The organism is Desulfobotulus mexicanus, assembly GCF_006175995.1.
Classification (GTDB): Bacteria; Desulfobacterota; Desulfobacteria; order Desulfobacterales; family ASO4-4; genus Desulfobotulus; species Desulfobotulus mexicanus.
Genome location: NZ_VDMB01000003.1, coordinates 173014 through 223725 on the forward strand (window position 1 = coordinate 173014; position 50712 = coordinate 223725).

Annotated in this window: 51 protein-coding genes and 1 tRNA gene (1 of these 52 only partly in view); 22 read left to right on the forward strand and 30 right to left on the reverse strand. The window is 49.7% G+C overall.

What is annotated here, in order from left to right; translation table 11 throughout:
* Nucleotides 1–932, reverse strand: partial view of an LPS export ABC transporter permease LptF gene (gene lptF / locus FIM25_RS04125; RefSeq protein WP_179953144.1) — the 5' portion only. The gene continues 229 nt to the left of window position 1, outside the view; the window shows 932 of its 1161 coding nt (coding positions 1–932); it begins with the start codon at nucleotides 930–932; its stop codon lies off the left edge, out of view.
* Between the two features lie 272 nt (nucleotides 933–1204).
* Between lptF and FIM25_RS04130 the strand changes: the two genes are divergently transcribed.
* Complete coding sequence (locus FIM25_RS04130) at nucleotides 1205–1891, forward strand: TetR/AcrR family transcriptional regulator (protein WP_179953145.1); 687 nt, start codon at nucleotides 1205–1207, stop codon at nucleotides 1889–1891.
* Nucleotides 1892–1969: 78 nt separating this feature from the next.
* Nucleotides 1970–2779 (forward strand): S1 family peptidase, encoded by an 810-nt coding sequence (locus tag FIM25_RS04135; protein WP_139446600.1) that lies wholly within the window; start codon nucleotides 1970–1972, stop codon nucleotides 2777–2779.
* A gap of 46 nt (nucleotides 2780–2825) precedes the next feature.
* Here FIM25_RS04135 and FIM25_RS04140 read toward each other — a convergent pair whose 3' ends face one another.
* Genes FIM25_RS04140 through mqnE form a run of 5 tightly spaced genes read right to left on the reverse strand, consistent with a single transcriptional unit; the run spans nucleotide 2826 to nucleotide 7698 of the window.
* Nucleotides 2826–3413 (reverse strand): hypothetical protein, encoded by a 588-nt coding sequence (locus FIM25_RS04140; protein ID WP_139446602.1) that lies wholly within the window; start codon nucleotides 3411–3413, stop codon nucleotides 2826–2828.
* Between the two features lie 18 nt (nucleotides 3414–3431).
* The gene (locus FIM25_RS04145) at nucleotides 3432–4370 is read right to left on the reverse strand and encodes a menaquinone biosynthetic enzyme MqnA/MqnD family protein (protein WP_139446604.1); all 939 of its coding nucleotides are present in this window, start codon (nucleotides 4368–4370) and stop codon (nucleotides 3432–3434) included.
* Complete coding sequence (locus tag FIM25_RS04150) at nucleotides 4367–5533, reverse strand: amidohydrolase family protein (RefSeq protein WP_179953146.1); 1167 nt, start codon at nucleotides 5531–5533, stop codon at nucleotides 4367–4369. The genes FIM25_RS04145 and FIM25_RS04150 overlap by 4 nt, the downstream gene beginning before the upstream one ends.
* A 10-nt stretch (nucleotides 5534–5543) precedes the next feature.
* A complete protein-coding gene (mqnC, locus tag FIM25_RS04155; protein ID WP_139446608.1) occupies nucleotides 5544–6608 on the reverse strand; it encodes a cyclic dehypoxanthinyl futalosine synthase in 1065 nt (354 codons plus the stop codon).
* The gene (gene mqnE / locus FIM25_RS04160) at nucleotides 6595–7698 is read right to left on the reverse strand and encodes an aminofutalosine synthase MqnE (RefSeq protein WP_139446611.1); all 1104 of its coding nucleotides are present in this window, start codon (nucleotides 7696–7698) and stop codon (nucleotides 6595–6597) included. The genes mqnC and mqnE overlap by 14 nt, the downstream gene beginning before the upstream one ends.
* 380 nt (nucleotides 7699–8078) lie before the next feature.
* Between mqnE and FIM25_RS04170 the strand changes: the two genes are divergently transcribed.
* The 3 genes from FIM25_RS04170 (at nucleotide 8079) to FIM25_RS04180 (ending at nucleotide 11086) form a co-directional block, all read left to right on the forward strand.
* On the forward strand, nucleotides 8079–9230 hold the full coding sequence (locus FIM25_RS04170; protein ID WP_179953147.1) for a tetratricopeptide repeat protein: 1152 nt from the start codon (nucleotides 8079–8081) through the stop codon (nucleotides 9228–9230).
* A 13-nt stretch (nucleotides 9231–9243) separates the two neighbouring features.
* Entirely contained in the window at nucleotides 9244–10488 is a 1245-nt protein-coding gene (locus tag FIM25_RS04175) for a GAF domain-containing sensor histidine kinase (protein ID WP_139446617.1), read from the forward strand.
* A 196-nt stretch (nucleotides 10489–10684) separates the two neighbouring features.
* Nucleotides 10685–11086 (forward strand): hotdog domain-containing protein, encoded by a 402-nt coding sequence (locus FIM25_RS04180; RefSeq protein WP_139446619.1) that lies wholly within the window; start codon nucleotides 10685–10687, stop codon nucleotides 11084–11086.
* A 78-nt stretch (nucleotides 11087–11164) separates the two neighbouring features.
* On the opposite strand, the gene FIM25_RS04185 is transcribed toward FIM25_RS04180, so the two are convergent.
* The 3 genes from FIM25_RS04185 to FIM25_RS04195 all read right to left on the reverse strand — a co-directional run bounded on the left by FIM25_RS04185 (nucleotide 11165) and on the right by FIM25_RS04195 (nucleotide 13932).
* Nucleotides 11165–12610, reverse strand: coding sequence for a type I DNA topoisomerase (locus tag FIM25_RS04185; protein ID WP_139446621.1), 1446 nt, complete (start codon nucleotides 12608–12610; stop codon nucleotides 11165–11167).
* Between the two features lie 50 nt (nucleotides 12611–12660).
* On the reverse strand, nucleotides 12661–13101 hold the full coding sequence (locus tag FIM25_RS04190) for a hypothetical protein (RefSeq protein WP_139446623.1): 441 nt from the start codon (nucleotides 13099–13101) through the stop codon (nucleotides 12661–12663).
* A gap of 108 nt (nucleotides 13102–13209) precedes the next feature.
* A complete protein-coding gene (locus FIM25_RS04195; RefSeq protein WP_179953148.1) occupies nucleotides 13210–13932 on the reverse strand; it encodes a ParA family protein in 723 nt (240 codons plus the stop codon).
* Nucleotides 13933–13998: 66 nt separating this feature from the next.
* Here FIM25_RS04195 and FIM25_RS04200 point away from each other — a divergent pair, with 66 nt between their 5' ends.
* Complete coding sequence (locus FIM25_RS04200; RefSeq protein ID WP_139446627.1) at nucleotides 13999–16389, forward strand: SUMF1/EgtB/PvdO family nonheme iron enzyme; 2391 nt, start codon at nucleotides 13999–14001, stop codon at nucleotides 16387–16389.
* Nucleotides 16390–16434: 45 nt separating this feature from the next.
* On the opposite strand, the gene hcp is transcribed toward FIM25_RS04200, so the two are convergent.
* Together hcp and FIM25_RS17000 are read right to left on the reverse strand one after the other, a co-directional pair.
* Nucleotides 16435–18126, reverse strand: coding sequence for a hydroxylamine reductase (gene hcp, locus FIM25_RS04205; RefSeq protein WP_139446629.1), 1692 nt, complete (start codon nucleotides 18124–18126; stop codon nucleotides 16435–16437).
* Between the two features lie 182 nt (nucleotides 18127–18308).
* Nucleotides 18309–18503 (reverse strand): hypothetical protein, encoded by a 195-nt coding sequence (locus tag FIM25_RS17000; protein WP_179953149.1) that lies wholly within the window; start codon nucleotides 18501–18503, stop codon nucleotides 18309–18311.
* A gap of 100 nt (nucleotides 18504–18603) precedes the next feature.
* On the opposite strand from FIM25_RS17000, the gene FIM25_RS04210 reads away from it, so the two are divergent.
* From FIM25_RS04210 to FIM25_RS04220, 3 genes are read left to right on the forward strand one after another with little or no spacing between them, the layout of a single operon-like run.
* Nucleotides 18604–20376 (forward strand): ATP-binding protein, encoded by a 1773-nt coding sequence (locus FIM25_RS04210; RefSeq protein ID WP_179953150.1) that lies wholly within the window; start codon nucleotides 18604–18606, stop codon nucleotides 20374–20376.
* Nucleotides 20373–21470, forward strand: coding sequence for a hybrid sensor histidine kinase/response regulator (locus FIM25_RS04215; protein ID WP_139446634.1), 1098 nt, complete (start codon nucleotides 20373–20375; stop codon nucleotides 21468–21470). The genes FIM25_RS04210 and FIM25_RS04215 overlap by 4 nt, the downstream gene beginning before the upstream one ends.
* Nucleotides 21471–21515: 45 nt before the next feature.
* Nucleotides 21516–23345 carry a YgiQ family radical SAM protein gene (locus FIM25_RS04220; RefSeq protein ID WP_139446636.1) on the forward strand — a complete coding sequence of 610 codons (1830 nt, stop codon included), beginning with the start codon at nucleotides 21516–21518 and terminating at the stop codon, nucleotides 23343–23345.
* A 78-nt stretch (nucleotides 23346–23423) separates the two neighbouring features.
* On the opposite strand, the gene alaS is transcribed toward FIM25_RS04220, so the two are convergent.
* Complete coding sequence (gene alaS / locus FIM25_RS04225) at nucleotides 23424–26051, reverse strand: alanine--tRNA ligase (RefSeq protein WP_139446718.1); 2628 nt, start codon at nucleotides 26049–26051, stop codon at nucleotides 23424–23426.
* 459 nt (nucleotides 26052–26510) lie between these two features.
* Entirely contained in the window at nucleotides 26511–27626 is a 1116-nt protein-coding gene (gene recA / locus FIM25_RS04230) for a recombinase RecA (RefSeq protein WP_139446638.1), read from the reverse strand.
* A 497-nt stretch (nucleotides 27627–28123) separates the two neighbouring features.
* On the opposite strand from recA, the gene FIM25_RS04235 reads away from it, so the two are divergent.
* Together FIM25_RS04235 and FIM25_RS04240 are read left to right on the forward strand one after the other, a co-directional pair.
* The gene (locus FIM25_RS04235) at nucleotides 28124–29866 is read left to right on the forward strand and encodes a YeiH family protein (protein WP_139446639.1); all 1743 of its coding nucleotides are present in this window, start codon (nucleotides 28124–28126) and stop codon (nucleotides 29864–29866) included.
* 259 nt (nucleotides 29867–30125) lie between these two features.
* Nucleotides 30126–30362, forward strand: coding sequence for a hypothetical protein (locus tag FIM25_RS04240; RefSeq protein ID WP_139446642.1), 237 nt, complete (start codon nucleotides 30126–30128; stop codon nucleotides 30360–30362).
* Nucleotides 30363–30470: 108 nt separating this feature from the next.
* Here the strand turns inward: FIM25_RS04240 and FIM25_RS04245 are convergent, their stop codons facing one another.
* The 3 genes from FIM25_RS04245 to FIM25_RS04255 form a co-directional block, all read right to left on the reverse strand.
* Entirely contained in the window at nucleotides 30471–31079 is a 609-nt protein-coding gene (locus FIM25_RS04245; RefSeq protein WP_139446644.1) for an NF038143 family protein, read from the reverse strand.
* Nucleotides 31080–31148: 69 nt separating this feature from the next.
* Nucleotides 31149–31607: a phosphatidylglycerophosphatase A family protein gene (locus FIM25_RS04250; protein WP_139446646.1), complete on the reverse strand. Its 459-nt coding sequence runs from the start codon at nucleotides 31605–31607 to the stop codon at nucleotides 31149–31151.
* On the reverse strand, nucleotides 31607–32758 hold the full coding sequence (locus tag FIM25_RS04255; protein WP_139446649.1) for a M20/M25/M40 family metallo-hydrolase: 1152 nt from the start codon (nucleotides 32756–32758) through the stop codon (nucleotides 31607–31609). Before FIM25_RS04255 ends, FIM25_RS04250 begins: the two co-directional genes overlap by 1 nt.
* Nucleotides 32759–32844: 86 nt before the next feature.
* On the opposite strand from FIM25_RS04255, the gene FIM25_RS04260 reads away from it, so the two are divergent.
* Nucleotides 32845–32942: transfer RNA gene (locus FIM25_RS04260), tRNA-Sec, on the forward strand.
* A 215-nt stretch (nucleotides 32943–33157) separates the two neighbouring features.
* A complete protein-coding gene (locus tag FIM25_RS04265; protein ID WP_139446651.1) occupies nucleotides 33158–34387 on the forward strand; it encodes a tyrosine-type recombinase/integrase in 1230 nt (409 codons plus the stop codon).
* Here FIM25_RS04265 and FIM25_RS04270 read toward each other — a convergent pair.
* From FIM25_RS04270 to FIM25_RS04320, 11 genes are all read right to left on the reverse strand, one after another.
* The gene (locus tag FIM25_RS04270) at nucleotides 34372–34575 is read right to left on the reverse strand and encodes a helix-turn-helix transcriptional regulator (protein WP_139446653.1); all 204 of its coding nucleotides are present in this window, start codon (nucleotides 34573–34575) and stop codon (nucleotides 34372–34374) included. The genes FIM25_RS04265 and FIM25_RS04270 overlap by 16 nt on opposite strands.
* Before the next feature lie 186 nt (nucleotides 34576–34761).
* Nucleotides 34762–34998: a hypothetical protein gene (locus FIM25_RS04275; protein ID WP_139446655.1), complete on the reverse strand. Its 237-nt coding sequence runs from the start codon at nucleotides 34996–34998 to the stop codon at nucleotides 34762–34764.
* Between the two features lie 315 nt (nucleotides 34999–35313).
* On the reverse strand, nucleotides 35314–35796 hold the full coding sequence (locus FIM25_RS04285) for a MerR family transcriptional regulator (RefSeq protein WP_139446659.1): 483 nt from the start codon (nucleotides 35794–35796) through the stop codon (nucleotides 35314–35316).
* Between the two features lie 9 nt (nucleotides 35797–35805).
* The gene (locus FIM25_RS04290; RefSeq protein WP_139446661.1) at nucleotides 35806–36147 is read right to left on the reverse strand and encodes a DUF4258 domain-containing protein; all 342 of its coding nucleotides are present in this window, start codon (nucleotides 36145–36147) and stop codon (nucleotides 35806–35808) included.
* A 47-nt stretch (nucleotides 36148–36194) separates the two neighbouring features.
* Nucleotides 36195–36812 carry a DUF5906 domain-containing protein gene (locus tag FIM25_RS04295; protein WP_139446663.1) on the reverse strand — a complete coding sequence of 206 codons (618 nt, stop codon included), beginning with the start codon at nucleotides 36810–36812 and terminating at the stop codon, nucleotides 36195–36197.
* A 10-nt stretch (nucleotides 36813–36822) separates the two neighbouring features.
* Nucleotides 36823–36963 carry a hypothetical protein gene (locus FIM25_RS17005; protein ID WP_179953151.1) on the reverse strand — a complete coding sequence of 47 codons (141 nt, stop codon included), beginning with the start codon at nucleotides 36961–36963 and terminating at the stop codon, nucleotides 36823–36825.
* Nucleotides 36960–37196: a hypothetical protein gene (locus FIM25_RS04300; RefSeq protein ID WP_139446665.1), complete on the reverse strand. Its 237-nt coding sequence runs from the start codon at nucleotides 37194–37196 to the stop codon at nucleotides 36960–36962. The genes FIM25_RS17005 and FIM25_RS04300 overlap by 4 nt, the downstream gene beginning before the upstream one ends.
* On the reverse strand, nucleotides 37193–37417 hold the full coding sequence (locus FIM25_RS04305) for a hypothetical protein (RefSeq protein WP_139446667.1): 225 nt from the start codon (nucleotides 37415–37417) through the stop codon (nucleotides 37193–37195). The genes FIM25_RS04300 and FIM25_RS04305 overlap by 4 nt, the downstream gene beginning before the upstream one ends.
* Before the next feature lie 29 nt (nucleotides 37418–37446).
* On the reverse strand, nucleotides 37447–37902 hold the full coding sequence (locus tag FIM25_RS04310) for a hypothetical protein (RefSeq protein ID WP_179953152.1): 456 nt from the start codon (nucleotides 37900–37902) through the stop codon (nucleotides 37447–37449).
* 48 nt (nucleotides 37903–37950) lie between these two features.
* Entirely contained in the window at nucleotides 37951–38376 is a 426-nt protein-coding gene (locus FIM25_RS04315) for a hypothetical protein (protein ID WP_139446671.1), read from the reverse strand.
* A 65-nt stretch (nucleotides 38377–38441) separates the two neighbouring features.
* Entirely contained in the window at nucleotides 38442–39011 is a 570-nt protein-coding gene (locus FIM25_RS04320; protein WP_139446673.1) for a helix-turn-helix domain-containing protein, read from the reverse strand.
* A gap of 539 nt (nucleotides 39012–39550) precedes the next feature.
* Here FIM25_RS04320 and FIM25_RS04330 point away from each other — a divergent pair.
* From FIM25_RS04330 to FIM25_RS04370, 9 genes are all read left to right on the forward strand, one after another.
* The gene (locus FIM25_RS04330; RefSeq protein ID WP_139446677.1) at nucleotides 39551–39751 is read left to right on the forward strand and encodes a hypothetical protein; all 201 of its coding nucleotides are present in this window, start codon (nucleotides 39551–39553) and stop codon (nucleotides 39749–39751) included.
* A 97-nt stretch (nucleotides 39752–39848) separates the two neighbouring features.
* Nucleotides 39849–40307, forward strand: a complete 459-nt coding sequence (locus tag FIM25_RS04335) for a hypothetical protein (RefSeq protein ID WP_139446679.1) — start codon at nucleotides 39849–39851, stop codon at nucleotides 40305–40307.
* Complete coding sequence (locus FIM25_RS04340; protein WP_139446680.1) at nucleotides 40295–40474, forward strand: hypothetical protein; 180 nt, start codon at nucleotides 40295–40297, stop codon at nucleotides 40472–40474. Before FIM25_RS04335 ends, FIM25_RS04340 begins: the two co-directional genes overlap by 13 nt.
* A gap of 10 nt (nucleotides 40475–40484) precedes the next feature.
* On the forward strand, nucleotides 40485–42854 hold the full coding sequence (locus tag FIM25_RS04345; protein ID WP_139446682.1) for a phage/plasmid primase, P4 family: 2370 nt from the start codon (nucleotides 40485–40487) through the stop codon (nucleotides 42852–42854).
* A 1077-nt stretch (nucleotides 42855–43931) separates the two neighbouring features.
* Entirely contained in the window at nucleotides 43932–44234 is a 303-nt protein-coding gene (locus FIM25_RS04350; RefSeq protein WP_139446684.1) for a hypothetical protein, read from the forward strand.
* Nucleotides 44235–44410: 176 nt separating this feature from the next.
* Nucleotides 44411–44992, forward strand: a complete 582-nt coding sequence (locus FIM25_RS04355; protein WP_139446687.1) for a hypothetical protein — start codon at nucleotides 44411–44413, stop codon at nucleotides 44990–44992.
* Between the two features lie 4 nt (nucleotides 44993–44996).
* Entirely contained in the window at nucleotides 44997–47000 is a 2004-nt protein-coding gene (locus FIM25_RS04360) for a terminase gpA endonuclease subunit (protein WP_179953153.1), read from the forward strand.
* A 41-nt stretch (nucleotides 47001–47041) separates the two neighbouring features.
* Nucleotides 47042–47236: a hypothetical protein gene (locus FIM25_RS04365; protein ID WP_139446692.1), complete on the forward strand. Its 195-nt coding sequence runs from the start codon at nucleotides 47042–47044 to the stop codon at nucleotides 47234–47236.
* Between the two features lie 28 nt (nucleotides 47237–47264).
* Nucleotides 47265–47603 (forward strand): hypothetical protein, encoded by a 339-nt coding sequence (locus tag FIM25_RS04370; RefSeq protein WP_139446694.1) that lies wholly within the window; start codon nucleotides 47265–47267, stop codon nucleotides 47601–47603.
* Between the two features lie 35 nt (nucleotides 47604–47638).
* Here FIM25_RS04370 and FIM25_RS04375 read toward each other — a convergent pair whose 3' ends face one another.
* From FIM25_RS04375 to FIM25_RS04385, 3 genes are all read right to left on the reverse strand, one after another.
* A complete protein-coding gene (locus tag FIM25_RS04375) occupies nucleotides 47639–48172 on the reverse strand; it encodes a hypothetical protein (protein ID WP_139446696.1) in 534 nt (177 codons plus the stop codon).
* Nucleotides 48173–48450: 278 nt separating this feature from the next.
* Nucleotides 48451–49338, reverse strand: coding sequence for a hypothetical protein (locus tag FIM25_RS04380; RefSeq protein ID WP_139446698.1), 888 nt, complete (start codon nucleotides 49336–49338; stop codon nucleotides 48451–48453).
* 73 nt (nucleotides 49339–49411) lie between these two features.
* A complete protein-coding gene (locus tag FIM25_RS04385) occupies nucleotides 49412–50434 on the reverse strand; it encodes a hypothetical protein (protein ID WP_139446700.1) in 1023 nt (340 codons plus the stop codon).
* Nucleotides 50435–50712 lie beyond the last annotated feature (278 nt).

Sequence of the window (50712 nt, forward strand, 5' to 3'; positions counted from 1 at the left end):
GAACGTTTTCTTTCCATGGAGCTGATGCCCAGAGAAAAAGCAACAATACCAAGCACAAAACAGGCAGCAGGCAGAGAAAATTTCTCATGCAGTTTAATTACTGCTGCATTGTAGCTTTTGCTTCCTTCCGGCAGAGTTCTGATATACTCGCGCAGTTCGGAAAAACCCATTTCCTCCTTATCCTTTGGTCTGCCGCCGAGGATATCCGACTTCTCCTTTGAAAGGTTCAAGCTCAAATCATAATTTTCAAAGGCAATGGCATGAACATCAGACATATTGCCATCGCCCCGCAAAATCATACCATCGGAAAGCCTTATCAGAACCATACCTGTACCCGCATCCACCTGCAGCTGGCCTTCAGGTGCAATAATGGTACCCATACCTTCCTTTTCCCTGTAATCCTCTATGAAAATATCTTTCAGGCTGCCTGTATCCTTATCCATTTCTCCTGCATACAGCGTAACACCTGAAAACATATCATTAAAAACCATGGGTTTTAAAATCATATTTCCGTGTTTCATTGCCAGTTCTGCAATCAGCTTCCGGGACTCAAGTTTTCCCCATGGCAAACCATATATCGTCATCCCTGCTGTAATCAGCGCTGCAAGCAAACAGAAAAAAAGCACAGGAGGCAGAAACCGCCAAGAGCTGAAACCACCAGCCTTCAGGGCAAGAATTTCCCTGTCTCCGGACAGACGCAGAAAAGTAATCAGCACGGTCACCATCACCGCAAGAGGAATGGTAAACTGAAGAAAAAAAGGAGAGGTATAGGCCAGCAAGAGGGCCACAGAAGAAAGACCCGTCCCATAGTTAACGACAAGATCTGCAATATCAACGAGTTGCGTTATAAGAAAAATCAAAGTAAAAAAAATTATATTTAAAAAAAACGGAAAAATCATCTGGGAAAAAAAATAACGGTCAACCCTGTACATAATCAAGTAGTTCCTTCCCATGAAGCGATCAAACTAAAAAAAACATCATGCTGCCGTAACAGTATAAAGGGTCAGCACCCCATGCAGGAAATGACTTAACGAATTTAATCCTGCGGTACAAGCAAAGTTCTTTATTGCCCTGCTTTTATGGTCAGGCCCAATTCAACAAAAGAACAGTGTTCAAAACATTGAATTGACAAATCATGAAAAATATGTGTTTTATAAGGTCAAACATTGTAATTTTTTCAACCCTCAAACAGTGGAGAATTCCTATGTCCGGCCTTGCCCCTTCCCTGTCCAGAAAAGAAAGGGAATTTATTCAACGCCGTGAATCCATATTGAACACTGCGCTTAGTCTTTTTGCAGAAAAAGGATTTCATCAGGTATCCATGAGTGAAATTGCCAAGGAATCTGAATTTTCAGTAGGGTCACTGTATAATTTTTTCCCGAACAAAGAAGCCCTTTACAAGGCCATGATTCTGGAAAAGACAGGCGGTGTCTGCCGTCAACTCGACCATGTGATTAACTGCGATTCCGATGAATTTACAAAAATATGTCGATGGATAGAGAAAAAAATCGAACTTTATAGAGAAAATATTGGAATTTTCAGACTTTTTCTTTCAGAAACCATGGGAATCAATGCCATAGTCCGTTCACAGATTTCCATACTGCTAAAAGATAAACAACATAAGCTGAGGGAAGATCTTGCAGTTCTTTTTTCTGCCGCCATGGAAAAGAAACTCCTGCCCCCCATGGGAGAACCCATTGTTCTTGCCATTGCCCTTGATGGCATCTGCAACGCCCTGCTAAATGCGGAAGAAGAAATACCCTTTAAAAAAAACATAGATGCCGACACCATTCTTCATATCTTTTTTGGCAATATCCTGAGCAGCCAACAGAAAAATGACCAGCAGAAAGTATTGTTCCATCAGAATCCGACCACTGCACCTCCTTCATAAAAAAACAGAAGAAGACCCGTATCCCAGAATACAGACGTCCAGAAACACTCCTTTGTTTTATAATATCCGGAGCTTTACATGTCCCTGCAGGCACATTATGCAAAAATCCGTGAAGGCATCTTTGCCTTTGTGCCCAAATATGCCTCACCACATCAGAAGGAACAACTTCCCCCGGTTCTTGGCACAGGATTTTTTATTCGCAAAGATGGTATTGCCGTCACCAATGCCCATATAATTGAAACCTTTGCCCATGTCTTCCGACCAGAAGGACTGCCGGATAAAGACTGGGCCATACAGGGTCTTTTTTTTGTCCGGGATAATACTGAAATGCTTGCACTCCGTGTGGATCTTAAGGCTGTCATAAGGATGGGATCTTTCATCCTCAAGCCACCCGGCAGCCAGACTACACCTGATATCGGTCTTGTGCAGATGGCGGTTTCAGACTGCCCTGTTATGCATATTTCGGAAAAAAGCCACCTTGAAGAAGGGATGGAAATTGCAACTGCCGGATTCCCCATGGGAAATCGTTCTCTGGAAAGTCCTGCGGGCTTACAGATGGGCCCCACCCTGCAAAAGGGCATCATCAGTGCCATTCTGCCCTTCCCCAATCCTAGCCCTGAAGCTTTTTCCGTAAACGTAATGAGCCTTGGTGGTGCCAGCGGTTCTCCTGTCTTTGATCCCGGCACAGGGAGCACACTGGGTGTTCTTTTTTCCAGCCTCCATGATGTGGGCCTGGTGGATCAGGGGACAGCCACCTATGCCATGCCCACATCCATCACCTATGCCGTTCCCCATCACTACCTCATTAAAGCCATTGCCATGGTTCCTGATAATCTGCCCAAAATGCCTTCTTTAAAACAACGGATCAGGGAGCACAAAAGCCTCTGATTTAAATTTTCAGGCTGCCCAATCAAATGAAAAGAAAAAAATAAAACTATTGTATTCTGAAAAAATCTTTCACGTAAACCACCTCACAGGCACCATCCCCTGTATCCGTACGGGTAAGGGAGCTTATCCACCTCCACCCGTCCGGAGCATCCGCCCGCACAAGATAACCGGAAAAACGAACAATATCCCCTTCACGGGCAGCCAGCACCCTGTTTTTAACATGAGTGTCCGCAGGAATGAGATGCATATTGGCACTGCTGGATTCAATTTCTTTTCTGGGAATGGGAAAATTGTCAGTCCGCCAACGATACCATCGACCCGACTGGGTGATTTTAATCTTTTCCAGCACAGCCGTATCGGACATCCTTCCCCAGCCCAGGGCAAGGTCCACAGGGGCAAGATCGGATTCCCGGTCTGTACGGTATCGCTTCCGTGCAAGAACACGCCCTGTCATCTCAAAATGAGCAAGGGGAGTAAGTCTGTATCCATTAAAATCAAAGGCAGAGGGCAAAACGTTTTCATGCTGAACCGGACTGTCTGGTATAATAACACCGGGAGGAAGGGCAGTTCCGTTACTATTAAAGAAAAAAACAGCGACTGCCAGTAAAAAAACAATTCCCAGTAGCTTTTTCATTCCGCATTCCTCTGAAAATTAAATAAGCGCCGCAGCTTTCTCCTGATACCTTCCTGCAGGAAAACTCTTCTGCATTGTAATAAGGGGCCTTTCAGGATCAAAAGAATTCTTTACGGGCAGCCCTGATGCATGTGAATTTAAAAATACAGGCTCCGGTGCCTCATCAATGAATCCCATTTCTTCCATGCACTGGAAATAATGAACAAGACCTTTAATGTGGGAAGGTGGCAGCCCATAATCCAGACAGTTAAAATAGTCTTTTACGATCTCCGGTGCAAGATACTTTTCCACAGCCGCCCGCTGGCAGATAAGTTTCATGGCATTCATGCCAATGGCTTTGGACATGAGAAGAAAAGACAGGGCCTGCCCTACCTCCTCCGGCCTTTGCAACACAACCTCTCTGCGTACAGCCCACAGTCCGAATACAAAGGGCAACCCAGTCTCATTCTTCCACAGCTCTGCCAGATCATAGATGTATGGAAATCTTTCTGACCATTGTCCGCAAAGGGCCGCATCTCCGATTACAAGTCCGCCCGTCAGCCCCTCAAGATCTTCAGGACTTCTCACCCTGCGGGTATCCAGCATGCAGGCAAGCCCCCTTTCCCGGAGAAAAAACCGCAGAAGGCTGGCTGCGGATTCTGATTCACGGCTCAGGCCCAGCGTGGCTCCGTCAAGGGACTCCAGGGGGCAAACACTTACCAGCAGCACACTCATCACCCTGCCGTCACACCCGATACCCAGATCAGGCACCAACATCCAGTCTTTGTGATTTTTGGCATAGGCAAAGGCAGAAATGGCAGAAATATCCAAAAGCCCCTCCTCCAGCATTCCGTTGAGTTCCGCAGGAGGTGCCGCATGGAGCATCATGCCATCGGGAATCCCCAGAAGATCAAAACCATAATACACAGGCCATACATTCAGATAATCAATGCGGCCCAGACGGACAGGTGAATTCATCCATACACCTCATATATTTCAGGCAGGGCCACAAAATCTGCCACAGGTTGATGTCCCCCCGCCTCTGCAACCAGAAAACAGGCCCTTTTACCCGGCGTAAGGGAGCCATAGTCCATGTCAATGCCAAGGGCCTCTGCTCCATACAGGCTGGCCATGTTGAAAAGAAAGGCCGGGTCCAGCCATGACCAGCGTTTTGCTGCAAAAAGCAACTCATGGGCCATGCTGAGGGAGGGTGTACTGGCAAGGCTGTCCGTACCAAGGCAAGGACGGATACCTTCTGCCACCATAGATCCAAGATCCGGAAGCATGCCATGGAGGTAGATGTTGCTTCTGGGACAAAGACACACGGCACAACCTCTCTGTGCAAGTATCCTGATATCTGTTATATCCGCATAAACCAGATGCACGCAGAGAGTAGCAGGATCAAGGATGCCAAGGGTATCGAGATAACGCACCGGCGAGTCTGCGGGCAGAGGCCAGCCTCCATGGTCCACACCCCGCTGATCCAAAAAAGAAGCCCAGGCTGGATTGTCGCCACGGACAAAGGCCCTTTCTCCAAAAGATTCTGCAAGATGAATGGAAAAGGGCAGCCCATGGTCCCTTGTTTTCTGCTTCAGTTCCCGAAGAAGAGCCGGGCCTGTGCTGTGGGGTCCATGGCCTGCCAGACTAAATCCGGGCCTTTTTTCAGAACCCTTCCGGGGCAAAACCTCCTGCCGGTGATTGCCAACGGACTCATGGAAAACAATGCCGCCAAGGCCAGAACTGTAAATGGCCTCCTCGGACAGCCCTAAGGTGGTCACGTCTCCAAGGGCCATGGTCCCTCCTGCCTTCATGGCAGAAAGGGCCTCCTGAACACCCAGGATCAGCTCTTCCGACCCGAATCCGCTGCGGGCCTCCATCAGACGCTGCACCCATTTTTCAAAGCCACCTTCGGCATCCACCAGCCCGAGAGTGCTGAGTTCCAGATGGGTATGGGCATTCACAAAGCAGGGAAAAAGCCCCCGCTCACCATGATCGGTGACGGCCAGACCGGAAGGAATCCTGCCCCTGCCCACATCCAGAATCCGGCCTCCTTCCACATGCAGCCATGCGTTTTCCATCACCCGGTCACCATCCAGCACCACATGGCGGGCCCTATGTATCCCCTCGCAGACTTCCGGCACAAAACCTCCTTCAAACGGATACGAACTGATAGAAACAATTCCTCTGAACAGGATCAAAACCCGCATCCCGAATCAGGCGCTGTATGGTCTCTAAGGAAAGACGATGGGAAACGCCCGCAGCAGCCACCACATTTTCCTCTATCATGGTACTTCCCATGTCATTGGCACCAAAAAAGAGGGCTGTCTGGGAGATTTTTTCACCTTGAGTCACCCATGAAGCCTGAATATTATCAAAATTATCCAGATAAATTCTTGAAAGGGCCAGTACCTTCAGGTATTCCACAGCCGTGGCAGCTTCTACTGAAAGCCTTGTATTTTCAGGCTGAAAGGTCCATGGAATAAAAGCCGTAAAACCTGAAGTTTCATCTTGAAGACGGCGCAGACGATCCATGTGGGTCAAAATATCCGCCCTGCTTTCTTTGTGCCCGAACATCATGGTGGCCGTGGTTCTAAGCCCTATACCATGGGCATCCCGCATAACCGAAAGCCATCGGTCCGACAGACATTTTCCGAAAGACACCTCACTGCGTATACGATCCACGAGGATTTCCGCACCTCCTCCTGGAATGGTATCAAGCCCTGCCTTAACCAGCCGCTGAATGCATTCATGGTCCGATATGGCTGCCTGATCTGCAAAATATGCGATTTCCGGTGGGGAATAGCCATGGATATGCAGGGTGGGGAATTTTTCCTTCAGTCGCCGCAAAAGGCTTTCCTGCCAGACAAGATCCAGATCTGGATGCATGCCCCCCTGAAGCAGAATCTGATTTCCTCCCAAAGCATAAGTCTCCTCTATCTTCCGGAAAAAATCCTCATCTTTAAGGACATAGGCTCCCTTTTCGGCTCTGTCCCTGTAAAAGGCACAGAAAAGACAGCCCGAAACGCAGACATTAGTGTAATTGATGTTTCTGTCCACCACATAGCTCACCTGCCCTCCATGGCGTTTGCAGCGGATGGCGTGGGCTGCCGCACCCATCTCAGGAAAACTGCCATGCTCCAGAAGATACAGGCCTTCTTCCATTGAAATGCGCTCTCCCTCAATGGCCCTGCCCAGTATGTCTTCAGACCTTATCATCGCTGCCTCCACTGATTTCTCCGTAAAAACTATCCCGTTCCACAGGAAAAAGATCCGCCCTCCGGATCAGGCTTTCCAGTCCTTTGCGGGTCATGCCCTTGGGAGAAGATGCGCCTGCGGTGTGGGTAATGCGCTCTTCCACAATGGTACCATCCATGTCATCGGCACCGAAAAAAAGAGCTGTCTGGGCCAGCTTTTCCCCCAGCATCACCCAGTAGGCCTTAATATGATCAAAATTATCCAGCACCAGACGGGCAACGGCAATGGTCCTCAGATCATCGATGGCAGCGGTCGGCGTAAGATGGGAAAGCCGGGTATTGGCGGAATGAAAGGCCAGAGGAATAAAGGCTGAAAAACCCTTTGTCCTGTCCTGCAGCTTCCTGAGCTGTAAGAGATGCTCCACCCTTTCTTCAAGGGTTTCAATATGGCCATAGAGCATGGTGGCATTGGTGGGAATCCCCTGACTGTGGACGGTCTCTATGATTTCAAGCCACCGGTCTTTATTAATTTTTTTCGGGAAAAGAGCCTTATGGATACGGTCGCTCAGCACTTCGGCACCACCGCCGGGCATCATGGCAAGGCCAGCAGATTTAAGCCTTTCCACCACCTTTTCCACAGAAAGTCCTGTGATACCTGAAAGATAATCGATTTCAACCGCCGTAAAAGCCTTGATGGTTGCTTCGGGCTGCAGCTCTGTAACGAGATTCAGCAGATTTTCAAAATAATCAAAGCCAAGGCAAGGATTCAAACCACCTACGATATGGATTTCCCGGACAGATTCCATGCTGTTTGCAGACAGCTGCGAACGTACATCCTCTTCATTAAAGGTATAGGCTCCCTCATCCCCTGCATCCTTTGCATAGGCACAGAAAAGACAGCGGTTTTTACACACATTGGAATAATTAAGATGCTGATTGCGGATGAAAAAGGTTTTTTTACCATGGCGGCGAAGGCGCTCTTTGTGGGCCAAAAGCCCCAGGGAGTTAAAATCCGGAGTTTTGTACAAAGTCATGGCATCTTTGAAGTCAAGACGTTCGCCTGAGATACATTTATCCGCAACTGGCTTTAAGAAAGGGTCTGTGATGTGCATGAATTCTCCTCAAAATTTCCATGACCACCTGGTCACACATTTTGATTTCTCATACGGCACATCATAAAAACAGGCAAGGAAAAATTCCTTTTTCCTGCCTGCAAACAAGAAAAGGTACTTTCAAACAATTTCAGATTCAGGAATACGGCACTTTTTTAAAAAACATTTCATCCATGTTTTTGGGACAGTTCAGCTTAAAAGCTTTAACAAAATGAAGGATTGCCAATTGATACATATTTTATTTTTTGTTAGTTTAGTCACCAAGGAAAACTATTCATCATATTCAAGTTCACCATACAGCCCTTACTGTCAGGGCATCAGCAAACAGGCTGAACCTTACGCTCCAGATCCATTTTATGCCCTTTAAAGAGGAAGCAACGATGATCGATCTTAAAAAAATGAGCATTCTTATTGTGGATGACATGGATAACATGTGCCGTTCCATACGAAGCATGCTCAAAATTCTCGATTATGGCAGCAACTTCCGCCTTGCGGGAAATGGAAAGGAAGCCCTGCAGATTCTGCGTCAGTTCTCCGTGGATCTTGCCATTATTGACTGGAACATGCCCGTGATGACAGGAATAGAGCTCCTTGACAACATTCGGGAGAATAAAGAACTAAGGGATATGCCGGTCATTATGATCACTGCGGAGGCCAACAGCGAAATTGTTGCTGAGGCTGCAGAATCGGATATTGATGCTTATCTGCTCAAACCCATAACAGTTCAGGCACTTGGTACAAAAATTGAAAAAGTCATAGAAAAAGCCAACAATCCGCCTGAATCCATAAGACTTCTAAAGGAAGTACGTAACCTGATCGAAGCCAAAAAATTTGATGAAGCCATTCCCCTCTGCAAAAAAGCCATAGAAGCCGACCCCAGATCTTCCCGGCCCATACGCACCATGGGTGAAATTTTTTTTAAAAAAGAAGATATAGACCTTGCGGAGCGCTGGTTTGTCAAAGCTGCCCAAATGAACCATCTGGATGTATATTCCTTTCACCATCTGGGGGATATCTATCTCAAACGCAATGACCTGGACAAAGCCTTCCGTTTTTACGAGAAAGCCATGAAAATCAGCCCCCGCCATGTGGACAGAGCCATAAATTTCGGCAAGGTTCTTTTACAGAAAGGAAAAATCGACAAAGCCGGAACTGTTTTTGAAAATGCCATACGACTTTCCGGCAATCCAATGGAGTTGAGGGAAGACATCGGTACAACCTGCCTCAATACAGGAGCCTTCAATGCGGCCATAGGTCAGTTTGAAACCATACACAGGCAATTCCCAAAGCGCATCGATATCATGAAAAAACTGGCCATAGCCCATGAAAGCACAAGCAATCATCAGGAAGCCCTTTCCTATCTTCTAAAAATTTCAGAAAAAGACCCAGAAGATTTTGATGTCCACCTGCGCCTTGCCCGTATTTACGTAGGCATGAAACAAACCTTCCGGGCCGAAGAAATACTCCAGAAGCTGCAACGTAAAGATCCTGAAAACAAAGAGGTTCAACGCCTCATTGCCAAAAACCTCTGATGCGGAGTCTTCCATGGAAAAAGACCAGAACCTTCTGCAAACCCTTTCCAAAATCACAAACATATCAAAAGATGAAACCCTTGATGATCATCATAAACTACAAAACCTTCTGCAGACATTACGTGAACTCATCGGAGCCGAAAAGGCCTCCATCATGTTCAAAAGGGGAAACCGCTTTCTGGAAGTGGTTGCAGCAACCCGCCTTGAAATTATCGGTCTCCGCCAACCCTTAAGCTGTAACAGCCCTTCCTGCTGGGTCATCCGCAATAAAAAACCCCTGTACATGGATAAAGACACAAAAAATCCAGGAGTTTCTTTTAAAGGCGGTTATAAAACCGATGCCTTTTTTCTTGCCCCAATTTTCTCAGCAAACAAGGTCATGGGCGTTCTTTCCATGACAGACAAAGACGGAGACGGCAGTTTCTCCCTCAAAGACAGAGAAACCATACTGCAACTTGCCGGTATTATTATCAGCTCCATTGAAAATAACAGCCTGAACGACCGTCTCAAAAAACAAAGACACCAACTGGAGAAAAAAAACAGGCAACTGAAGGAATATGAAAAAATCAGGCAGGAATTTTTTAACCTTCTGGTGCATGACCTTAAGGCACCCATCGCTGAAATTGTTGCCAATCTGGATATCCTTTCCTACACAACAACGGAGGAGAACCTCTCCTTTGTGGAATCAGCCCAATCCAGCTGCAACACCATGTTCCGGATGATTTCCAATCTGCTGGACATCACCCGCCTTGAAAACAGAATGCTTAAACTAATTCCTGAGCATCTGGATGCGACCGACCTGCTGGAGGAAGCCCTTTCCATGATCCATGGCCAGGCAAGAATGAAACAAATCACCCTGAAAAATGAAACAAAAGAAGCAGCCTCTCCCTTATTCATTGGAGACAGAGGACTGCTGTTACGGGTATTTCAGAATCTCTTTGCCAATGCCATTCAGTATTCTCCTGAAGGCAGCACCATCCGGACAGGATATGAGGTCAGAGAATCAAAAATTCTCTTCTATGTGGACGATGAAGGACCCGGCATTGCACCGGAAGACAGGGATAAAATTTTTGACAAATACATGCAGGTGGGAAAAAGGGATTATGTAATTCAGGGACACTCCACCGGCCTTGGACTAAACTTCTGCCGCCTTGCCATGCAAGCCCACAAAGGCAATATTTTTATGGAAAGCAGTCTTTCGGGCGGCAGCAGTTTCCGCTTTACCCTTCCCCTGATACAGGAAGAAAAGCATTTTTAACCGGCCTGTTTAAACAAAAAAAACTGCAAAGGCTTGCTTTATTCCAGCTTCCATGATTTGGCTATTCTTCGCATCATTTTCGATGATGTAAATGGTGAGGCAAAACATTGTTCTGCCAAAAGGAAATCTCTTAAAAAAACGCCTGTGGAAATCCGGGCGTTTTTCTTACGTATCTGTCAAGGAGTGACTATTGAGTATGAATATTCAAACCCACCAGAGCATGGACACCCGACTCTGCGGCGTCCCGGAACGTGTTGAGAATGGAACAGCCCTGCTGACCATGCCAACCCTGGACTGTATGGTTGCTGATGCCAGTGGACTTATCCACGGAGGATTTCTTTTTGGCCTTGCCGACCATGCCGCCATGCTGGCGGTCAATCATCCAAATGTGGTTTTAGGAGAAAGCACATGCCGTTTTCTGAAACCCGTGATTCTGGGAGATGTTGTGCTGGCCGAAGCAAAAATCATCCATAGCAAAGGGAAAAAATACGAGGTGGCTGTTTCCCTTAGAGTATCTTCAAAAATCGTATTTTCCGGAAATTTTATCTGCTTTACACCTGAAAAACACGTACTGGCCGGGAACGGCAACAATCAGTAAGCCTGCATTGCTATGTAAAAAGTCTGGTCTGATCTGGTTTTATCCACAAAACAGGGACTTTTTACATAGCCCTTTATTTTAACTTTTCCGCTTAACCCTTCGGACAATCTTACGCTTTTTCTTTTTCTTCCGCTGAAATTCTTCCGGATTCATGCGGGCATCCTGGCTATAGTCACAAGTGGCCCGGGGACACTTCAGACCTTCATTTCCTTCCTTCGTGACGAAAGCCACCAGAAAAGGATTCGCACAGGTCGGACATGGATAATGAAAAGGCTGGGACCAGCTTATAAAATGGCAACTTGTAAGTGAACAATCATAAAAAACCTTACCCTTTTCTGTTTTATTAACCTGCAACTTTCCATTTTTACACATGGGGCAGGTAAGAGCAAGGTTGTCTTCAAAGGCAGCAATCCTTGCTTCAATATCATCATCACCAAGGATTTCCGGCTCATCATCTTCTTCCTGATCAGATAAGGAAGAAGTCTCAGCGGCCGTTTCAATGGGTTCAGAAACAACCGCTGAAGATGATAGTACAGGCGACTCTTCCTCAGGCTCCGGCACTGCAGGTGCTGAAGGAGGCTCTTCCACAACTTCCTGTACTGCCGCTATTGGAGGCGACTCTTCCTCAGGCTCCGGCACTGCAGGTGCTGAAGGAGGTTCTTCCACAACTTCCTGTACTGCCGCTATTGGAGGCATCTCTTCCTCAGGCTCCGGCACTGCAGGTGCTGAAGGTTCTTCCACAGGTTCTGCCACCGCAGGAGCTTCAAAGGAATTTATTTCCGCTTCAGACAGTGGGGGCTCCGGCATCTGTTCCGGGATCTCTTTTGCTGATTCAACACCAAAAACTTCCCTGATATTCAAATCTTCGCTTTTAAATGCACCCCGCTGACTGCGAAGACGGCTAAGTTTCTGCAAAACATTGCGGTTCCATTCCGCAGAAGCCGGTTTTTTGGCTTTAGAGACAAAGGTACCCTTCTTCTGGTCTCCCATCCTGTCCTTAGAAAGCTCCGATACCTGCCCTGCAAGAGAGTGCATTTTCAGTGTCTGAAGAAAAAACCGTTTGGCGTCATGGAGATCCTTGCGATCGGAAACCACTTCATCTATAGTCTGAACCGTATAGGCAACAAAATTCATACCCTGCATACCCGGGAATAGGGTATTCACCACCTGCATCATTTTCTGCGCCGTAATCCCGGCCTTCAGCCTTCCGTCTTCGACTTCGGTGACAAGACCTGAATCCAGAAGGGGATTCAGACCGGAAAGAATACCGATATCCGTACCAAGGCCTATATCCCGAATATCCACGAGAAAACTTTCCCTGGTATACCGTTCGGGTGGAGATTCAGAAAACTCATCAATTTCAGCCTCCCGCTCCATAAGCACAACAAGGGAAGCAATGGTGGAAATATTCAGAATCAGGCCGGGAGGCAGAGCGTCCATATCAACGATTGTATGAATATGATCCATAAGGACTTCATCAAAATGGGCTCGTACAACCGTAAGGGCATCTGTGGAATCAGACATAAAGAACCTCGTTCCCTTTAAAAATCCTTAGAAAATAATGACCCGCCTTTCTAAGGCATAAGATCTTCCGTATTCACTCCAGAATCAGCTATATCAACCGCCTCATCATCCAAAACTTCCGTAGAATTAATTTCTCCAAGCATATCTACAAGTTCTGATGCAACACCACTGCTTCTAGGCAGCTCTTCCATGGCGGCTGCATCCTCTCCATCGTCAATTTCCTCGTCTCCGGCAGCGGAAAGGTGGATGCACTCTCCCTTACGATCAAAAACAACATCCAGGGTAATCTTAACATCAAAGGAAAGTTTATAAGCTACCTTTCCTTCATGTACCACCATATCCCCTTCCCGGAAATTGACATCATCCTGCAAACCGATTTTATGCTTTTGGCGTAACAGCTGTTCAATGGCCGACCAGTCCAGTTCTGCAATAATGGTATCCATCAACTCCCGCTCACTGCTTTCTATTACACTGGTATCGCTGACTTTCACAGGCCTGCTCCTTTTTTGATATCGGTTTCAAAAAAAACTCTCTGCCCCGCATAAGCCTAGCCGACAGGCATTCCGCAACGCCCTTCCCCGTACAGAATCCACATTTTATCAAATAATGCAAGAAGATATCCACCTGGAAAGCATTTGGTAAGCAGAGGCCGCAGGGGATAAAAGATCTTCACAAAAAACAGGTCTTCCCATGGACTCAGCTCTTTTAACACAAAAATCTTCGGGAATGGGAACAGGAGCCATCTTTGCCCTGAACAGTTTATGGGCCGGCCCGGAAAAGATAAGGGATAAAGCCTGATCCGGCCTGGCACACACCGGAATCATACCCATAAGAGGCAGAGGCTCCTGCCTTTCCCTGCGTACCCACTCCAGAAGCCCGAGACTGGGTCCCAGACGATCAAAAGCCTCCCCCTCCAGACCAAGGGGAATAAAAACACCACTGGAAAGCAAGAGGGCCGTCCGTGTCTCTGCGGAAAGTGCAGAGGGTGTATCCCAGAAAACAACGGTTTCCGGTGCTAAGACATCAAGCACAGCTGTCAGCTTTTCTCTTATCTTTACAACTGTCAAGGTTTCCCCTGCTGTCAAGGTATCAGCTTTCATGTAAAACAAAGCAGGTATCTGATAATCTTCCAGAATTCCGGAATGAAAAGGAAAATATTTTTCTTCCTCAGAAAAAACGAGATTATCTTCTGAAAAAACCACCAGTGCTGGTCTTCCTGAAAGGGCCATGGCTGCAGCAAGATTCCTTACCGTTGCAGTTTTACCCGTATCTCTGTTATGGTTAAGAAAACATAAAATAGAATGCATTGTTAAAGATAGCACAGAATCCCGTTTTGTAAAAACACCAAAATTCAGTCACCTGCTTCTTTTCTTCTTTCCGGGGGGCCCATGAACCTGAATCTTACCCTGAAAGGCATTGATCTGGCCTTTGACAATCTGCCTTATCGCAATCCCAATGCGCCAAAGTACCGCCTTATACAGGCCATACGTAAACATTATAGCACTGAGGAAGACCTTACACGCATCCATGGAATCCCCACAGAAAACCTTATTGCAGAAATATGGGAGACAGGAGAAGATGCACAGGCTATCCGAAGCCGCATAAAAAATTTTGCAAGCCTGCGTACCGCCATCAATGCCGACCTTAAAAAAATGATGGAGGAAGATAAAAACCCGGAAGGTGTTATCATAGGAAAAAACAATACCTTTGAAATGGATAACAGCATGCGGGAAAAGCTCCTGCAGACCGTATCAGGCATGGTTTCCGGAGACAACGGCCAGATGTCCATCTCACGTCTTTATGAACTAATCAACATTGTGAAGGATTTTCTGGACCGTCGGGAAAAGGGCGTGGATGATCCCGATGGCAAGGAACTACAGGAGCTTAAAAATCTGCTGGAAAGCATTGATGCCCCCGGAACAGAAACTCCTGAACCAGACACGGGCGCTGGCGAAGAAGACAGTGGAGCAGAAGACGAATCTGAACCGGAAACCATAGAGATGGACGAAGACGAAGAGCTGCAGGACACTGAAGAAATCGAAGATGACATCGAAACCATAGAGATAGACGATGATGAAGAGCTACAGGACACTGAAGAAATCGAAGATGACATCGAAACCATAGAGATAGACGATGATGAAGAGCTGCAGGACGCTGAAGAAATCGATGAGGACATCGAAACCATAGAACTGGATGAAGACGAAGAGCTGCAGGACGCTGAAGAAATAGATGAAGAAATCGAAACAATAGAGATAGACGATGATGAAGAGCTGCAGGACGCTGAAGAAATAGATGAGGACATCGAAACCATAGAGCTCGATGATGACGAAGAGCTGCAGGACGCTGAAGAAATCGATGAAGACATCGAAACCATAGAGATGGACGAAGACGAAGAACTGCAGGACGCTGAAGAAATAGATGAGGACATCGAAACCATAGAACTGAACGATGATGAAGAGCTGCAGGACGCTGAAGAAATCGATGAAGACACTGAAACCATAGAGCTCGATGATGACGAAGAGCTGCAGGACGCTGAAGAAATCGATGAAGACACTGAAACCATAGAGATGGACGAAGACGAAGAGCTGCAGGACGCTGAAGAAATCGATGAAGACACTGAAACCATAGAGCTCGATGATGACGAAGAGCCGGGAGATTCAGAAGGTGGCGATCTGGTGGAGCTGGGTGAGGATGAAGAACTCATGGATGAAGATGATGAAATTCCTGAGATAGAAGACAATGATTCTGCCCCGCTGATGGATCTGCTGGATGATGATGAGGTGGAAGAAGTTGAGGTGGATGGCGAACTGGACCCGGATCTTTTTGAAGAGCTTGTGGAACCCGAAGAAGAAGCCCCTGAAGAAGAGGAAAAGGAAGAGGCACCGGATCTGGGACTGAGCTTTGGCAGTGACGAGGATTTCAGCGAGTATGATCCCGACGACATGGAAAAAAACCGCCTTTTATCCGAACGCTTTGACGGCTATCTGGGTGCCATGGAACGTTTTTACAACCAGTATCCTCTAGTGGATCAGGGCAGCTTCCGGGTAGGCTCTCCCAACCCAGGAAAACTGGAACGCAGGGAAACGAAAATTCAGCTTAAGGATTTTTATATCGGTCGTTTCCCCGTAACCAATGCCCTGTTTGAGGTCTTTGTGGAACGAACAGGCTACCGTACCACAGCGGAAAAGATGGGCTATGGTACGGTTTTCCAGCCCCGCTTCCGTAAAGTCAAAGACCCCGATACCGGAGAAATGAAAGCCCAATGGGTTGCAGAAACAGGAAGCAAGCGCATTGATGGAGCTGCATGGTATGCACCGGAAGGGCCCGGATCCAGCATACACTTAAAGCGCAACCACCCTGTGGTACAGATCAGTATCGAAGATGCCCGACGCTTTGCCGCATGGATAGGAAAAAGGCTTCCCACGGAAGATGAATGGGAGGCGGCTGCCCGCACAGCAAAGGGCCTGCCCTATCCATGGGGAGAAACATGGAATCCTGAGGCTTCCAATGTGGAAACCACAGGCATTGGGGAAACCACAGCCGTGGATACCTTTACGAAAGGTCAGAACGATTTTTCCCTGATGGATCTTACGGGCAATGTACTGGAATGGACACAAAGCCCCATGGAAGGTCTAAGCCAGAATGTCTCCCAGATTCCTTTTTTCATCGCCAAGGGGGGCAGTTTCATTACGGCAGGAGAACCTACCCTCTGGGCCCGCTATCCCCTCCGGCCGGACTTTACCGCCAACATTCTGGGATTCCGCTGCCTTGTGGACTAAAAAAGGGCAGGCCCATGGCCTGCCCCATCATATTTTACTAAAAACTTATCCGAGAATGGTTTTCAGATCTTCATCCGGCGTATCAGCAATGGGCCGGATACCAAATTTCTCCACCAGAACACCCAGCACATTTTCCGTAATAAAGGCAGGCAATGAAGGTCCAAGGCGAATATCCTTAATGCCCAGATGTAAAAGGGTCAGAAGGATTGCCACGGCCTTCTGCTCATACCATGAGAGAATCATGGAAAGGGGCAGATCATTCACGCCGCACTCAAAAGCATCGGCCAGAGCCACGGCAATCTGAATGGCAGAGTAGGCATCATTGCACTGCCCGATATCCAGTAACCTTGGAAGATCACCGATTTTACCGAGATCCTTATCAAAAAACCGGAACTTGCCGCAGGCAAGGGTCAGCACCATACAGTCCGCAGGAATTTTCTCCACAAGCTCCGTATAATAGTTCCGGCCGGGTCTGGCCCCGTCACAGCCACCCACAAGGAAGAAATGACGGATAGCTCCGGATTTTACCGCATCCACAACGGTTCCGGCAACGGAAAGGACGGCATTCCGGGCAAAGCCCGTGAGCACTTCCTTAGCGGCTACATCTTCCGCGAATCCCGGAAGGGCCAGCGCCTTTTCAATGACAGGAGTAAAATCCTTATCCGCAATGTGCCGCACACCGGGAAAACCCACAAGACCTGTGGTGAAAAGGTTTTCCTGATAACTGACCTTTGGCTTCTGGATGCAGTTGGTGGTCATGAGAATGGCACCGGGAAAGGCATCAAATTCTTTGGCCTGATTCTGCCATGCGGTACCGTAGTGTCCATAAAAATGACCATACTTTTTAAGACCGGGATAGGCATGGCAGGGAAGCATCTCCCCATGGGTATAAACAAAAATCCCCTTGCCTTCACTCTGCTGCAGAAGAAGCTCCAGATCCTTTAAATCATGGCCGGAAACAAGTATGGCCTTGCCCTTTTTCTGCCCCAGAGGAACGGGAGTGGGCACAGGATGCCCGTAACGACCGGTATTGGCCGCATCCAGCAATTCCATGGCCCGAAGATTCACTTCCCCGCACTTGAGGGCCAGTCCCAGCAACTCATCCGCAGAAAGATCCGGGTTCAGGGTGGCAGCCATGGCCTCATGGATAAAGGCATATACCGCCTCATCTTCCTGCCCCAGAATGGCTGCATGATCCGCGTAGGCAGCAACCCCCTTCAGACCAAAAACCACAATCTGCTTAATGGAACGAAGATCCGGGTTGGTATCCGGGCCATCAAGGAGCCCTACGGTCTCTCCCAGAGCGGTCATGGATGCAAGGTCACGGGCCTTCATGGGCAGGGTGGGAAGGATTTTAAAATCCCCTCCATTACCGGTCAGGCGGGCAACCAGTTTCTGAATCCATGAGGTGTCCGTACCAGGAACTGTTCCACCGGCTGCTTTCACATCGGCCTCAAGGCTTTTTTTGAAACGCTCGCATTCCAGAATCAGATTTTCAAAGCGTTTTTCATCAAAATCCACATTGGTCAGGGTGGAAAAGATGGCCTCTGAAGTAAAGCGGTTCACCTTCGGGTCCGTCACCCCTACCCTTCTGCCTTCCACTGCAACCTGAGAAAGTCCTTTGACGGCATGGATCAAAAGATCCTGCAGGGCCGCAACCTCTCCTGTTTTGCCACATACACCGATCTTATCACATCCCACACCTTTAGCTGCCTGCTCACACTGATTACAGAACATGGTATCCTCCTTGACTGAAAAGTTTTGTCCGGCTGCTTCCTCATCTCTGAAAGCGAGTCTATGCTTTTCAGGCCAGCCTTTCCTTGATCTGAATCAAGACAGATGAAAAATTGTTTTTCTCATAGTCAGGTTCTGGATTTTTTCTACCTCCAGGCTTACAGCTATGGCCTCACCATGAGTTTTTATGATATCAGAATATTCAATGCATATTCACCGAATATTATTTTATATGGAACGATGATGATACTTTCTTTATTTTCAAAATTTACCCTGCGCTCAAAGATTATGCTTCTCATGATTTTTGGCATATCAGCCACTTCCGGCACCACAACTCTTTTTTTCCTGTTCCACAACAAATACCCTGCCTTCTGCCCCATTACCCTCCTTACAGTACATGTGCTCGTTTTTTTTCTTTTTTTGTACCTTACCCATATATTGCTCAGACCCCTGATGAATATCGTCCTGGACATCCGTAAAATGAGACAGACAGGAAATTATTCCCGTCCCCTACCCATCCCCGGAAACAGGGAAGCCTCTTTGCTGGCCGAAGGATTTAACCATCTTATCCTTGAAATTCAGGAAAAAGATAAGGCCCTGTTTCAACACAGAGCCACGCTGCAGCAGAAAATCATGGACCGCACACTATCCCTGATGGCCGCCAACACCACCCTGACACGCCTGAACATGAAACTGCAGGAAATGCAGGAAAGGGATATCAACCTTTCACGCCACAAGAAAAAACTGGAAGAAAAGGTTGTGGAACGTACCCTTGCACTCACCAAAACCAATGCCAGACTGGCTAATCTGAACAAAGAACATCTGGAAGCAAAAAAAAGAGCCGATGATGCAAGTTTTGCCAAAAGTGCCTTTCTTGCAAGCATGAGCCATGAGCTCAGAACCCCACTAAACGGTATTCTGGGATACGCCCAACTGCTGCACCGGGACGGAGAAAGGCTGGGGCCCAAAGACCAGGAACGCATTCAGGTTATACAGCAATGCGGAGAGCATCTCCTGCGCATGATCAACGACATTCTGGACCTCTCCAAAATTGAAGCCGGAAAAATGGATCTCACCCTGCAAGCTTTTAACCTTGCTTCTTTTATCAAAAGCACGGCGGGCATGGCCGGAAACCGGGCAAAAGAAAAAGGGCTGCTCATGAAAGTATCCATGGCCGATGATCTACCGCCCACGGTCATTGGAGATGAGCACAGACTCCGGCAGGTTCTCTTGAATCTCTTAGGAAATGCAGTCAAATTCACGGAAAAGGGATATGTGCATCTTAGCGTGAAAATAAAAAATGGCCTGATTTCTTTTAATGTATCAGATACGGGTATAGGAATCCCTGAAAAGGATCTGCCTTTTATTTTCAAACCCTTCTCTCAGGTGGAAAGTATTCGCAAAAAACCAGAAGGAACGGGCCTCGGCCTTGCCATCAGCCAGTACCTCATACGCATGATGGGTGGCATCATTGAAGTAAAAAGTCAGCTGGAAAAAGGCAGTCAGTTCAGCTTTGCTATCCTCCTGCCAGAGTCCATGCAAAATATTAACACAGAAAAAAAGATTTCACTTTCCGGCGCACTTATGGGATACAGACGTACGGATAAAAACACAGCCCCCTTACGTATCCTGATCGTCGATGATGTCAGGGAAAACCGGTCCTTTCTGGCGGACTTTTTCTCTCCACTGGGCTTTATAATGGATGAAGCCGAAAGCGGTGAGCAGGCCATAGAAATCTGCGAATCCATGCCGCCGGATATCATATTAATGGACCTCATCATGCCGGGAATGGATGGTTTTGAGACCACAGAAACCATCCTTGAACTTTTAGGTAAGGACGCTCCGCCAGTTATTGCAGTTTCCGCCAGTGCAACACCAGATGTCCGGGAAAAATGCATGACCCTTGGGTGTGCAGCCTTTATTTCCAAGCCAGTTCAGATGCAAAGGCTCTTTGAGGTTCTCTGTAAGCATCTTCCCATGATCTGGATTTCTGAAACCAACTCCGAAACAGACACCCTCATTCCTGAAATCCTGTTTCCGGATGAAACGAAAATTCAAGAGCTTATGGATCTTGTAAAACAAGGTGATATTTCTGCCATCACAGAGTGGTGCCAAAGTAATAATATGTGTACCCAATATAAAGCCTTTACAGGTTATGTGGAAGAACTTGCAGGCCAGTTCCGTATCAGGGAGTTGAGCCGATGGCTTAACCACCACGGCAAAATCCAGAAAGACGTCGCTAACCAGCCATGAAAACCATACTCATTGTTGACGACAATCCTGCCAATCTGGGAATTCTTTTTCACTGTCTGGACCAGAGCGGCTACCGTACACTGGTGGCACAGGATGGTAAGACGGCCCTCAAAATGGCTAAATTATCCCGGCCCAACATGATACTTCTGGATGTTATCATGCCGGATATGGATGGATTCACAACATGTCAAACCCTGAAAGCAGATCCGGATACCCGGGATATCCCTGTCATCTTCATGACAGCCCTCACGGATACGGCAGATAAGCTGACAGGATTTCAGGCCGGAGCCGTGGACTACATCTGCAAACCCTTTCAGCAGGAAGAAATACTGGCCCGCATCCATCTGCACATGATGCTGCAGGAACAGAAAAATCAGCTCTTACGCATCAACAGGGAAAAGGAAAAGATCCTTTCAGTTGTTGCCCATGACCTCAAAGCACCCTTCAGCAGTGTTCTGGGATTTTTAGGACTGCTGACGGAAGGCTATAATGATTACACGGAAAAAGAAAAAAAACGTTTTCTTGCCCATGCCCACGGCTCCACCCTCAAACTTTACCAAATGCTGGAAAAACTGCTGGACTGGGCCCGAACAGGCAGCGGCTTTAACGAATGGCAACCGGAGATACTGGATTTAACAAGCCTGATCCATTCGACAGTTTCCCTTTTTAAGGAAAACGCAGACAAAAAAAATATCCATATCCGTGGTAAAATTCCAAAAACCCTGTATCTCTTTGCTGATGCCAACATGATGGCATCGGTACTGCGCAACCTCGTTTCCAATGCCATCAAATTTACGGACACCGGGGGCCAAATCACCATCACCGCAAAGCAGAGCTCTGCGGGGACAGAAATACGTATCAGCGATACAGGCACAGGAATGAATGAACAGACCGTGGCTTCTCTACTTTCCGGCTCCTGCGGTAAATCCACCCCAGGTACCACAGGTGAGTGCGGCACAGGCCTTGGCATGGTGATATGCAGGGAATTCATAGAAAAAAACAAAGGAACACTTGCCATCGAAAGTGAACCCTCCAAAGGCAGCATCTTTATCCTTACCTTTCCACCATACCCTTCCAGGACTTCTGCCCGCTGACAGGCTCCCCAGAAACAGACTTAAGGCTTTTAATAAAGGATTTTCATGCCTGACCTTTCCGACATTTTTCCCACAAGCCCCGAAGCCATGGCCAGAAATGGCTGGGATGCTCCGGATATTATCCTTGTGACAGGGGATGCCTTTATTGATGCCCCTTCCATGGGTATTGCCGTCATTGCAAGGGTTCTTGCTGCTGATGGTTTCAGGGTAGCCATTCTTGCCCAGCCCGACCCGGAAAAAGCCTCTGATTTTACAAAGCTCGGCGAACCAAGACTCTTCTGGGGTGTCAGCGCTGGCAGTGTGGATTCCATGGTGGCCAATTACACGGCTTCAAAAAAACGCAGAAAAAACGACGACTATACCCCCGGCGGTGTCAATGACCGCAGGCCGGACCGGGCCTGTATTGTATACACCAACCGCATCCGTCGTTACTTCAAGAATACGGTGCCCATTCTTCTGGGCGGTATAGAAGCCAGCCTGCGCCGTATCAGTCACTATGATTTCTGGGACAATAAAATCCGTCGTTCCATACTCTTTGATGCCAAGGCGGATTATCTGCTCTACGGCATGGCCGAATCCAGCATCATTGCCTTTGCCCGTTCCCTGAAACACAAAGAATCTCCGGATGCCATACCCGGCCTATGCCTCGTTGCAAAAGAAGTTCCGGAAAACTACCTGACCCTTCCTTCCTTTGAAGAGGTTTCTAAAGATAAAAAAAGCTTTCTTTCCATGTTCCATACCTTTTACGAAAACAATGATCCCATCACGGCCAGAGGGCTGGCCCAGGCCCACGCTGACCGATTTCTCATCCAGAACCCGCCCTTTCCCCATACGGAAGAAAAGGAGCTGGATGCCATGCACGCCCTGCCCTTTACCCGCAGCCTGCATCCCGATGATGCGTCAAAAGGAGAGGTCCGGGCACTGGAAACCATCCGCCACAGCATCACCACCCACTACGGATGCTATGGGGAATGTAATTTCTGCGCCATTGCCGTGCATCAGGGAAGAAGGGTTCGGTCCAGAAGCCTTGCCTCCATTGTGAAAGAAGCCGAAAGCCTCACCCACAGATCCGATTTCAAAGGAATTATTTCCGATGCAGGCGGCCCCACAGCAAATATGTATGGATTTGAATGCAGAAAAAAATTGGAAAAGGGAAGTTGCACAGACCGGCGCTGCCTTTTCCCCGAGGTCTGCCCTTCCCTGAAACCGGACCACAGTCTCCAGAAAAAACTCCTGAAAGAACTGCGCAGTCTGAAAGGGGTCCGAAAGGTTTTTGTGGCATCGGGTGTTCGCTATGATCTTCTGCTGGCGGATAAAAAAGCAGGACCGGGCTATCTGGAAGAGCTGGTAAGCCACCATGTTTCCGGCCAGATGAAGGTGGCACCGGAACATATCTGTCCCCATGTCCTCTCCCGCATGGGAAAACCCGGCACCGAAACCCTTGAACGCTTCAGGGATCTTTTTTTCACCCAGACCCGTAAAGCAGGTAAACCCCAGTTTCTCACCTACTACTTCATTGCAGCCCATCCGGGATGTACGGAAGAAGACATGAAAAAACTGGGGGCCTATGCCCGTGACACACTAAAACTTACACCGGAACAGGTGCAGATCTTCACGCCCACACCTTCCACCTGGTCGGCGGCCATGTACTGGACGGAAACGGATCCGTGGACGGGAGAGAAGCTTTTTGTGGAAAAGGACGGGGGCAGAAAAAAGCGGCAGAAGGATCTTGTGGTGCAATCCTCTTCAAAGGGGGAAAAGCAGCTGGATCAGGCCATGCGATCCAGAAAAAAAAGCACGAAAAGCAGCCCCAGCACACCGCAAAAAAGCCAGAAAGGACCCAGTATCCACAAAAAAAAAGGTCCGGACAGATAACAGGCACACAGGCCATTTATTTAATGCCCTGTGTGCCTTAAAAACAATACCATCAGGCTTACGCTGCATAGGCTGCCGTTAAGCCTGAGACACCATATCCAGAACCGTCTGCAAAGCCGCATCCAGATTTTCCGGCCGGGTACCACCGGCCTGGGCCATATCCGGACGTCCACCACCGCCGCCACCCACCACACCGGCTGCGGTTTTCACAATATTTCCTGCATGGAAACGCCCCACAAGATCCTTACTTACCACGGAGATGAGAAGAACCTTACCATCGGATTCCGTTCCCAGAAGCACAATACCGGAACCCAGCTTATCCTTCATACGATCCGCAAGATCCCTGAGGGAAGCAGGGTTATCCACCATCACCTTTTTGGCCAGTACTTTGACGCCCTGAATCTCCACAACGCCTTCGGTAATATCTCCCGCACTCATTTCCGCCATCTTGTTTTTCAGCGAATCAATGGTTTTTTCCTGACTGCGACAGTCCGCCAGCAGACGTTCCACCCGGGGCACCAGAGTCTCCGGCCTGTCCTTTAAAAGGTAAGCCGCCTCAAGTATTATACGGTTACGCTCCTGTACAAAGGCAAGGGCCGATGCGCCGGTCAATGCTTCAATACGGCGGACACCTGCTGCCACACTGCCTTCGGACACAATGACAAAGAGACCGATATCCCCTGTGTAGGCCGTATGTGTCCCGCCACAGAATTCCTTGCTGAAGGTATCCAGACTAATGACCCTTACCTCGTCCCCGTACTTTTCCTCAAAAAGGGCTGTGGCACCGGTTTTAAATGCTTCTTCTGCCTGCATTACCTCGGAGTTAACAGGGACATTCTGGCGGATTTTTTCATTCACCCAAGCCTCCACCCTGTCCAGAACACTCCGGTCAATCCCGGAAAAATGGGTAAAGTCAAAACGGAGCCGGTCCGGACCCACAAGGGAGCCGGACTGCTTTACATGATCCCCCACCACATTCCGCAGGGCGGCATGGAGAAGGTGGGTAGCCGTATGGTTTCTTTCGGTGCTGGCCCTGGCTGCACTGTCCACGGAAAGAATGACTTCCTCACCCTTTGCAAGGCTTCCCGAAACAATCCTTCCTTTGTGGATGAAAAAACCCGTGGGATCTTTCAGGGTATCTGTCACTTCCATTTCAAAGCTTTTCGTGCGGATAAAACCCCTGTCTCCTGTCTGCCCGCCGGATTCCGCATAAAAGGGCGTGCGGTCCGTTACCAGCTCCAGCTCCCCTTCTCCCTCAAGCCTGTCACAGGCCTTTCCCTGCTGCACAAGCAAAAGCACCTTTGCTTTATCTTCGGTTCTCTCATATCCGGTAAAGGCCGTCTGAACACCTGCACTGGAAAGGGAAAGATAGGCTTCATTCATCGCGTCAAACTTCACCTTGCTGCGGCTCATTTCCCTTCGTTCTGCCATGATTTTTTCAAAACCCTGCATATCAAGGCGGACATCGCTTCCCTTGGTAACATCCTTTACAATGTCCACAGGGAAACCATAGGTGTCATACAGCCGGAAAATCACATCACCGGACAGCTCCTTTTTTCCTGCGGCAGCAAGGCCTTCAAGGGTTTCGTTGAGAAGCTTCAGCCCATTGTCCAGGGTCTCGGAAAAACGGATTTCCTCATTCTCAATAACACTGCAAATGAAGCTTTCCTGGGTTTTAAGCTCAGGATAGGCATCTTCCATAATGGCAAAAACCACCCGCACCGTATCCTTGAGAAAGGGCCGGGTCAGACCGATGTTGCGGCCATAGCGAATGGCCCTGCGCAGAATACGGCGCAGCACATATCCCCTGCCCTCGTTGGAAGGCAGTACACCATCATTGACAAGAAAGGCTGCCGCACGGCTGTGATCGGCTATTACCTTCATGGCCACATCCCATGCAGGATTTTCACCCGGCTTTTTCCCGGACATCTCTCCCACCTTTTCCATGATGGGAACAAAAAGATCCGTGTCATAATTGGTATCCGCACCCTGCACCACGGAGGCAATGCGCTCAAGCCCCATGCCCGTATCAATACTGGGCTTGGGCAGAGGCGTCATGGTCCCGTCTTCGGAGCGGTTAAACTGCATGAACACAAGGTTCCAGATTTCAAGATAGCGGTCACAGTCACAGCCAACGGCACAGGCAGGATTATCGCACCCATGGGCAGGTCCCCGGTCTATGTGAATTTCTGAACAGGGACCGCAGGGGCCCGTATCCCCCATGGCCCAGAAATTATCCTCTTCCCCCAGACGCACGATGCGTTCTTTGGGCACACCGATCTGCTCATGCCAGATATTAAAGGCTTCATCGTCATCCAGATAGATGGAAATCCAGAGTTTTTCCGCAGGAAGACCATAGCCGTTAGTAAGGAGATCCCAGGCAAAGGCAATAGCCTTTTCCTTGAAATAATCCCCGAAACTGAAATTACCCAGCATCTCAAAAAAGGTATGGTGCCTTGCGGTATAGCCCACATTCTCCAGATCGTTATGCTTGCCTCCGGCCCGGACACATTTCTGGGAGGTGGTTGCCGTAACATAATCCCTTTTTTCTTCCCCTATGAACACCCGTTTGAACTGCACCATGCCTGCATTGGTGAACAGCAGAGTGGGGTCATCGGATGGAACAAGGGAAGAACTGCGCACCAGGCGATGTTCGTGTTTTTTAAAATATTCCAGAAATTTCTGACGAATTTCATTTCCCGTCATCATGGTTTTTATTTTCTCCTGCTTACTTTAAGATCAGTCAGATATAAAATATTCGTAATTATTCAGCACAGCTTATTCCGAACCGCCAATGCTGTAGTTACAGCAGCTTCGTACTGTTGCAAGGCTCCATGGCTATTTGCAAGTGACATTGCAATCGTTTCGGATCAGAGCTTTGCAGGCCTGTGCGAAAGAAGCGGCAAACTGTCTGAGCCGCCACAAAGGCAACGTACCAAGGCCTGCTATGGTAATAAAAAAGCTTATCCTGCCTGTGGCGGCGAGTTTTTGCCGCTTCCGCACAGGGCAAGAAGATCTAAGAATAAGATTGCGTCACGGGCAAATAGCCTGGGGCCTGTGCATCTGTCTTGCAGGTATGATACTTGGAAAACCCTGCTGAACAGTTACAAATATTCAGATATAAATTCACTGCCCGGACACTTTCCATCCAGTCAATCATTCTGATTATTCATCGGAGGGTACTGCATCATCAAACATGGAAGGTTCTTCCCCTTTTTTTTCACGGGGTGCTTTGGCATTCTTTCCTGCTTTTGCAGCCTTTTCATCCTTCTCAGGTGCCAAAGACAGGCCAATGCCCATACTTTCCCTTACCTTGACATAGAGGGTATTAAACAGTTCTTCATTTTCCTTCAGAAACTTTTTCACATTCTCCCGGCCCTGACCGATACGCTCGCCGTCATAGGAATACCATGCGCCACTTTTTTCTATAATATTAGCTTCCACACCAAGATCCAGCAGGTCACCGATTCTGGAAATACCTTCTCCATACATGAGATCAAACTCAGCCTCTTTAAAGGGTGGAGCCAACTTGTTTTTCACCACCTTGACACGGGTACGGTTACCCGTAACATCCTGACCATCCTTGATGGCTGCGGCACGACGCACATCCAGCCGGACGGAGGCATAGAACTTGAGAGCATTACCACCGGTGGTGGTTTCCGGATTACCGAACATAACACCGATTTTCATACGGATCTGGTTGATGAAAATCACCATTGTCATGGTCTTGCCAATAGTGGCAGTGAGTTTACGCAGGGCCTGACTCATGAGACGGGCCTGAAGCCCCATATGGGCATCTCCCATTTCCCCTTCAATTTCAGCCCTTGGAACCAGTGCGGCAACGGAATCAATGACAAGAATATCCACAGCCCCACTGCGCACCAGCATATCAGCAATCTCAAGGGCCTGCTCACCGGTATCCGGCTGGGAAACCAGAAGCTCATCCACATTAACACCCAGCCTTCTTGCATAGGCGGTATCCAGAGCATGCTCCGCATCTATGAAAGCTGCTATTCCACCCACACGCTGGCATTCCGCAACCGCATGGAGGGCCAGAGTTGTTTTACCCGAAGACTCCGGCCCATAAATTTCTATCACACGTCCTTTGGGCAGACCACCGATGCCAAGGGCTCTGTCCAGAGCCAGGGAACCAGTGGAAATGGTGGGAACCGCTATTACTTCCTTGCTGCCCAGGCGCATGATGGCGCCTTTTCCAAACTGACGTTCAATCTGTCCCATGGCCGACTCAATGGCCTTTCCCTTATCCCCTGAAATACTCATGAACCCTCCCAATTGTTCTGGTTTTCTTACAAAAGTTCTTACATACCTTTTTCTAAAGCATAAGAAAACACTAACCCGCCTGAACCAGAAAAAAATACACGGAGAGCCCAAGAACCTGCCTGCACCAGCATGCATCCACGAGACTGCACCCATGGCAACGCCATATGCATCCCCAGGGCTGCACCACTGCCTTGTATTTTTTTATTAAAATCAAACACAGTGGATGACAGCCTGAAATATCATGATATATTTTCCATCCTTAAAAAAAAAACAATTACGGCATTCATTTTGCTTTGCTAATTCAGCTTTGTGAGCTTGTCACTCGTTTACCCTGAAAAGAACCGGTAAGAGACAGCTTCTTCTTCCAGAAAATATTTGGCCCCATAAATCCCCCGAAAAATATTTTCTGCATCCACGGATGAGGTTCTTAAAAACCGGGTAAATCGAAATTATGGATGTAAAACCTAAAGCCATTATTATTTCAAGGAGTTTTAACTATGTCAGGACAAAGCAGACAGCCGGAAATTGTTGTGGATCAGGCAAAATGGGAATGGTCTGAACTCTATAAGAAAGAGGACTGGTGGGCCATATGGCTTGGTATCATTATTCTTATCGTTGGCCTGATCATTTTTCTACCCAGACCTCCTGCGGATATGGATCAGAAAATTGCCCAGGCCCAGCGTACCATGCAGGCCGAAGATGCCCGTGCCCCCTTCCATACTCTTGAATGGCACAGAGCCAATGATTCCTTCTCAGGCCTTCGAGCCCGTAATGAATCCCATGGGAAAACCATTGCCAAATGGCTGGCAACCCCTGCAAGATGGGCCTCCAACCCCATGGAAGCCCTTATCCTTACGGAAGCAAGGGCAGCTGAAATACGGGAGGGAGCAAAGGAAAAACACGCTGCAGCCCAGGAAAAAACCAAAGCAGCCCTTGCACAGGCCGAGGCAGATCAGGCAGCAGCCGCAAATGCTGCTTTCCAGAATACGGAGCTGAACAAAAAGGCCGAAGGCTCCATTTCCCAGTGGCGTTCCGCCAGAAGTGCCGAAAGCAGGGCCCGCTCCCAGACAGGAACCCAGGCGTATAATAAAATTCCCTACCTGTTTGGCATCGGTGTTATTTTCATGCTTTTCTTTGCCGCAGGCACGACGGTAATGAACATTAACACAGCCAACTTCATTAAAGGGTTTGGCTTTGTTTTTCTTCTTGCAATCATTTCAGAAATCATCGGCGCCAACAGCACCCTCAGAAGCTGGGGCTTTGGTCCTCTCATCTGGGCCATCCTCGGCGGCATGCTCATTGCCAATACCATAGGAACTCCACAGTTCATCAAAGACGCAGCCCAGACCGAATATTTCATCAAAACAGGCCTTGTGCTTCTGGGTGCTGAAATCCTCTTCGGTAAAATCCTTGCCATCGGCCTTCCCGGCATTTTTGTGGCATGGGTGGTCACGCCGACGGTTCTGGTACTGACCTACATCTTCGGTCAGAAAGTTCTGAAGATGGAATCAAAAACCCTGAACATAACCGTATCATCGGATATGTGTGTATGCGGTGTTTCAGCGGCCATTGCTACGGCTGCGGCCTGCCGTGCCACCAAGGAAGAGCTCACCATTGCCATCGGCATGTCCATGCTCTTCACAGCCATTATGATGATCGCTCTGCCCACCTTCATCGTATCCGTTGGCATGCATCCAGTTCTGGGCGGAGCCTGGATAGGTGGCACCATCGACTCTACGGGTGCCGTTGTTGCCGCAGGTGCCTTCCTTGGTGAAACAGGGATGTTTGTTGCTGCAACCATCAAAATGATCCAGAATATCATGATAGGTGCCATTGCCTTTGGTGTGGCCGTATACTGGTGTGCCAAGGTGGATTGTGTTGAAGGCCAGACCGTTAAGAAAATGGAGATCTGGTATCGTTTCCCCAAATTTGTTCTCGGTTTCATTGCCGCATCCGTAGTCTTTTCCATCATGATCGAAGCCATGGGCGCCCGCGGGGACGTCATGCTGGATCAGGGCGTACTTCGCGGTTTCAGCCGTCCCTGCCGTGAATGGTTCTTTATTCTGGCCTTTGCCTCCATAGGTCTGACATCGAACTTCAGGGAAATGGCCAAACACTTTACCGGTGGCAAACCTGTTATCCTCTATGTATGCGGTCAGAGCCTTAACCTCGCCCTGACCCTGCTCATGGCATACATCATGTTCTTCCTTGTATTCCCTGACATTACAGCAAGCCTGTAAAAGAAACTGAGAGTTCCGTCCGTATCCTCTGCATTGATGGGATACGGACGGAAAATTTTATTCGAATCCGGTAAAAAGACCATACTGAAATAGCAGCGCACGCCGTGTCACGGCGTCCTGCCATAGAGTAACTTGTACCGGATTTGAACTCGTTTCGACCAGTGATGGACAATTAGTCCTTTTTTAAAGATTTAAATTTAAAGAACTAAATTTAAGTTATTCAGAAGTTACTATAAATCTTTCAAGCGGAGGTAAGGGAATGTCAGAAAAAAAAACATTAGCCGGCATAGCCAAACTAATCATGGGTGTGGCAGGTTTCTGGATTGCAGTCGCCCTTGTACTGCCATGGATGCAGACCCTTCCTGTGATCCGGCCTGTGATGGATATTATCATTGCTGCAGATCTTGATGCCAACCAGTATTTTTACACCCAGTCTGAAGAAACCTTCACTGCCCAGTCCCATATGCGGTCCGGCATCCGGCGATCAGAGCAATAAAAAAACATCCGCAACAAAAAACCAGTGGCTATTCATTGCGGACGTTTTCAGACCATTCAGACTACCTGCTTTTTTGTCTGTCAGGAGGCTAGCGGATCAGCAGCAGTCTTAAAAAACCTCCTTCACTTCTTTCTCCCGGATACCGCCAGCAATTTTTTCCATTCTCTTTGTCACTTCCAAAGCAGCCTCACTGGTCTGAAAGCTCTTGTTAACATAGCGCAAGACTTCCTTTTCTGCCTTTTCCAAAGCATTGTAAAAGGCTTTCAGCTTTCCGGCCTCGCCGTAGGCTGCCTTGACCATGGCTTCGTAACTCTTCCCCCGGGCATCCATCAGCAACTTATAATGATGAAAGAACAGACGGATCTCCTCAAGCTGTTTCTCACAGATGCGAACTTCCTTTTCCTCATGCATCTCCACCGAAGGAAAACAATTTTCAAGGTTTATGATTACCCCTTTTTCTTCCTTCATGGAATAAAAGGCCAGCTCCAGTGCTTTCTCACGGGTTTTTATATAATTTTCCGCAAAACCATGGATGCTCTTTTTATATTTCTGAATATTAAAGGCATGATGGATAAACAGTATGGGGATCAAAATCATCCATACTGAAGCCTCCGGCTTCTGGATAAGTTCCCGGGCCAAAGCATAAGCCTTACGTTTTTCTGCTGCCAGAATAATCTCCTGCTTTTCTTCCAGTGTAAGTGCCAATGTCTGCTCCATAAAAAATCATTGAGGGATTACTTTACTTTCATAAGCGCCACCAAAGCAAAATGCCGCAGGGCTTACATTTCAAAAAACATACAAAATAAGAGCCAGAACCAGATGCGCACAAAGCCCTGCCGCCACATCATCCAGCACAATTCCCGCACCTCCGGGAATTTTTTCATCAAAAAAATTAACGGGCCATGGTTTAACAATATCAAAAAAACGAAACAGAAAAAAACCCAGCACCAAAGTAAAAAACGATAAAGGAAAGAACATCAGGGTAACGGCAAGACCCAGCACCTCATCCAGCACCACACAGGAGGGATCCTTTTCTCCCAGCTCTTCCGCAGCCCTCTCACAAACCATGATTCCCAGCAATATAGCCGTCATTACAACAAACATCTGAACCTGCAGGGGCAACAGCAGCAACAGAGCGCAGAATGGAATCCCAGCAAGGGTTCCCACGGTACCCGGCGCTTTTTTTGCATTTCCCGTGCCACCGAAAGTAGCAAGAAACATTACGGGATTTTCCGGCATTCGCATCAATTCTCCTCCCCTGCTCCAAGGCTGTGTATGCGGACAACTTCTTCAAGCAGCTGGGCACATTCCACCATATCCGAAAGAAAAACATGTTCCCTTAAGGTATGAACCTCACGCATTCCCGTGCCTATGACACAGGCCTCTATTCCATGCTTAAAAAAAATATTAGCATCGGAACCGCCGCCTACAGAGCCGGTTTTCATGGTCCGCCCAAGGTTTTCCGCCGCCTGCTTTGCCAGCAGCACCACGGGTGCATCCTCAGGGATGCAGGTATGGGGAAAATCTTCTTCCACATGCACTTCCACATGAGCAACAGAGGGCGCTTCCCCTCCCCCTGCTTCGGCCACTGCATTCTGAAATGCCTCTGTTATCTGCCGTGTAAGTTTCTCAAGTTTTTCCGGATCATGGCTGCGGGCCTCCGCAAGGACCACCACAGAGGATGGAACAATATTTGTAGCTGTTCCTCCCTCAATTTTCCCTATATTGCAGGTGGTCTCATGGTCAATTCTGCCATCGGGGCAGACCGCCACAGCCTTTGCAGCAAGTACGATGGCATTAATGCCCTTTTCCGGCTCTGCTCCGGCATGGGCTTCCTTACCATGAACCACAAAGCGAAAACGGTTGGCAGCAGGTGCACGGATAACAGCCTTGTTTATATCCCATGCATCCAGCACATATCCAAAGCGGGATTTCAGCCGGGACTTATCCATAAGCTTGGCACCCAGAAGACCAATTTCCTCACAGATGGAAAAAACCACTTCAATGGGCCCGTGGGGTATGCTGCTTTCCTTCAGGGAGTGAAGCATCTCAAGTATAATGGCAATGCCGGATTTATCATCGGAACCCAGAATGGTATCCCCGCTGCTTCGGAAAATACCGTTCTCAAAAACAGGCTTTACTCCCCTTCCCGGCTCAACAGTATCCATGTGGGCAGAAAATAAAAGAGGTTCCACATCCAAAGTTCCGGGAAGCCACGCAAGGAGATTTCCCACGGTTCCTCCCGCTGCCTCACCTGCATTATCAAAGGAAACCTCTGCTCCGAGGGCTTCAAGCTGTGTTTTTAAAAAGACTGCTATTTCCTGCTCCTCACGGGAGGGGGAATCAATGCCTGCCAACTGCAGAAACATATCGCTGATACGCTGGGGCTGAATCATTGGAATCTCCGGAAAGTGGGGTTGAAGTTCACCGCAAAAGCGGTTGACAAATTCAGAAGTTTCTATATCATTTCTGTCTGCGTTTCGGAAGTGCGCAGCTTACTGGTGAGGCTCCCGGACTTCAAATCCGGTGTGGGGCGCTAAAACCGTCCCGGGTGGGTTCGATTCCCATGCACTTCCGCCATATAACATTCAAGGTCTCCTTAGGGAGGCCTTTTTTATTGCCTGAAAGTCAATATTCATGCGGGTTTCGGTCTGTTTTTTGCCCTTTTTCAGGTGATGGTCGAAAAGGGAAAAAACCTTTAAAAAAGCCTTGTTAGAATTTAAATAATGTGTCCATGATGTGTCCAAATAAAGGGCTTACCACCTGACCACATATTTAAGCAAGAGGCTTATATCATGGCATTTTTAAACCATACCAAGATAGAGGCGGCAACTCCCGAAGCAAAGCGAATTACACTCAGGGACGGCAACGGGCTTTTTTTAGCCATCGAGCGGAGCGGTCGTAAATTTTGGGTTTTTCGGTATTATTTTCAAAAAAAAGCGCAGGAAATGAGGCTGGGGGAATATCCGGGGCTGGGCATTAAGGCGGCACGGGAACAGATAGTGGCTCTCCGGAGGCTGATTGCCGATGGCAAAAACCCCAGAGAAGAAGCCCGGACGGACGAGGAAAAAACCTTTGAGGCCATAGCCTCCCGATGGCTGATCCATGTCCATGGCCGTGAGGTACAGGCCAGTCATCAGGAAAGAAACCGCCTGCTGCTGGAAAAGCACGTCTATCCATATTTTAAGGGGAAACGGCCCGATCAGATTACAGCGCCCACCATACTGGACCGCCTGCAGGTCATTTGTGACGCCGGGCATCTGGTGACGGCACAGCGGGTCAAGAATCTGATGGGTCAGGTATTCCGCTATTGCGTCGGACAGGGCATGGCGGAGCGGGATCCGACACAGGATCTGCGGGGGTTGCTGCCCGTCCGTAAGGTGGAGCATTTTGTGGCAATTCTGGACCCGGTGGAACTGGGTGCGCTGCTGAGGTCCATGGACGGTTACACCGGAAGCCCTGTCGTCAAAGCAGCCCTCCGGGTGCTGCCCCTGATCTTCTGCAGGCCCGGAGAGCTGCGGCACATGCGATGGCAGGAGATCAACCCGAGCAGGGCGCTGTGGGTCTGGCAGACATCCAAGACAAAAACCGACATCATCACACCCCTTTCCAGGCAGGCCATGAAAATACTGGTTGAACTCAGGGCCTTGACCGGACTTGGTGAGTACGTGTTTCCGTCCCTGAGACACAAAAACAGGTGCATCAGTGATATGGCCATTAAAGCAGCACTGGACTCTCTGGGATATCAGGGCAGAATGACAGGGCATGGCTGGAGGGCTGTGGCACGGACACATCTGGTGGAAACGCTGAAATATCCGGAAAGCATTGTGGAGATGCAGCTGGGTCACCGGGTGAAAGATGCACTGGGCAGAGCCTACAACAGGACGGAGTTTGTGGAGGACAGGATACAGATGATGCAGGCCTGGGCCGACTGGCTGGACACCCTGAAAACCATGCCGCCCCCGGTGCAGGTGGATCCGACCGGGGGGCATGATGACAGCGCTTGGGATCAGTGGCTGGATTGAGACTGCTGGGCCTGATAAAAATTTTCGATGATGTGCCGGGGCCAGCGAAGGCAGGTGCGCCCCAGAACCAACGGAGGCGGGAGCTTCCCTCCCCGATATAGGTTGGATACGCTCTGGGCAGTAATACCAAAATGCTCCGCAACCTCTGCCCTGGTCATATATGCGTCTGTTTTTACGTTTTTCGGCATGACAACCTCCATATATATGGTGCAAAATGAAAAAAATCAGTCTGGAAGAACATAAAAAATAGGGTGAAGAGCTTTTTGAGTTGCGGAAGAGGATAGGAAAGATCGTCCTGCCCCTGCGCAATGCCTACCCTCGGGCAGACGCCAAAGCCGAGGCCCTGTTGTCCGCCATGGAGAGCTTCCGCACCATCATGGATGATATTGTGTGTGGGGAATATCCGCAGCTCCCCGATATGGAGCAGGTGTACTACCCACGAAAGCAGGGTCAACAGACCCCATGCAGACCGCCTCTATGCGTCCGAAAAATGCGAAGCGGCAGTGAGCACAGGTGATGCAGGCGGCATCCCCCCGGAGCATGGCGTGGATGAACAGGGGATCGATGGTGGTGCTTTTGGTTTTCTGATGGCAGTATGGGCATTCAAACATGGGGCCTCCTTAAAATTGCTGCTGGCTGATGTTTTTAAAGGGGGAAACGCCTTTTCTCTGGATACGCCCTGCATCACCATTCCCCAAACAAGGACATTTGATTTTCATGTTCCGGCTGTGGCAGACCTGAACAAAACAGCCGCTTTGCCTTGGATGCCGGGAGCAGTTCAATTTCTGCGCCCTCCTTAGACCATGCTTTCAGGCTGTCAGCGAGATCTGCCGCACAGTCTGGGTCTGCGGAGCAGATGGCGTATGTTCTCCCGTTTTTTGAGGCAACATAGGCCATTTTCTTATTCCCATCCGCCTTTCCTGTTTTCACACATCCCCCCTTGCATCTCCCCTGAGATAACAGCTTCTGCAGAGCATTCTCAGCCCCGGTGCCACGGGCTGCCTGCCGCAGCAGGTGCATTTTTTCCGGCCCCGGTGCAGAATCTTTGCCCTTTCTCTGGCCCTGCCCTGGGCTTTCTGAATTTCCAGCAGCTGCTGTCTGGAAAAAAGCCTGCCTCCCCGGAATGTGATGCAGCTCCGGATTTCATTTCTGACGGCTTTTTTATTGATGGTGGTGGAATGCCAGCCCGTAAGGCGCATGGCTTCCCGGATGTCCGCCGCATCTTCATCGGGTATCGGGGGCTGGGCGGATCTCCGCAGAAACCGGGGCAGCTTGCGGACTTCATCCGCTGATACAAGGCGCTCGCCGCCGGGGCTTTTTTCCGAAGAAATTCTGCCGCTGCGTATCCATGAATGCAGGGTGGGAAGCGGGATCTCCAGCTCCCTTGAAACAATTCTGAGAGGTTGCATGGCTTCTCCTCAGGCTGCGGACCACAGGCAGTGAATGTGGCCGGATTTGAGTTTGCGCTTTAAATTAGGATCCCGAAGGCCGCTTTTTCTGGCAATGCCCTTGGTTCTGGCCATGGCCAGTGGGCGTCTGGGTTTTGCTGCAGGACTTCCCCGCAAGCGGTAAAAGGTGATGATGTGCAGGGTATCCCGGCTTCGGCTGGATATGACGCAGAAATCTTCCAGGCGGTGCAGCATGCGGCCATCCCGGTTGGGCATGGCCACCCCGGAAGACAGCACGGCCAGCAGATGGGTCAGGCCGAGGTTGCGTTCCCGCATACGGCGTTCGGCGTGTTCGGTGAGGGAGACGTGCATGGGACCTCCTTCATGGGTTTAAATTGTGATGATTGTGTAATTCTGCCCTAAACAGCTTCCACCCACGCCCGGATTGCCGGGAGTTCTTCCTGCAAAGAGTTTTTGAGGTTCGGATCTCTCTGGCTTTCTGTGAAGGCACCCCGAAACGGCACGACCAGCATCCGTCTGCGGCAGCCTTCTCCGAGCCTTTCAAAATCCGGGGCCGTGTTGTGGTGAAAAACGAGGCTGCATATCGGTTTGAACTCAAAGGCCTGCTGATACATTTCTTTCCCGGCGATGGTTTCACCGCTGAGAAGGGCCTTGATGAGAGGCATGTTGGCAGGGTCCGGGCCTCCCACGCCAATGACCAGTCTTTTGCCCCGGATATTGGCGCAGTGAAACTCACTAACGGCATCCGAAAAATCAATACCCACGATGTTTTCGTCTCCGGCCAGCCCCACCAGCACAGAAAGCAGAGTGCTTTTGCCGCTGCATATTTCACCATGGAGGTACAGGGCTTTTTCATTGGGACCATCCCCCAGACATGCGGCCATCCATTCCCGCAGGGCGTGAATGCTTGCAGCATCCTGTATGCTCTCTTCGAGGAATTGCAGCCATCCGGGGCATCCGGCTTCGGGATGAAAAGGGGTTGTCTGGGGTGTAGCATGGGTAGCTTGTGCCATCATGGAAGTCTCCTTATTTCTGATGGGTTTTACGGAAAACCTGCTCCCGGACCAGACTGCGTTCCTTTGCCTCCCGTCTGGCCCTCTCCTTTTCCAGTGCCTCTCCGCACTGCTCATAGCGGCGGGATGCCATTTCCAGCGCATCTGTTTTCATGAAGCCTCCTGTACGCTCAGGGTTCCTCTATCCAGAAGAGACGACATCTGATACGTCCTCCCCATATTCCAGCCAAACTCATAGGTGATGTTCAGGATGTCGAGAATGTACCAGAGCTGCCTGTCCGTCACTTTTTCAGTCATAAATATCAGGGCATGACCATCCGGTCCCATCAGAGCTGCGGTGGAGGACGTTCTTTCAATCCTGCATTCTTTGGGGTCTGCGAAGATCATCCGGCACCTCCTGTGATGGTGTGGATATCCGTGCTGACGGGTGGGAAGATCCTGAGGCCGTTATGGATTGGCACTCTGGCGGCTTCCGCCGTGGAGGTGGGGGCCATGGACCGGAGAAGATCTCCGGTGGTGCGGTGACGGCGCTTCAGGATGGCCATTACAGCCATTACTTCCCGCCGTCGTCCCTTCATTGAAAAACCGTTGACTTGATTTGGGGTCATGGGTATTCTCCCTTTATTGTGGTTTTGTATCAGCCCTTGTACGGTGGCCGCCGTGCAGGGGCTTTGTTCTTTTCTGGGGACTGGTACTGATCAAAGATGAAATTGCTCAGCTCGAAAAGGAATGTGGCCACCTGCAAGAATCCCTTTGCTATCTTCAAGTGGAAAATTCCAAGCTTCCCAAAGAGCTTGAAGAAAAAAGGAAGGCAGAGGAATTTACGAAGCACAGGGGGACACCCTTCAAAAGAAAAGCCTCGGGTGCATATCACGAAGCGGTTTATTGTCCTCATGCGTGCTTTCCTTTTGAACGTTAAAGCTTCTGCTTCCTCTTTATTCTTAAAATCCAGATCCGAATCAAAATGATTGATCGTTTCCATGCCTGCCTCCTGTTTGTGATTTTCCGTGCAATCTGGATAAAACTTGCCCGTAAAATTATTACAAGTCAAGTATTTTTTACAGGGCGTGTGATAAAGCGCAAAAAAAAGCACGCCTCCGGGAATCAGAAGCGTGCTTTTTCAGTTATTTAAAGCAGTTTTTTATTTTTGCGGATTTTCAGTCAGGATCTTAATGAAGGAGAACAGCCTGTCGTCCTTTTGCAGCATAAAAATATCCATGGTCAGCGGGCCACGGGTGGGTCTGTGCAGGCGGACAATGCGCCTTGCTGCACCAACATCCTCGACCTCGTCTATCAGGTCGTGACGCTCCTCATGGTCAATGTAAAAACCGGATGGATTCTCCTGAAGCATGCGGATATCATAACCCAGCACCTCATTCCACATACCCCAATGGGCATCCAGAATCCTGTTTCTGGTGGAAATGATCCGTGCGACATCCGTTCCGCCGTGATCCCATAGCCATTCTACCAGCAGGCGTCTGATCCTGCGGCACGCCACCAGTATGCCATCCACACAGGAATGGGCACTGGAGCGCCTGTCAACTACAGAACGCCGGTCATCATCCACAGGAATGGCCTGCTGCCGCCGGTCCCTGCATGATCTCCGTTCCAGACTAATTGAAAAGCGTGCCGCTATGACTCCCCCGAGGCTCTCTGGGGGGTGAGTGGATGGGCAAGTTCGGTTTTCAGAGTGATATTTTCATGTGTCAGATCAGTGATTTTTTGCAACAGATCTAATTTTTCCGCCTGTAGATCTGCCACAGTTTTCATAAGCTCATCCACACGGCTTTCCAGTCTGTCAACCCTGTCTGCCATGCGTTCGTTCTGCTTGTCTGCCCGTTCCAGAGCAGTCCGCATATCCTGTAGTCGGGATTCATAAACATCAACCATGGCCTGCTCCGTGGGTGCTGTGCGGCTGGGGTGGCCGGATTTCAGGTTTTTTTCATCGGGCAGACTCACAGGGTGGATTAGCGCTGAGGGGATAAACCTGCCGCTGGCAGGGGGCAAGACCTCTTCCGGTGTGATTTGGAGAACAGCAAACAATTCCGGCCATAACTGGGGCTTAGGCTCCGCAATGCCCCTCCGCCATCTGGAAACAGAGGCTTCGGTCACATTCATATGTGCAGCCAGTACCTTGGGGGTTATGTCCAGGGTTCTTATCCTCTCATCTATCAACTGGTGTATGGTCATGCGCTCGTTCATACAATTATCCTACACTGTGAGTCCGGTAGATAAAGAAAAAAAATGTAACCAGTAATACCACACAAGAGAAATCACTTGACTTGTAAAAAACGCAATACTATTACTGTACCCATGAAAACGAGATCGTTGGACAAAACAGTGAGCAGAGCCGTCGGGAGTACCATCCAGACGATTAACAGATCCAGAAATGGTGTAACGGTCCCATCTCTGGATTTGGCAGGAAAGCTTGCCGAATTTTTCTGCCTTCCACCCTGCGCCTTTTTATGGCCGGAAAAAATGGGGACATGGTCCGTCATCGAACAGAACTGGGGGACTATTTACCCCTGGCTGATGGCCCGGAAATCCGGGCAGGATGCTCCCGTCCCTGCGGTTTTGGCGGGGTTTGCCTGTCCATCTGCCAGCATCCGGAAAAAGAATATGCAGATTCAAAGTCAGGATGAACGCAAAAATTCATCGGTTTTTTGCGGGTAAACAGCCCATTGGTGGTTCCAGCCGAAAAGGTTCCGGCACTTTCAACACTTTTTCAATGAGGTGAAATCATGATTGAACTCGGAAGTATGGCAAAGGACAGGTTCACAGGCTTTGAAGGGTTTGTCGTAGCCCGGACAGAACACCACGACGGGTGTGTACGGTACGGGATTCTTCCAAAGGAGCTGAAGGACGGCATTCCCCAGGAAGTGGTCTGGATGGAATCTCCGCAGCTTGTGCAGACAGCACCGCCGGAACAGGCTCTGGCATAGTTTTCAGGGGGCGGAAGGCAGCCCTTCCGCCCTTCTCCATAAAGTATTTCCATAGCTTTTTTCAGGGGAAAAAAACAGGCCAGTCAAAGGAGCATCCATGAGCGACATCAACGCCATTTTGTATGAAGCCCTGATCCAGAACCGTGAAGATCAGGTGCTGGTTCCGCAGGTGGCCACCATGGCAGGCATGGCGGCACGCACCGTCTATGAATACTGCGCCGATCCCCGCCGCACTCCGGACATCCGGGCCATCCGCGCCGCCTTTGCCGTGACCCAAAGCCCCACCATCAAAATGCTGCTGGAACCGCCGGGATGGCGTCTGATGCCGGTTTCTGATCTGGCCACACCCCAGACGGACAGCCTCAGCCGTGAAATCGAAGATGTGGTCATCCACACGGGCAACCTGCTCCAGCATCTCCGGGAAGGGCTTAAATCCAAAGAAACGGCCACGGTGGTCAAAACCGCCCGGCTGATTGGCAATCTGGAAAGGGAAGTCATGGAAGTCCGAAGACTCTTTGAAGACACCATACGGCAGGGGGGAGAATGGGAGGCCTGATCGCCGTATCCGGCATCCATGGCGCGGGCAAATCCACCCGCATTCTGGAGCTGACAGAAAACAATGAAGAAAATGCCGCCTTCCGCCTGCTGGTGGAAGGGCATCTGCTGGATATCCATACCCGTCCGGGGCCTGGCAAGGGTTCGCCGGGCTTTGTGATCGAATAAGGAGAGCCTTATGGGGATTGCATCGGAACGCATGACCGCCCAGCAGCGGGCAGACATTGCCGAAACCTGTTTTGCGGTCACGGAACGCAAAAATAACAGGGCTGAAAAAATCGGCCTCTGCCCCTTCCACGACGAGCAGAATCCGTCTTTTTCATATAATTTTGAAAAGGACGTGTTCCACTGCCTGGGCTGTGGTGTTTCCGGCGATCTCATCAAGTTATGGGGCCATGCACAGGGCTTTTCCGACAACAGGGAGGCATTCAAGGCCTTCTGCCATACCCACGGCATCGGGGATAAGCCGGAGCCGTGGTCGGCATCCGCCCCTGTCGGTCAGCACCTTCCTCCCAAACTGGATGCCATTTACAACGATCTGCCGGAGCTCCCAAAGGAGTGGATGGACAGGATCTGTACCCTGAGGGGCTGGACGCCCCAGACCGTATCGGATCTGGGTATCCGTCTGCAGACCTGCTATCAGGCCAAAAACGGAAAAATCATTCCCAAAAAACCGGACCGCATTGCCATCCCCATATTCGACGGCACAGGAGCTGTCAGGAATATGCGGCTGTACAGGCCCGGCCCGGCTCCCGATGGCAGCCGTGCGGGGAAAATGATCTCATGGGCCTCTGGCAGCGGCGATGCCATGCCCTTTCCCGCCCGGCCTGAACCGGAAGGGACCCTTCTTTTGTGTGAGGGCGAGCCGGACACCATCTGCGCCCTGTCCCGTGGATTTAACGCCATCACCATGACCGCATCCAAGATGCGCAAATGGAGCCGGGATCTGCTTTCCCTCTTTAAAGACCGGGATGTGGTGGTCTGCTTTGATGCGGATCAGGCAGGACAGATAGCCGCCCTGCAGTTTTCCGCACCGGCTCTGGCAAAGGTGGCCCGTTCCGTTCGTATTCTGGAATGGCCGGATTTCATGGGCCGCTACGAAGACGGCGGATATCCCGAAAAAGACGGGCAGGATCTGACGGATTTTTTTGTCAGACATCGCAAAACCTCAGAAGATCTTGCGGAACTGATGGCTTCGGCCATCATCTATCATCAGCCCGAAGCCCCCCTGAACAGCGAGGCGGCCGATTTTTTCGAAACGGGCGTGAATGGCCGCATGTCCTTCCGCCCAAGGCTTCTGGCCAACAGGCTGCTGGAAAAATTCAGGCTGAATTACGATCACAGCACGGGCCTTCTGTACCGATGGTCCGGCACGGTCTGGGAGCGGGTGGATCTGGATATCATCAAAAAAACAGGCATAGAAATTCTGGGAACGGAATCCCAGATGTCCCGTGTGAGCGATGCCGCAGAGCAGGCCAAGGTCTTAAGCGCCATGCCATCTGACCGGGCCATGAATGATCAATTGGACTGGGTGACGGTCAAAAACGGCGCACTGAACCTGAAGACGCTGGAGCTTACGCCCCACGATCCGGAACACTACGCCTCCGTGGAGCTGCCCGTGGTCTGGTATCCGAGGGAAGGCAAGACCTGCGGCACATGGCTGCGCATGCTGGAGCAGAACATCCAGACGCCCGAAGTCATCATGCAGCTGCAGGAGTTTTTCGGCTATTGCCTGGACCGCAGAGCGCCCCCCATCCTGAGCAAGTGCATGCTGCTGCTGGGCGATGGATCGGACGGTAAAAGCACCGTTCTCTACATCCTGCGCCAGATGGTGGGGGTGGCAAACTGCGCCTCCGTGGGCCTGCACGAGCTGGAGGATCAGTTTTTGAGGTCTTCCCTCTACGGGAAGTCCGTGAACATTTCCACGGAGGTGGGCAGCAAGGCCATCGAGAGCCAGTATTTCAAGGCCATCACCTCCGGAGATACCATACAGGCGGCGTTCAAGCACAAAGACACCTTTGACTTTGAACCCTTCTGCAAGCTGATTTTTGCGGCCAATAAGCTGCCCCGTGTGCTGGACAACTCAGACGGGAACTTCCGCCGCTGGCTGCCCATCAGGTTTAAGCACCAGTGGATGGACAATGATCCGGATATTGATCCCCACCTGAAACCCAAGCTCATGGATGAGCTGTCCGAGATCTTCCAGTGGTCTGTGGTCGGCCTGCACCGCGTATGGGAGCAGGGACGGTTTACGGACTGCACCGAAACCCAGGAGCTGATGCAGGAGTACCGAAGGTCCAACAGCCCTGTGGTGGCCTTCCTTGAGGATGCCTGTGAGCTGGATGCCAGCAAACTCACCGCCAAGGATACCCTCTATAAGGGCTACAGAGGATACTGCGATGCCAACGGCTACAGCGCCTTAGGCAGAGATAATTTTTTCAAGGAGCTTTTCTCCGCACAGCGCAACCTGACCAATGTGCGCCGACGTGTGGGACAGGCCCGTGAATATGCCGTACATGGCATTGCCTATGTGGGAGGTGGCGCATGATGGCCCCTTACCCCTCCAGAGGTCTGGCCCACCCGGCCCAAACCGCGTCCCGAAATTTGGGACAGGGCGGGACAGGCTCACGAAATATCGTGCTGTCCCAAATTTGTCCCGTATTTGTCCCGCCCTACGGGATCAAATATGGGACAGCCACACCGAATAAAAACGGACACTTATTCAAGGTGGTCCGGGTGGTCCGCCCTAATTCCAACTTATTGCGCGTGTGCGCGTGCGCGCGCGTATGTGTGTGTATTAATTTTTCTGACTATTATGAAAACAGGTCGGACCACCCGGACCACCCTATAAAAATCAATACCTTACAAGGTTTTAGGGCGGGACAAATACGGGACAAATTTGGGCCACCCCCAGACCAGTCCATAAAATCAGTATGTTAGCAGAAAAACAGGGCGGGACAGCGTGAATCCTGCCGTCATCTTCGCAAAGTATGGGGCACTGGTCCCTGCTGATAGCCCGGCCGCTGAGGTCCGGGCCGCCGCCAAGGGCGCTGAGTCCTGCGGCATTACGGGTGCCCCCGTCGTACCGGGGGAGGCTTTTTCCGGGAACGAGTCCCCGGATCCGGGCCTTGCAGGCTGCACTGGCAGCCCGACCGGACGGAATCCCTCACTGGAGGGAAAGCACGGGACACTGGTCCCTGCTGATAGCCCGGCCCCTGAGGTCCGGGCCGCCGCTAAGGGCGCTGAGTCCTGCGGCATTACGGGTGCCCCCGTCGTACCGGGGGAGGCTTTTTCCGGGAACGAGTCCCCGGATCCGGGCCTGGCAGGCTGCACTGGCAGCCCGACCGGACGGAATCCCTCACTGGAGGGAAAGCACGGGACACTGGTCCCTGCTGATAGCCCGGCCCCTGAGGTCCGGGCCGCCGTCAAGGACGCTGAGTCCTGCGGCATTACGGGTGCCCCCGTCGTACCGGGGGAGGCTTTTTCCGGGAACGAGTCCCCGGATCCGGGCCTTGCAGGCTGCACTGGCAGCCCGACCGGACGGAATCCCTCACTGGAGGGACAAATCCATTGGCGGGATTACCCCGCCGTGGTGGCGTTGTCCGAGTTCCTGAGGTCAAAACCTATGGGCATTTCTCTGGCCAGAGATCCGCACTGGCGGATTGTCCTGAAAGCCAGGCCCGCTGTTTCACCGGAGGACTCAGAACGCTGGAAGTTTTTCACCATGGCCGTGGCACTGGTCACGGCTGCCAATCAGGATCTGAAAACCCTGCTGGAAAATGGGGCCATTCGTCTGCCCCCCACGGAAACCAGCGTCTTTGAACCGGCCAAGGTACTACCCGGCCCCCGGCGCTGTACGGGGCGCGGAGGCGCGAAGTTCGTGCACAGTGAAAGTCGAAAACGGAACGGAAAACGGAAAAGTTCGTGATTCCAGTCTGTTTGGGCTGATATCCGTCAGAATGATGACGCTGCTGCACGCCCCAAAAAGCCCGACCATTGGGCTGGCAGACACCCGGCTGAAGAGGCCGGAAGGAGCGCACAAAGGTTCCCGCTTACAGGGGCCTCGCGCAGGTTGTGGGTTTAAAAGTCATGGAAGGAGAAGGGATGGAGGAGACCCCGCCTGAAAGGGAGTTCAAGACCCTGATGGACGTCCTGCGGTTTTTGCAGGGAGAGGGCTTTTCCATCGAAAAGACCAAGCTCTATCAGGATCAGAAGAGCGGGCTGATCCGCTACAAAAAGGGCCAGCCCATTACGGAAACGGAAGTTCTGGCCTATGTGACCAGGGTGGAGCTGGAAAAGACCGATGGCGGCAGCCCYATCACCGCCGCCCGTCAGCTGGAAAAGGACAACGCCGCCAAGCGKGCTCTGGCTCTGGAGCTGATGGCCCAGAAAAGGGAGATGGTGGCCCTTCAGCTGGCACGGGAGAAAAAGAAGCTGGTGGACAGAAACGAGGTGGATCAGATGCTGGTGGGCCTGCTTCAGRTYCTCGACACCTCGGCCAAGCAGCTCATGGACCGCCTCATGCCGGACATCTCCCGCATGGTGGGCGGAGACGGYTCCAAGGCCAACCTTGGCCGGGATCTGCTCCGTCAGGAGTGGGATGCCATGATGCACCGGCTTTCCCGCACGGAAGCCTTTTCCCTGAAGTACGCAGATGATGAAAAGGATTTTTTGGAAGAAGGATGACCCCATGGAAATGCAGCAGCCCATCCCCTCATGGATGCCGGAGACCTACCGCAGCGTCATCCGCCATTCAGGCCACAGCATCCGTTTTCAGCCCCTGCCGGGGGTGCGGCGGGTGATGCGCCGTCCAGCGCCCATGTCCATAGCGGACTGGTCGGAAAAATACCGCTACGTCTCCCTTTCGGCCATCCAAGGCCCGTGGCGGCACGAGAACGCGCCCTGGGCCGAGGGCATCATGGAGATTCTGGATTTTCCCTCTGTGGTGAAGGTGGGGCTGTGCAAGTCCGTGCAGTCCGCAGGAACGGAAACCGCCCTGAACATGGTGGGTTCCCGCATWGATCAGCAGAGCGCCAAGGTGATTTTTGTSTATCCGGACAAGGACACGGGCCGCAATGTCATGAAAAAGCGCATCGTGCCCATGATCCGCCATACCCGGCAGCTTTCCCGGCACCTCACCGGGTATGTGGATGATGTGCAGGGGCTTTCGGTGCAGCTGGCCCATACATGGATCAAGATCGGCTGGTCGGGATCTCCGGCAAGCCTTGCCTCGGAYCCCGCCGACACCGTGGTGCTGGACGAGGTGGACAAGTACATGCCCTTCACCTCCAACAAGGCCGAGGCCGGGCCYATYGAGCTTGCGGAAAAGCGCACCACCACYTTCCGCCGTCTGGGACGGGCGAAGATCTTCATGCTCTCCACGCCCACCACGGAGAACGGCCCCATCTGGAAGTTCATGGAAGAGGAGGCGGAGCTGATCTTTGACTGGCAYGTCCGCTGCCCGGACTGCGGCAGGGAGCAGAAGATGGCCTTCAGCCGCATCCGATGGCCCGAAGGCAGCGCTGCGGAKGCCTCCCGGGTGGARTCCCAGCATCTGGCCTGGTACGAGTGCAGCCACTGCCCCTCCCGCTGGGACGATGAAAAGCGGGACATGGCCGTGCGCCACGGCAGATGGCGCTCCCGAGACAAGGGCCTTTCCATTGCATCCGCCCTGCAATCTTCCCGCCCCAGCCGTGTGGGKGTGCATTTTCCCGGATGGAATTCCCTCTTTGTGACCCTTTCGGAATGYGCGGCCTCCTTTCTCCGGGGGCTTACCAGCAAATCCGCYYTGCGGGATTTCTGGAACAACTACGCCGCCGAACCCTGGAAGATTGTTCTGGAATCCACCTCCGAGGCCGAAGCCCTCAAGGCCCGCTGCTCCCTTGCCCCCGGCATGGTGGCCAATGAGGCCGTGGCCCTCACCTGCGGCATCGATCAGCAGCACGGGGGATTTTTCTGGGTGGTTCGCGCTTGGGACAGGCACTTCAACTCCTGGCTGGTGGAAAGCGGATTCTCGCCGGACGAGGCGGATCTGGATCATCTCTTGTATGAGCGAAGCTGGCCCATCGACGGAGAACCGGGCTTACGGATGAAGATCTGGCGGGCGGCCAGAGATTCCGGCGGCAACGCCTACGACACGGGCCAGACCATGCGGGACGAGGCCTATCTCTGGCTGGACAGCCGATGGGGCCTCTGTCGGGGATGTCAGGTCTGGGTGACCAAGGGCGCATCCACCAGCCTCCCCACCTTCAGCAAGCTGGGAAACCCCCTGCGYCAGACCCGATCCGGCAAGAAGCTGCGCTCCGGCGCGCGCCTCATGCTGCTGGACCCCAACCGGCTCAAGACCTCCTTTTTCGAGCGTCTGGAAAACGCCATTCAGGGCCGTGGCCATGCGGGCTATCTCCATGAGGGCGTGGCCGAAGGATCGGACTATCTGCGCCAGATCACGGCGGAAGAGCTTCGGGAAGAGGCAGGGCGGCAGGTCTGGGTGCAGCTCAGAAAAGACAATCATTTTCTGGATTGTGAGTGCATTGCTCTGGCTCAGGCCCTGTGGGAATGGCCCGGCGGCGGCGTGAACCTCCTTCAGGATCGGGTGAATGTGGTGGAAGAAGCCGCACCGCCTCCGCCCCGGAGACCGAAGGGGGAAAGACCGGAGAAGGGGCGCAAGGTTCCCGGCTGGCGGGACAGGATGTGAGCCATGGAAATTGGTAAGACGGACAGGAAAAAGGAGGCGGCATGAAAACCAGCCCCACGGCCCTTGTGGGCTTAAAGGAAATTTGTGCCTACGCGCGGATGAGTGCGCCGAGGGTGAAGATTGCCATTCAGGAGTATGGATTTCCTGCCCGGCAGATCATCGGAACGGAGTGGCAGTCGGACATGCAGCTGGTGGATGAATGGCGGCGGGAGAGGATTGGGCGGGGGGCAGCGTGAGGGGAAACAGGAAAGAAAGGAGAAGGCCATGAAAACGGAAAATATCTCAGAGGAAATGATCGAAAGACTGTACTGGGCGGCTGTGCATTTCAGGGATTTCATTGCCATGCAGCCCGATGCCAGCCCCGTGATCTGGTGCGGGGACAGGAAAAGCTGGGTGGTGAATATGCCGCACTATAAAAGTGCCTGTGAGGCGGTGAGGGAATTTGAGATGGAGGTTTACGGTAAAAAGCCCAGATTCCGTCTGATATTTATGGGGTCAAAAATTCCTGATTTTGAGAACTCGGAAAAAGAGGATGAACTTTTTCTCAAAAAACTTGAAAGTATGCGCTGGACAGTGCCTTTGGGGGGTGGTTCAAAGGCATGAAAGATGGAAAGGGGCTGATCTCTTTTGTCCTAAAGTCATTGTTGTGGGTCTTGAGGGAAGTGTTTCTTTACTTTACTGTTGAATTTATGAATATCTGAAAATGCTCTGCCTAAGTAGGCCACATTAGGGGGTGGCATTATAAAAACATGGTCTTGAGCTTTACCCCACGATGATATTTGGGCATTTATGTCGATACTCAGGCCTTGATGAAACAAACTCAGGTCTATCAAGCAACCATTCATATAGTTCCAAACATGCCATTCGTGAAGAATAACATGCTCACATTCTACCATGACGTTGCCAACTAATGTGCCGAATGGGATCAGCATGGAAATATAACCAAAAACGATTTCAACTTTGTCTTTTTTTGAAACCAGCTTTTGTTTTTGAAGGTATTTCAATATATTAAACAGGTGTTCGCTATTGCTATGGCACTCGTTCAACTGGAATAAATAACCATTTGAACCAGTGTCTAAATGTAATTCTTGAATTTGATCGATGTAACCTTGAATACTTTTAAGAAGTTCAACTTGTTTCTTGAAAGTCTTTGGAGGAGAGTAAGGTTTCATGAAATCCGAATTATATATTTCTGGAATTACATTTGAAATAATAGGGATTTCGTTTTCTACCGACCGAATATAGTGAGTCGAACTGGTAATTCCAGTCTTATTGAATTCCTCGACCAAAGATGTGATATTTGACTTATTCATAGTATTTTGAATTATTGATAGGTTCGCAATTGGCCCACAACGCCCGAGCTAAAAGCAGCTAAAAGGGGTCTGCCCCCTTTTAGCTTGCAAAAACGCTCGCGTAAGCCGGGGCCACAGTTCAAGCACTTATTAGAATTTCACGTCGAATAATCACTTACAACAACATAAGACTCAGCAAACTTATTTATAAATTTCCCCATAGAGTCTTTTTTTGACTTAATTAATTCGTTTCTATTATCTAAATCATACGGGGGTTTATACTTAAAACTTCTACCTATATATTCATAGTAGTTATCATTTCGTACTTGATTGTGCATTTTGATTAATTGAGACCGCATATTTACTTGGTGGTCTTGAATATTTTCATTCGAAGACAATAATCGTCTAAACTGCCAATCACTATCCGTCCATTCTGATATAAATGTAAATACATTTACTGGAAAAAAGTACCCAGCTTCGCGTCCTAAATTAAAGAGCTCATCAAAAACAGAAGCCATACTATCCAAGAATTCTCTAACCTTCTTTCTATCATCATATAATTGATCGACTTGTGGTTGACTAACACCTAATAATGAACAAATTGATTCTTGTGGGAGTCGGAATAAAACTGATTCTAAATTTGAAGTACTGAATACACCTGTTTTTTCAAGATTATTTTCACTTTTAATTTCTTCTAAAACTAGTGAAATGTGGGGAGAAACCCCCTGGAATTTATCGTTTACTACATAAAAGAATGATCTAATAGGTGATATTTGTTCCCAATAGGCTTTTAGCGTTATAAAATCCGATTTTACCTTTTTCTTAGCAGCTTCAGTATTCTTAAAAAGCTCTTCTGGGGCATAAACCTGAAAATACGCACCTGTTCTTTGAATCCAACCATCATTTCCTCTATCACCAATATTACCATGAGGTTTTACACTTTGGAATTCATGACATGCGTTCTTCATTACTTCATTAAAGAACATCTCATATTGAGTACCATTCGATTGCAATACCTTTAACTTGAATTTATCTCTGAGATTCATATTTGTGTTAACTCCAAAAATTTTAACGGGGCGGCGCGGCTTTTTGCTTCCGGTGAAGCGCCATGTTAGGCTATTAAATAAGCATTGCTTCAATATTAGCTGGCGCCATTTTATTTATGACAAAATCTTTTAACCCTACTTTCTCTGTTAAATAGATCATTAAATCATCGTATAATTGATTATCATAGTATTGTTTTTTAATTGATATACCGCCATTAATATGAAATCTCTCTGCCTCTTCATCAACTTTCAACCCCATTAATGGTGATAATAATTCAAGCGCAAAGTCTATTAACCAATGATTAATCAAAATACCAGTATGAATATAATTATGGGTCCATGAGTGTATTTTTTTTATTACAGATTTGGTTATGGTTTTAGGCATAATAATGTTTTCACTATGATTAAAGTAGAAATCTACCAACCTATCTGGTGTTAGCTTTACAATAGAACCATCAGTATTTTGAATATTATCTATTCCAAGAGCACAAAATAATTTAACCTCAAGTGCTTGCCTTATTAAAAAAATACTCGTTGCGATTGAAACTCTTTGATTTGTTATTTTAAAGGACCCATACCGTATATTATCTGCTAAACCATATATTTCACCGCTTGTAATAAAATTTGAGCGTTTAATTGATGATTCTGGTTTAATGCCTTTTGAGGCTTCTAAAATGGGAAAAAATGATTCTGAATCTGTATAGATTTCTTTTAAGAATTGAAGCAATCCGTACATACGATGGCTTTTGTATATATTGTCGTTCTCCTTAAATTTTTGTATCTTTTTTTGTATTGCCTTAACTTGTCTAAGTAGTAAATTAATCTGAACTATGTTGTAAATATCACTCTCTTCACTTTGGACGTTGACAGCAAATGCGTGTTCCTTTAGATGTTCATCGTTATGAACTTTAAATTTTGGAAAATTTTTTTTAGATCGAGATTGAATTTTTTGAATATACTCATTGACTAACCTGTCAAAATATCGAAAAAATTCATTCTCTTCTACTATTTCTCTGTAATTTTGTAAAAAATGAAATAAATCATTTTTTTGAAAATCTTTATATATCTTTGTTATTTTTGGGTCTATGATGTCCATTTTTTCTCCTATTCATTCTATTCAAAAGCTAAAAGGGGTCACCCATTTAAAGGACCTGTCAAGTAAAAAAACACCTCTCCTGTTCAAGCGTCACCTCTTTTTTTGCTTGATTACGGTTAACTCAGAATGGTGCAGGTGGCCTGTCTGAATTCGCATCTGAAATTTCAATTTTATTGGGATGGCGGAATAATGATCCGCACCAGTCACCCATCGGGATCCAGGCTTGCTGTGTTCTGTTGTACAGAACCGGCAGCCCCCTCCGCCAGAAGGCGGACCAG

What these genes read in the sequence shown, in the direction of transcription:
- FIM25_RS04130 (WP_179953145.1), top strand. Translation starts at nt 1,205, where the DNA reads ATGTCCGGCCTTGCCCCTTCCCTGTCCAGAAAAGAAAGGGAATTTATT.
- FIM25_RS04135 (WP_139446600.1), top strand. Translation starts at nt 1,970, where the DNA reads ATGTCCCTGCAGGCACATTATGCAAAAATCCGTGAAGGCATCTTTGCC.
- FIM25_RS04140 (WP_139446602.1), bottom strand. Translation starts at nt 3,413, where the DNA reads ATGAAAAAGCTACTGGGAATTGTTTTTTTACTGGCAGTCGCTGTTTTT.
- FIM25_RS04145 (WP_139446604.1), bottom strand. Translation starts at nt 4,370, where the DNA reads ATGAATTCACCTGTCCGTCTGGGCCGCATTGATTATCTGAATGTATGG.
- mqnC (WP_139446608.1), bottom strand. Translation starts at nt 6,608, where the DNA reads ATGATAAGGTCTGAAGACATACTGGGCAGGGCCATTGAGGGAGAGCGC.
- mqnE (WP_139446611.1), bottom strand. Translation starts at nt 7,698, where the DNA reads ATGCACATCACAGACCCTTTCTTAAAGCCAGTTGCGGATAAATGTATC.
- FIM25_RS04170 (WP_179953147.1), top strand. Translation starts at nt 8,079, where the DNA reads ATGATCGATCTTAAAAAAATGAGCATTCTTATTGTGGATGACATGGAT.
- FIM25_RS04175 (WP_139446617.1), top strand. Translation starts at nt 9,244, where the DNA reads ATGGAAAAAGACCAGAACCTTCTGCAAACCCTTTCCAAAATCACAAAC.
- FIM25_RS04180 (WP_139446619.1), top strand. Translation starts at nt 10,685, where the DNA reads ATGAATATTCAAACCCACCAGAGCATGGACACCCGACTCTGCGGCGTC.
- FIM25_RS04185 (WP_139446621.1), bottom strand. Translation starts at nt 12,610, where the DNA reads ATGTCTGATTCCACAGATGCCCTTACGGTTGTACGAGCCCATTTTGAT.
- FIM25_RS04200 (WP_139446627.1), top strand. Translation starts at nt 13,999, where the DNA reads ATGAACCTGAATCTTACCCTGAAAGGCATTGATCTGGCCTTTGACAAT.
- hcp (WP_139446629.1), bottom strand. Translation starts at nt 18,126, where the DNA reads ATGTTCTGTAATCAGTGTGAGCAGGCAGCTAAAGGTGTGGGATGTGAT.
- FIM25_RS17000 (WP_179953149.1), bottom strand. Translation starts at nt 18,503, where the DNA reads ATGGGGCAGAAGGCAGGGTATTTGTTGTGGAACAGGAAAAAAAGAGTT.
- FIM25_RS04210 (WP_179953150.1), top strand. Translation starts at nt 18,604, where the DNA reads ATGAGACAGACAGGAAATTATTCCCGTCCCCTACCCATCCCCGGAAAC.
- FIM25_RS04215 (WP_139446634.1), top strand. Translation starts at nt 20,373, where the DNA reads ATGAAAACCATACTCATTGTTGACGACAATCCTGCCAATCTGGGAATT.
- FIM25_RS04220 (WP_139446636.1), top strand. Translation starts at nt 21,516, where the DNA reads ATGCCTGACCTTTCCGACATTTTTCCCACAAGCCCCGAAGCCATGGCC.
- alaS (WP_139446718.1), bottom strand. Translation starts at nt 26,051, where the DNA reads ATGACGGGAAATGAAATTCGTCAGAAATTTCTGGAATATTTTAAAAAA.
- recA (WP_139446638.1), bottom strand. Translation starts at nt 27,626, where the DNA reads ATGAGTATTTCAGGGGATAAGGGAAAGGCCATTGAGTCGGCCATGGGA.
- FIM25_RS04235 (WP_139446639.1), top strand. Translation starts at nt 28,124, where the DNA reads ATGTCAGGACAAAGCAGACAGCCGGAAATTGTTGTGGATCAGGCAAAA.
- FIM25_RS04240 (WP_139446642.1), top strand. Translation starts at nt 30,126, where the DNA reads ATGTCAGAAAAAAAAACATTAGCCGGCATAGCCAAACTAATCATGGGT.
- FIM25_RS04245 (WP_139446644.1), bottom strand. Translation starts at nt 31,079, where the DNA reads ATGGAGCAGACATTGGCACTTACACTGGAAGAAAAGCAGGAGATTATT.
- FIM25_RS04250 (WP_139446646.1), bottom strand. Translation starts at nt 31,607, where the DNA reads ATGCGAATGCCGGAAAATCCCGTAATGTTTCTTGCTACTTTCGGTGGC.
- FIM25_RS04255 (WP_139446649.1), bottom strand. Translation starts at nt 32,758, where the DNA reads ATGATTCAGCCCCAGCGTATCAGCGATATGTTTCTGCAGTTGGCAGGC.
- FIM25_RS04265 (WP_139446651.1), top strand. Translation starts at nt 33,158, where the DNA reads ATGGCATTTTTAAACCATACCAAGATAGAGGCGGCAACTCCCGAAGCA.
- FIM25_RS04270 (WP_139446653.1), bottom strand. Translation starts at nt 34,575, where the DNA reads ATGCCGAAAAACGTAAAAACAGACGCATATATGACCAGGGCAGAGGTT.
- FIM25_RS04275 (WP_139446655.1), bottom strand. Translation starts at nt 34,998, where the DNA reads ATGTTTGAATGCCCATACTGCCATCAGAAAACCAAAAGCACCACCATC.
- FIM25_RS04285 (WP_139446659.1), bottom strand. Translation starts at nt 35,796, where the DNA reads ATGCAACCTCTCAGAATTGTTTCAAGGGAGCTGGAGATCCCGCTTCCC.
- FIM25_RS04290 (WP_139446661.1), bottom strand. Translation starts at nt 36,147, where the DNA reads ATGCACGTCTCCCTCACCGAACACGCCGAACGCCGTATGCGGGAACGC.
- FIM25_RS04295 (WP_139446663.1), bottom strand. Translation starts at nt 36,812, where the DNA reads ATGATGGCACAAGCTACCCATGCTACACCCCAGACAACCCCTTTTCAT.
- FIM25_RS17005 (WP_179953151.1), bottom strand. Translation starts at nt 36,963, where the DNA reads ATGAAAACAGATGCGCTGGAAATGGCATCCCGCCGCTATGAGCAGTGC.
- FIM25_RS04300 (WP_139446665.1), bottom strand. Translation starts at nt 37,196, where the DNA reads ATGATCTTCGCAGACCCCAAAGAATGCAGGATTGAAAGAACGTCCTCC.
- FIM25_RS04305 (WP_139446667.1), bottom strand. Translation starts at nt 37,417, where the DNA reads ATGACCCCAAATCAAGTCAACGGTTTTTCAATGAAGGGACGACGGCGG.
- FIM25_RS04320 (WP_139446673.1), bottom strand. Translation starts at nt 39,011, where the DNA reads ATGAACGAGCGCATGACCATACACCAGTTGATAGATGAGAGGATAAGA.
- FIM25_RS04330 (WP_139446677.1), top strand. Translation starts at nt 39,551, where the DNA reads ATGATTGAACTCGGAAGTATGGCAAAGGACAGGTTCACAGGCTTTGAA.
- FIM25_RS04335 (WP_139446679.1), top strand. Translation starts at nt 39,849, where the DNA reads ATGAGCGACATCAACGCCATTTTGTATGAAGCCCTGATCCAGAACCGT.
- FIM25_RS04340 (WP_139446680.1), top strand. Translation starts at nt 40,295, where the DNA reads ATGGGAGGCCTGATCGCCGTATCCGGCATCCATGGCGCGGGCAAATCC.
- FIM25_RS04345 (WP_139446682.1), top strand. Translation starts at nt 40,485, where the DNA reads ATGGGGATTGCATCGGAACGCATGACCGCCCAGCAGCGGGCAGACATT.
- FIM25_RS04350 (WP_139446684.1), top strand. Translation starts at nt 43,932, where the DNA reads ATGGGCATTTCTCTGGCCAGAGATCCGCACTGGCGGATTGTCCTGAAA.
- FIM25_RS04365 (WP_139446692.1), top strand. Translation starts at nt 47,042, where the DNA reads ATGAAAACCAGCCCCACGGCCCTTGTGGGCTTAAAGGAAATTTGTGCC.
- FIM25_RS04370 (WP_139446694.1), top strand. Translation starts at nt 47,265, where the DNA reads ATGAAAACGGAAAATATCTCAGAGGAAATGATCGAAAGACTGTACTGG.
- FIM25_RS04375 (WP_139446696.1), bottom strand. Translation starts at nt 48,172, where the DNA reads ATGAAACCTTACTCTCCTCCAAAGACTTTCAAGAAACAAGTTGAACTT.
- FIM25_RS04380 (WP_139446698.1), bottom strand. Translation starts at nt 49,338, where the DNA reads ATGAATCTCAGAGATAAATTCAAGTTAAAGGTATTGCAATCGAATGGT.
- FIM25_RS04385 (WP_139446700.1), bottom strand. Translation starts at nt 50,434, where the DNA reads ATGGACATCATAGACCCAAAAATAACAAAGATATATAAAGATTTTCAA.